Origin of the sequence: uncultured Pseudoflavonifractor sp. (assembly GCF_944387275.1) — a bacterium.
Lineage (GTDB): Bacteria > Bacillota > Clostridia > Oscillospirales > Oscillospiraceae > Pseudoflavonifractor > Pseudoflavonifractor intestinihominis.
Window position 1 is genome coordinate 1 of sequence record NZ_CALXEG010000024.1, and the last position, 46,161, is coordinate 46,161.

Annotated in this window: 43 protein-coding genes and 1 pseudogene; 37 read left to right on the forward strand and 7 right to left on the reverse strand. The window is 64.0% G+C overall.

Annotated features, from left to right (window positions below):
* The 15 genes from Q0K23_RS07420 to Q0K23_RS07490 all read left to right on the forward strand — a co-directional run.
* The coding region (locus tag Q0K23_RS07420) for an amidohydrolase family protein (protein WP_294520169.1) at positions 1 to 132 on the forward strand (132 nt) is incomplete at its 5' end.
* 162 nt (positions 133 to 294) lie between these two features.
* A complete protein-coding gene (locus tag Q0K23_RS07425; RefSeq protein ID WP_294520020.1) occupies positions 295 to 2,034 on the forward strand; it encodes a beta-galactosidase family protein in 1,740 nt (579 codons plus the stop codon).
* Between the two features lie 72 nt (positions 2,035 to 2,106).
* Positions 2,107 to 4,293, forward strand: coding sequence for a DNA topoisomerase III (locus tag Q0K23_RS07430; protein ID WP_294520023.1), 2,187 nt, complete (start codon positions 2,107 to 2,109; stop codon positions 4,291 to 4,293).
* Positions 4,294 to 4,542: 249 nt separating this feature from the next.
* Entirely contained in the window at positions 4,543 to 4,803 is a 261-nt protein-coding gene (locus Q0K23_RS07435) for an HPr family phosphocarrier protein (protein ID WP_294520026.1), read from the forward strand.
* Between the two features lie 27 nt (positions 4,804 to 4,830).
* On the forward strand, positions 4,831 to 5,445 hold the full coding sequence (locus Q0K23_RS07440) for a hypothetical protein (protein ID WP_294520029.1): 615 nt from the start codon (positions 4,831 to 4,833) through the stop codon (positions 5,443 to 5,445).
* Between the two features lie 175 nt (positions 5,446 to 5,620).
* Positions 5,621 to 6,892: a PRD domain-containing protein gene (locus tag Q0K23_RS07445; RefSeq protein ID WP_294520172.1), complete on the forward strand. Its 1,272-nt coding sequence runs from the start codon at positions 5,621 to 5,623 to the stop codon at positions 6,890 to 6,892.
* Positions 6,879 to 8,594 (forward strand): phosphoenolpyruvate--protein phosphotransferase, encoded by a 1,716-nt coding sequence (ptsP, locus tag Q0K23_RS07450; RefSeq protein WP_294520032.1) that lies wholly within the window; start codon positions 6,879 to 6,881, stop codon positions 8,592 to 8,594. The genes Q0K23_RS07445 and ptsP overlap by 14 nt, the downstream gene beginning before the upstream one ends.
* Before the next feature lie 13 nt (positions 8,595 to 8,607).
* A complete protein-coding gene (locus tag Q0K23_RS07455; RefSeq protein ID WP_294520035.1) occupies positions 8,608 to 9,036 on the forward strand; it encodes a hypothetical protein in 429 nt (142 codons plus the stop codon).
* Between the two features lie 167 nt (positions 9,037 to 9,203).
* Entirely contained in the window at positions 9,204 to 9,674 is a 471-nt protein-coding gene (locus Q0K23_RS07460; RefSeq protein WP_294520038.1) for a PTS sugar transporter subunit IIA, read from the forward strand.
* A 27-nt stretch (positions 9,675 to 9,701) separates the two neighbouring features.
* Entirely contained in the window at positions 9,702 to 10,001 is a 300-nt protein-coding gene (locus tag Q0K23_RS07465; RefSeq protein ID WP_294520042.1) for a PTS fructose transporter subunit IIB, read from the forward strand.
* Positions 10,002 to 10,063: 62 nt separating this feature from the next.
* Positions 10,064 to 11,494, forward strand: coding sequence for a PTS galactitol transporter subunit IIC (locus Q0K23_RS07470; RefSeq protein ID WP_294520045.1), 1,431 nt, complete (start codon positions 10,064 to 10,066; stop codon positions 11,492 to 11,494).
* A gap of 87 nt (positions 11,495 to 11,581) precedes the next feature.
* Positions 11,582 to 12,637, forward strand: coding sequence for a 2-hydroxyacid dehydrogenase (locus Q0K23_RS07475; RefSeq protein ID WP_294520048.1), 1,056 nt, complete (start codon positions 11,582 to 11,584; stop codon positions 12,635 to 12,637).
* A 41-nt stretch (positions 12,638 to 12,678) separates the two neighbouring features.
* Positions 12,679 to 13,359: a class II aldolase/adducin family protein gene (locus tag Q0K23_RS07480; RefSeq protein WP_294520051.1), complete on the forward strand. Its 681-nt coding sequence runs from the start codon at positions 12,679 to 12,681 to the stop codon at positions 13,357 to 13,359.
* Positions 13,360 to 13,440: 81 nt separating this feature from the next.
* The gene (locus Q0K23_RS07485; protein WP_294520054.1) at positions 13,441 to 14,478 is read left to right on the forward strand and encodes an alcohol dehydrogenase catalytic domain-containing protein; all 1,038 of its coding nucleotides are present in this window, start codon (positions 13,441 to 13,443) and stop codon (positions 14,476 to 14,478) included.
* Positions 14,479 to 14,493: 15 nt separating this feature from the next.
* Complete coding sequence (locus Q0K23_RS07490; RefSeq protein WP_294520056.1) at positions 14,494 to 15,657, forward strand: iron-containing alcohol dehydrogenase; 1,164 nt, start codon at positions 14,494 to 14,496, stop codon at positions 15,655 to 15,657.
* A 54-nt stretch (positions 15,658 to 15,711) separates the two neighbouring features.
* On the opposite strand, the gene Q0K23_RS07495 is transcribed toward Q0K23_RS07490, so the two are convergent.
* Complete coding sequence (locus tag Q0K23_RS07495) at positions 15,712 to 15,924, reverse strand: DUF378 domain-containing protein (protein WP_294520059.1); 213 nt, start codon at positions 15,922 to 15,924, stop codon at positions 15,712 to 15,714.
* 265 nt (positions 15,925 to 16,189) lie between these two features.
* Here Q0K23_RS07495 and Q0K23_RS07500 point away from each other — a divergent pair, with 265 nt between their 5' ends.
* Positions 16,190 to 18,061: a metallophosphoesterase family protein gene (locus Q0K23_RS07500; RefSeq protein WP_294520062.1), complete on the forward strand. Its 1,872-nt coding sequence runs from the start codon at positions 16,190 to 16,192 to the stop codon at positions 18,059 to 18,061.
* 147 nt (positions 18,062 to 18,208) lie between these two features.
* On the forward strand, positions 18,209 to 19,345 hold the full coding sequence (locus Q0K23_RS07505; RefSeq protein ID WP_294520065.1) for a YibE/F family protein: 1,137 nt from the start codon (positions 18,209 to 18,211) through the stop codon (positions 19,343 to 19,345).
* A 55-nt stretch (positions 19,346 to 19,400) separates the two neighbouring features.
* Here Q0K23_RS07505 and Q0K23_RS07510 read toward each other — a convergent pair whose 3' ends face one another.
* A complete protein-coding gene (locus tag Q0K23_RS07510; RefSeq protein WP_294520067.1) occupies positions 19,401 to 20,831 on the reverse strand; it encodes an MATE family efflux transporter in 1,431 nt (476 codons plus the stop codon).
* Between the two features lie 212 nt (positions 20,832 to 21,043).
* Between Q0K23_RS07510 and Q0K23_RS07515 the strand changes: the two genes are divergently transcribed.
* From Q0K23_RS07515 to Q0K23_RS07590, 16 genes are all read left to right on the forward strand, one after another.
* Positions 21,044 to 21,703 (forward strand): stage II sporulation protein R, encoded by a 660-nt coding sequence (locus Q0K23_RS07515; protein ID WP_294520069.1) that lies wholly within the window; start codon positions 21,044 to 21,046, stop codon positions 21,701 to 21,703.
* Between the two features lie 213 nt (positions 21,704 to 21,916).
* Positions 21,917 to 24,292, forward strand: a complete 2,376-nt coding sequence (locus Q0K23_RS07520) for an endonuclease MutS2 (protein WP_294520072.1) — start codon at positions 21,917 to 21,919, stop codon at positions 24,290 to 24,292.
* Positions 24,293 to 24,575: 283 nt separating this feature from the next.
* Positions 24,576 to 24,839, forward strand: a complete 264-nt coding sequence (locus Q0K23_RS07525) for an HPr family phosphocarrier protein (RefSeq protein WP_294520074.1) — start codon at positions 24,576 to 24,578, stop codon at positions 24,837 to 24,839.
* Between the two features lie 424 nt (positions 24,840 to 25,263).
* Positions 25,264 to 27,117 carry an excinuclease ABC subunit UvrC gene (gene uvrC / locus Q0K23_RS07530; RefSeq protein WP_294520077.1) on the forward strand — a complete coding sequence of 618 codons (1,854 nt, stop codon included), beginning with the start codon at positions 25,264 to 25,266 and terminating at the stop codon, positions 27,115 to 27,117.
* A 6-nt stretch (positions 27,118 to 27,123) separates the two neighbouring features.
* On the forward strand, positions 27,124 to 27,669 hold the full coding sequence (rsmD, locus tag Q0K23_RS07535; RefSeq protein ID WP_294520080.1) for a 16S rRNA (guanine(966)-N(2))-methyltransferase RsmD: 546 nt from the start codon (positions 27,124 to 27,126) through the stop codon (positions 27,667 to 27,669).
* Positions 27,670 to 27,697: 28 nt separating this feature from the next.
* Positions 27,698 to 28,195, forward strand: coding sequence for a pantetheine-phosphate adenylyltransferase (gene coaD, locus Q0K23_RS07540; protein ID WP_294520084.1), 498 nt, complete (start codon positions 27,698 to 27,700; stop codon positions 28,193 to 28,195).
* On the forward strand, positions 28,196 to 28,708 hold the full coding sequence (locus tag Q0K23_RS07545) for a hypothetical protein (protein WP_294520087.1): 513 nt from the start codon (positions 28,196 to 28,198) through the stop codon (positions 28,706 to 28,708).
* Between the two features lie 164 nt (positions 28,709 to 28,872).
* Positions 28,873 to 29,550, forward strand: a complete 678-nt coding sequence (gene pyrE, locus Q0K23_RS07550) for an orotate phosphoribosyltransferase (protein WP_349231680.1) — start codon at positions 28,873 to 28,875, stop codon at positions 29,548 to 29,550.
* Between the two features lie 75 nt (positions 29,551 to 29,625).
* Positions 29,626 to 30,306, forward strand: a complete 681-nt coding sequence (locus Q0K23_RS07555; RefSeq protein WP_294520093.1) for a RadC family protein — start codon at positions 29,626 to 29,628, stop codon at positions 30,304 to 30,306.
* A 55-nt stretch (positions 30,307 to 30,361) separates the two neighbouring features.
* Positions 30,362 to 32,332, forward strand: coding sequence for an excinuclease ABC subunit UvrB (gene uvrB, locus Q0K23_RS07560; protein ID WP_294520096.1), 1,971 nt, complete (start codon positions 30,362 to 30,364; stop codon positions 32,330 to 32,332).
* Positions 32,333 to 32,376: 44 nt separating this feature from the next.
* Positions 32,377 to 33,324, forward strand: a complete 948-nt coding sequence (locus tag Q0K23_RS07565) for a M28 family peptidase (protein ID WP_294520099.1) — start codon at positions 32,377 to 32,379, stop codon at positions 33,322 to 33,324.
* Positions 33,321 to 33,530: a hypothetical protein gene (locus tag Q0K23_RS07570; protein WP_294520102.1), complete on the forward strand. Its 210-nt coding sequence runs from the start codon at positions 33,321 to 33,323 to the stop codon at positions 33,528 to 33,530. The genes Q0K23_RS07565 and Q0K23_RS07570 overlap by 4 nt, the downstream gene beginning before the upstream one ends.
* Positions 33,531 to 33,583: 53 nt before the next feature.
* Positions 33,584 to 36,406, forward strand: a complete 2,823-nt coding sequence (gene uvrA, locus Q0K23_RS07575) for an excinuclease ABC subunit UvrA (RefSeq protein WP_294520105.1) — start codon at positions 33,584 to 33,586, stop codon at positions 36,404 to 36,406.
* Positions 36,407 to 36,482: 76 nt separating this feature from the next.
* On the forward strand, positions 36,483 to 36,632 hold the full coding sequence (locus Q0K23_RS07580) for a hypothetical protein (protein WP_294520109.1): 150 nt from the start codon (positions 36,483 to 36,485) through the stop codon (positions 36,630 to 36,632).
* A 21-nt stretch (positions 36,633 to 36,653) separates the two neighbouring features.
* Entirely contained in the window at positions 36,654 to 37,235 is a 582-nt protein-coding gene (locus tag Q0K23_RS07585; RefSeq protein ID WP_294520112.1) for a histidine phosphatase family protein, read from the forward strand.
* Between the two features lie 15 nt (positions 37,236 to 37,250).
* Positions 37,251 to 37,598 carry a hypothetical protein gene (locus tag Q0K23_RS07590; protein ID WP_294520115.1) on the forward strand — a complete coding sequence of 116 codons (348 nt, stop codon included), beginning with the start codon at positions 37,251 to 37,253 and terminating at the stop codon, positions 37,596 to 37,598.
* A 50-nt stretch (positions 37,599 to 37,648) separates the two neighbouring features.
* Here the strand turns inward: Q0K23_RS07590 and Q0K23_RS07595 are convergent, their stop codons facing one another.
* From Q0K23_RS07595 to Q0K23_RS07610, 4 genes are all read right to left on the reverse strand, one after another.
* A complete protein-coding gene (locus Q0K23_RS07595; RefSeq protein WP_294520145.1) occupies positions 37,649 to 37,831 on the reverse strand; it encodes a FeoB-associated Cys-rich membrane protein in 183 nt (60 codons plus the stop codon).
* 67 nt (positions 37,832 to 37,898) lie between these two features.
* Positions 37,899 to 40,280 carry a ferrous iron transport protein B gene (feoB, locus tag Q0K23_RS07600; protein ID WP_294520148.1) on the reverse strand — a complete coding sequence of 794 codons (2,382 nt, stop codon included), beginning with the start codon at positions 40,278 to 40,280 and terminating at the stop codon, positions 37,899 to 37,901.
* Positions 40,281 to 40,368: 88 nt separating this feature from the next.
* Positions 40,369 to 40,590, reverse strand: coding sequence for a FeoA family protein (locus Q0K23_RS07605; RefSeq protein WP_294520151.1), 222 nt, complete (start codon positions 40,588 to 40,590; stop codon positions 40,369 to 40,371).
* A 13-nt stretch (positions 40,591 to 40,603) separates the two neighbouring features.
* The gene (locus Q0K23_RS07610; RefSeq protein WP_294520154.1) at positions 40,604 to 40,816 is read right to left on the reverse strand and encodes a FeoA family protein; all 213 of its coding nucleotides are present in this window, start codon (positions 40,814 to 40,816) and stop codon (positions 40,604 to 40,606) included.
* Between the two features lie 509 nt (positions 40,817 to 41,325).
* Between Q0K23_RS07610 and glnA the strand changes: the two genes are divergently transcribed.
* From glnA to Q0K23_RS07630, 4 genes are all read left to right on the forward strand, one after another.
* Positions 41,326 to 42,663, forward strand: a complete 1,338-nt coding sequence (gene glnA, locus Q0K23_RS07615; RefSeq protein ID WP_294520157.1) for a type I glutamate--ammonia ligase — start codon at positions 41,326 to 41,328, stop codon at positions 42,661 to 42,663.
* Positions 42,664 to 42,880: 217 nt separating this feature from the next.
* Entirely contained in the window at positions 42,881 to 43,423 is a 543-nt protein-coding gene (locus Q0K23_RS07620; protein WP_294520161.1) for an ANTAR domain-containing response regulator, read from the forward strand.
* 86 nt (positions 43,424 to 43,509) lie between these two features.
* Positions 43,510 to 44,313: a diaminopimelate epimerase gene (gene dapF / locus Q0K23_RS07625; protein WP_294520163.1), complete on the forward strand. Its 804-nt coding sequence runs from the start codon at positions 43,510 to 43,512 to the stop codon at positions 44,311 to 44,313.
* 121 nt (positions 44,314 to 44,434) lie between these two features.
* A complete protein-coding gene (locus tag Q0K23_RS07630) occupies positions 44,435 to 45,652 on the forward strand; it encodes an LL-diaminopimelate aminotransferase (RefSeq protein ID WP_294520166.1) in 1,218 nt (405 codons plus the stop codon).
* A gap of 98 nt (positions 45,653 to 45,750) precedes the next feature.
* Here Q0K23_RS07630 and Q0K23_RS07635 read toward each other — a convergent pair.
* Positions 45,751 to 46,161: pseudogene (locus tag Q0K23_RS07635) on the reverse strand (TrpB-like pyridoxal-phosphate dependent enzyme); the annotation flags it as partial.

The window sequence follows — 46,161 nt, forward strand, 5'->3', positions numbered from 1 at the left end:
AACCCGGCCCGGGCCATCGGCATCTACAGCCGGTGCGGCAGCCTGGAGAGCGGCAAGTGGGCCAACGTGGTGCTGCTCAACAGAGACCTGTCCATCCGCAACGTGATCTTCAAGGGCAAAGTAGTGAAATAACCGCACAATTGTGCAAAAATAGCCGTCCCAGTTGGGGACGGCTATTTTTTTATCCGGGCCGGAACAGGGCGCGGCCTGACGATTGCCGGGAACGCGCCGTTGTGGTAAGATGGTCCACAGCACAGGGGCGGCGCCACGCCGTCCCGGACAGGGAGGCATCATATGAGCCGCTTTGAAATCAGAGAGCAATTCTACCTGGACGGCGCGCCCTTCAAAATCATCTCGGGCGCCATCCACTACTTCCGGGTCCACCCGGCCTACTGGCGGGACCGGCTGGAGAAGCTGCGGGCCATGGGCTGCAACTGCGTGGAGACCTATGTGCCCTGGAACCTCCATGAGCCTGCGCCGGGACAGTTCCGCTTTGAGGGCGGGCTGGACCTGGCCGCCTTTCTGCGCACGGCCCAGGCGGTGGGACTGTACGCCATCGTCCGCCCCTCGCCCTACATCTGCGCCGAGTGGGAGTTCGGCGGTCTGCCCGCCTGGCTGCTGTCCGGGGAGGATATGCCCCTCCGGTCCTCCGAGGGCCCCTTTCTCTCCCACGTGGCCAGGTACTACAGGCGGCTCTTCCAGGAGCTGGCCCCCATGCAGATCGACCGGGGCGGGCCGGTGCTCCTGATGCAGGTGGAGAATGAGTTCGGCGTCTGGGGCAGGGAGGACCCGGCCTACCTGGAGGGCCTGGCCGGGCTGATGCGGGAGAACGGCGCCACCGTGCCCTTCATCACGGCGGACAACCTGGACGAGCACGCCCTGGACCGGGGCGGCATGGTCGGCGCGCTGTCCACCGTCAACTTCGGCTCCGGCGCAGCGGAGAAGCTGGAGGTGCTCCGGCCCCACGCCAAGGGCGGCCCGCTGATGGTCACCGAGTTCTGGGTGGGGTGGTTTGACGCCTGGGGGGACGTGCACCACACCGCCGGGGCGGAGGAGAACGCCGCCGACCTGGATGAGATCCTGCGCCGGGGCAGCGTGAACTTCTACATGTTCCACGGCGGCACCAACCCGGGGCTGTACAACGGCTCCAACTACTTTGACCACCTCACCCCCGACGTGACCTCCTACGACTACGACTCCCCCCTCACCGAGGACGGCCGGGAGACGGAGAAATACCGGGCCTTCCAGCGGGTCATCGGGAAATACGCCCCCATCCCCCGGGTGGAGCTGACCACGGAGATCGTCCGCCGGGGCTACGGCGCTCTGGAGGCGTCGGGCCGGGTGGGCCTCTTTGACGCCCTGGACAGTCTGGGACAGCCCGTGGCGCTGGACACCCCCAGATCCATGGAGCGGCTGGGCCAGAGCTGCGGGTATATCCTCTACCGGACCACCCTGCCCGCAGGGACCCGGGCCAAGTGTCTGGAACTGACAAACGCGGCGGACCGGGCCTTGATTTTCCTGGACGGCGTGCCGGCGCTCACCCTGATGGACCGGGCGCTGGAGGGCCCCCACAGCGTGGACTGGGCGCTGGAGCGTGACACCCGCCTGGACATCCTGGTGGAGAACCTGGGCCGGGTGAACTACGGCCCCAGGATGGCCCGGCAGCGCAAGGGCATCGACGGTCCGGTGCTGCTGGACGGCGTGCCGGTGACCGATTGGCAGGCCTGGCCCCTGCCCATGGAGGGGCTGGAGGGCCTGAAGTTCGTCGGCCGGGCGGCGGGCCCCGCCTTCTACCGCTTCACCTTCCGCCCGGAGGAGCGGGGGGACACCTTCCTGGACACCACGGGCTGGGGCAAGGGCTGCGCCCTGCTCAACGGGGTGAATATCGGCCGCTTCTGGGACATCGGCCCCCAGCGCAGGCTGTACATCCCCGGCCCCATGCTCAAGGAGGGGGAGAACGAGCTCATCCTCTTCGAGAGCGAGGGACGCTCCCCCGGGACCGTGACCCTGGCGGCGGAGCCCGACCTGGGCTGAGGGGGCGGATTGCCTTTTTCCCGCCGCCGGGTTATACTGTTGCTATGACTTCGAAAAAGGAGCGTGAGGACGGTGTCCAAGACGCTGGTACTGGCAGAAAAACCCTCTGTGGGCCGGGAGCTGGCCCGGGTGCTGGGCTGCAAACACCAGGGAGAGGGCTGCCTGGAGGGGGACCGATATGTGGTCACCTGGGCCCTGGGCCATCTGGTGGAGCTGTCGCCCCCGGAGGAGTACGACAAGGCCTGGGCCAAGTGGGACATGCTCACCCTGCCCATGCTGCCCGAGAAGATGAAGACCCAGGTCATCCCCCAGACCGGCCGCCAGTTCCGGGCCGTCCAGGCCCTCATGCGCCGGGGAGACATCTCCGACCTGGTCATCGCCACCGACTCGGGCCGCGAGGGCGAGCTGGTGGCCCGGTGGATCATGGAGAAGGCGGGCTGGAAGAAGCCGGCCAAACGGCTGTGGATCTCCTCCCAGACCGACAAGGCCATCAAGGAGGGCTTCGCCCACCTGCGCCCGGCATCGGAGTACGACAACCTGTTCCGCTCCGCCCGGGCCCGCAGCGAGGCCGACTGGCTGGTGGGCCTGAACGTGACCAGGGCCCTGACCTGCAAGTTCAACGCCCAGCTCTCCGCCGGGCGGGTCCAGACCCCCACCCTGGCCCTTATCGTGGACCGGGAGCAGGAGATCCGCCGGTTCGTGCCCAAGGACTTCTTCACCCTGGTGGCCAAAACTCCCGGCTTCACTGCCACCTGGCGGGACAAGAAGGGCCAGGCCAGGATCTTTGACCGGGCGCAGGCCGAGGCTCTGGCCAAGAAGCTGGAGGGCAAGACCGGCGTGCTCACCCAGGTGAAGAAGACCTGGAAGCAGACCCCGCCGCCCCCGGCCTACGACCTGACCGAGCTCCAGCGGGACGCCAACCGGAAGTACGCCTACTCCGCCAAGGAGACGCTGTCCATCATGCAGAATCTCTACGAGATTCACAAGGTGCTCACCTACCCCCGCACCGACTCCCGCTACATCTCCGACGACGTGGTGCCCACCCTGCCGGAGCGTCTGCGCAGCGTGATGGTGGACGAGTACAAGCCCCTGGCCCAGCAGATCATGCGCAATCGTCCCCTCCAGACCCGGTATCTGGTCAACAACGCCAAGGTCACCGACCACCACGCCATCATCCCCACCGAGGAGCAGCCCGACCTGTGGCGGCTCACCGGGCCGGAGCGGAACATCTACGACCTGGTGGTCCGCCGGTTCCTGGCGGTGCTGCTGCCCCCCTTCACCTACGAGGAGATCCGCCTGACCATGACGGTGGACGGGGAGACCTTCACCGCCCGGGGCAAGATCGTGAAGGACCAGGGCTGGAAGGCGGCCTACAGCTGCTTCACCCTGGAGGAGGACGAGGGCGCCGCCGAGGACGAGGACGCGGAGCAGAACCTGCCGCCCCTGAGCCAGGGGGACAAGATCAAGCTGACCGGGCTGCAGATCAACGCGGGCAAGACGGCGCCCCCCAAGCGGTACACCGAGGCCACCCTCCTCACCGCCATGGAGCACCCCCAGGCCCAGGTGAAGGACGCGGAGCAGTCCCGCATCCTGGAGGAGACCGGCGGCCTGGGCACCCCGGCCACCCGGGCGGACATCATCGAGAAGCTGTTCTCCGCCTTCTACATCGAGCGGCGGGGCAAGGAGCTCTATCCCACCTCCAAGGGTATCCAGGTGGTGGAGCTGGCCCCTTCCGACCTGCGCAGCGCCCAGCTCACCGCCAAATGGGAGAAGCGGCTGGGGGATATCGCCCAGGGCAGGGAGAAGGAGAGCGCCTTTGTGGGGGAGATGCGGTCCTACGCCTCCCGGCTGGTGAGCGAGGTCAAGGCCAGCGACGCGTCCTACCACCACGACAACCAGACCCGCACCCCATGCCCCGACTGCGGCAAGTACCTGCTCAAGGTCAAGACCAAGCGGGGGGAGATGCTGGTGTGTCCCGACCGGGAGTGCGGCTACCGCCGCAGCGTCAAGCAGATCACCAACGCCCGCTGCCCCAACTGCCATAAGAAGATGGAGCTGCGGGGCGAGGGGGAGAAGCAGATGTTCGCCTGTGTGTGCGGCTACCGGGAGAAGCTGAGCGACTTCAAGAAGCGCCGCTCGGAGAAATCAGCAGGCAAGGGGGATGTGCGCCGCTATTTGGAGCAGCAGGACCGCCGGGAGGAGCAGGGCTCCTCGGCCATGGCGGAGCAGCTGAAGAAGTGGCTGGAGCAGAACAAATAGAATACGGGGCACAGGATGAAACAGAATGGAGCCATGGGAAGACCATGGCTCCATTTTTTGAACATCGGGTTGGACCGTGTAAGAATTGGGCCATAAGGAGGGCTGATATGCTTTTTGCACAATGTCGGAAAAATAACACGCATTGATTTGGTAATGTTCAACAGGAGGGCGGCGTGCTAAGATGAGGTCAATCAAAAAAGAGAACCTTTCCATAGGGAAAACAGCAGAACAGAAAGGATGGAACTCATTATGTACGAGGAAAAAATCACCATTCAGAATCAGAGCGGCCTGCACGCCCGTCCGGCCTCCGAGCTGGTCGAGGTCAGCTCCAAGTACGCAAGCGACATTATCCTGGTCCATGAGGACGACGAGATCAATGCCAAGAGCATCATCAGCGTGCTCTCCGGCGGCATCCTGCCCGGTATGGAGGTTATGCTCCAGGTGGAGGGGAGCGATGAGCGGGAGGCGGCCCAGGCGGTCTCCGCGCTGCTGCACAATCTGCCCGACTGACGAGACAAACGGAATGGAGGAGCGCAAGTGGAATTAAAGAGCCGACAGACCTATATCCTGCGCAGTCTGCTGGATGCGGAACAGGGCCTGACCTCCTCCTACCTGCTTCAGGTACTTGGCATTGCCAAACGGACCCTTTACTATGACGTGGAGAAGATCAACGACTATCTGGCGCAGTACCGGATGGGCCGCCTGGTGATCGGCGGGCAGCGCATCCGGGCGGAGATCTCCGACCGGGCGGCCCTGGACCGCCAGCTGCGCAAGAACAGCAGTTACTTCTTCTCCGTCGCCGAGCGCCGGGCCATGGAGATCCTCTACATCTCCCTGGCCAGCGAGGTGGTCACCATCAACCGCGTGATGGAGACCTTTGACGTGAGCAAAAACACCGCTCTGGCCGACATCAAGATGATCCGGGAAGAGCTGGAGGCTCCACAGCGCCATCAAGGTGGGCTATCAGATCGAGGGCGAGGAGGCCACCATCCGCAAGCTGCTGTGGGCCCAGTTCCGCAAGCTGAACAACCCGGAGGGCACCTCTGCCGTCAAGAGCTTTCTCCAGCAGAGCACGGTGGCCCTCACCGGCAACGACATCGACTTCCTGAAGCTGTGCCGCTGCCTCATCAAACAGTACGAGTCCGACATTAAGGGCGACTGCTTCCTCAACGAGAGCGGCTTTGAGAGCATGATGATCCAGGCGTCCTGGATCCGCAGCCGGAAGGGCCACGAGATCAATATGAGCGGAGACGAGCAGTTTGCCCTGATGAAGACCCTGTCCTACCGCTCCGTGGAGTTCTCGGCCCAGAAGCTGGGGATCCTGGGCATGGGCATCTCCCCCAAGGAGACCTACTACATCACCTCCCTCTTTCTGGGCATCCAGACCACCGACTTTGCCACCCAGGAGGAGGAGGACAGCTACATCGCCGCCCTGGCGGAGCAGCTGATCTACAACTTTGAGCGCATCGCCTGCATCACCTTCCCCAACCGGGAGCGGCTCCACGGACAGCTCAGCCACCACATCCGCCCCATGTACTACCGGCTGAAGTACGGCATCATGGACAAGAACCCGCTGGTGAAGGACATCCAGCGGATGTACCCGGCGGTGTACGACTTCACCCGCCGGGCCATGCTGGAGATCGACAGCAAGTTCCTCAAGGACATCTCGGAGGATGAGCTGTCCTACCTGTGCGTCTACTTTGCCAGCAATCTCAACGAGAAATTCCTCTCCCAGACCGAGACCACGGCGGAGGAGGAGGTGCTGATTATCGGCGCGGGCAATATGGCCACCGCCACGCTGGTGAAGGAGCAGCTGCAAAACCTCTTCGGCCTGTCCTTCCGGTACAGCGTCATCACGGTGGACCGGGTGCGCAAGTGGGAGCTGGACGACTACGCTCTGGTGGTCTCGCTGGTGCCCCTGAGCCCCCAGCAGCAGTGCGCCAAGCTGGTGCAGACCGGCCCCATCCTGACGGAGACCAACCAGCGGAAGATCATGGACGTGCTCAAGACCAACCGCACCATTGCCCGCCACGACCAGCTGATTCAGGACATCATCCGCATGGTGGAGCGGAACACATCCGGGGAAATGCAGACAGAACGGCTGTACTTCGACCTGTTCCGCTATTTTGAGCGGCGGGACGGCGGGCGCAGCACGCCCCAGACCGCGGAGACCTTTGTGGAGAAGCTGCGCGCGGAGAACATCGTGTCTCTGCCTGACAACACCGGGTGGGGAGAGGCGGTGCTCCTGGGCGCGGAGCGGCTCCAGGGCGAGCGGCTGGCGGATAAAATGCAGAATCTGCTCAGCAACCGAAAGGTACAGATGTACCGCTTCCACTCCGACGCGGTGCTGGTCCACTGCCCCATGCAGGGCGAGGTGAGCGCCAAGGTGGACGTGCGCATCCTGGTCTCCCGGGATGGGGTGGTGTGCCGGGACGGGGCAAAGGCGGGGGTCATCCTGTGCCTGAGTACGGTGGACCGGTACACCCACTGGAACACCCTTCAGGAGATCTATCAGTATTTCAGCACGCCGGGCCATGTGGACGGCGTGAAGCAGCTTTACAGTCACCCAAAGGAGGAGACCAACCATGAAAGAGTTTAAGGGACTTTCCGGCGCCAGAGGCCAGGCCCTTCTGCCCGCTCTGGTGCTGAGCCGGGCGGCGATTGCGCCAGAAAAACGGCAGACGGACGACCCGGAGGGGGAGATCGCCCGGTTCGAGGCCATCCGGGCCGCCTACGCCTTTGAGCTGGACGGGCTGAAGGAGAAGACCGCCAGGGAGAACGGGGAAGAGGCCTCCGCCATTATGAAGGCCTACGCCGTCATCGCCCGGGACGACTTTTTCTTCAAAAAGCCCATGAAGCAGGTGCGCAGCGAGGGCGTGGCCGCCGACTGGGCCGTGGCCGCCGAGCGGGACAAGGTCTGCGCCAAGTTCGCCGCCATGGAAGATCCCTACATGAAGGCCCGTGCCGACGACATCCGCAACGTGTGCGACGAGCTGATCCGGCGTCTCAACGGGGTCTCCTCCGTGGTTGAGGTGCAGGGGGACGGCCCGGTGATCCTGGTGGCCGAGGACCTGACGCCGGAGGACACCATCCGGATCGACAAGTCCAAGCTGGGCGGCTTCATCACCGAGCGGGGCGGCGTCACCTCCCACGCGGTGATCCTGGCCAAGACGCTGGGCATCCCGGCGGTGGTGGGCTGCGAAGGCATTCTGTCCGCCGCCCGGACGGGAGAGCAGATCTATCTCAACGGCGACGAGGGCTGGGCGGCGGTGGAGCCCGACCGGGAGATGGCCGAGCGGTTCACCGCGGCGGATGCGGCCCAGAAGGCCATGGCGGAGCGGTACGCCCAGGCGGCCAAGCAGCCCGCCGTCACCCGGGACGGCCACAAGGTCCAGGTGTGCGTCAACTCGGGCGACAGCGAGAGCGCCAAGGCGTTCCGCCCCGACCGCTGCGACGGCATCGGATTGTTCCGCACGGAGTTCCTCTTCATGGGCCAGCAGGACTACCCCTCTGAGGAGTTCCAGTACCAGGCCTACCGCGCCGTTGCCGAGGCGGCGGAGGGCAAGGAGGTCATTATCCGCACGCTGGACATCGGCGGCGACAAGCAGCTGGGCTATATGGACCTGCCCAAGGAGAGCAATCCCTTCCTGGGCTACCGGGCCATCCGCCTGTGCCTGGACCGGAAGGAGATTTTCCTCACCCAGCTGCGGGCCATTCTCCGGGCCTCCGCCCACGGCAATCTGAAGATCATGTTCCCCATGATCGTCACCCTGGAGGAGCTGCGGGAGGCCAAGGCCCTCACCGCCCGGGCCATGGCCGATCTGGACGCCAGAGGCCTGCCCCACGCGGAGCATGTGCCCCTGGGCATTATGGTGGAGACCCCGGCGGCCGTGATGCTCTCCGACAAGCTGGCCGAAGAGGCGGAGTTCTTCTCCATCGGCACCAACGACCTGATCCAGTACACCACGGCCACCGACCGGCAGAACGAGCGGGTGCAGTATCTCTACACGCCCTGCAATCTCTCTGTGCTCCGTTCGGTCCATACCGTGATCCGCAACGGGCACAAGGCGGGCATCCCCGTGGGCATGTGCGGCGAGGCGGCCTCTGACGAGCGGCTGCTGCCTCTGCTGCTGGCCATGGGGCTGGACGAATTCTCCGTGGTGCCCGCCCAGGCGGGGAAGGTGAAGTACATGGTGCAGCAGGCGGACTATGCCGCCCTCTCCGGTCTGCCCGACGCGCTGTGGGAGCAGAAGACCATAGAGGACGCCTGCCGCCTTCTGGACCGGTACGCCATCCGCTGACAGGAGGAAGCCTATGAAAAACACCGGGAAAAAGGAAAAGGAAGCGGTACAGCCGGAGAAGTACCTCTGGTGCGCGAAGATGACGGACAGCCGGGACTATATCATCAACCCGGAGGCCCGGCATGAGCTGCCCTGCTGCTGTGAGGCGTGCTTTGACCAGGTGAAGGCCTTTGTGGAACGGGACAAACGGTTCCGCATGCCCTTCTATCTGGCCCTGGCGGTCCTGGTGGTGGCCAATCTCTTCTTCTTCGGCCTGCTGCCGGATGTCCGCTGGCGGTATCTGCCCATGCTGGGCATCGGCGTGCTGGCGGCGGTGTTCCCCTATGTGTTCGCCAGCTATGAGCGCTACCAGGCCATCGGCCTGCGCCGCACCACGGTGATCGTGCGGGTGCTGGCCAGCGCGGTGGCGGTCTTTGCGGCGGTGCTCATCGTGGTGGGCTGACGGCGGAAGTTTGTCGTACATTTCACACAAAGGGGCTCACATTTTTGCAAATTTAGGTGTGCATGTTGTGAAAAAACCTGGCCTTTTTTCCAAAGCGGGCCTGTGCTATTCTTACACCAGAAACGAAGCTCCGGAGGCTGCGTGATACATCGCAAATACGTTGGGAGATGAAGACAATCGCTACCCTGCTTGATGAACGGCTGGTGGTGCTGGACGCCGATGTGGAAACCGCAGAGGACTGCATCCGTCTGATGGCCGGCCTGTTTGAGAAGTACGGCTATGTAAAGCCGGGCTACGGCGACGCCGTGGCGGAACGAGAGAAGGGGTTTCCCACCGGCCTGCCCGGAAAGGGCATCAACCTGGCCATACCCCACACCAACAACGCCCTGGTGAACAAACCCGCGGTGGGCGTGATTATCCCCCGGAAACCGGTGGAGTTCGCCATGATGGGGCAGAAGGACACCAAGCTGTCCTGCGAGGTGGTCCTGCCTCTGGTGGTGCAGGATTCCAAGCGTCAGGTCGCCATGCTGAAGAAGATGATGAAGATCATCCAGGACGGAGACCTGCTCCGGCGGCTGAGGGATTCCAGGGACAAGGCGGAGATCCTCGACGCGCTGTCCGTGCTCAACGAAGAGTAAGCAAAATCTGAAAGGAGCGAACCATAAATGAGACCTGTCAAGATTCTGTCCGTGTGCGGTTCCGGGACCGTGAGTTCCGCCATGCTCTCCTCCAAGCTGGAGGACGTGCTCAGCGAGAAGGGCTACGCCATGGAGGCCACCGAGGTGGCGCCCGGCGGCGTGGCGCTGGCGGTGCAGAGCGGAGGCTATGACCTCATCGCCTACACCAGCCCCGTGGAGGACATCTACGGCATCCCCGTCCTCAACGCCACCGGCTTCCTGGTGGGCATCAACGAGGAGGAGTTCGTGGAAGAACTCATGGACGTGATCGGAAAGCTGGACCTGTAAGGACGGCTGCCCCTGAATCCAAAAGACAGACCCAAAATTAAAACAGAAAGGGAGCGGGAATTGTGTTTTTCGACTGGCTGAAGAGCTTTTTTGACACCTTTGGCAACTATATCACCGTGCCCATCATCATCTTTGTCATCTGCCTGATCTTCGGCACGCCCCTCAAGAAGTCCTTTGCCTCCGCCGTGCTGGTGGGCGTCGGCCTGAAGGGCATGGCCTTTGTCACCGACGCCTTCGGCGCCATTCTCTCCCCCCTGGTGCAGCAGATCGTGGAGAGCACGGGGCTCAACCTGCCCGCGCTGGATATCGGCTGGCAGGCCGTGGCCAGCGTGGCCTACTCCACCCAGATCGGCATGGCCTTCATCGGCGTGGGCCTCATCTTCCAGATCGTCCTCTGGCTGGTGAAGGTGACCGATATCTTCATGCCCTCCGACCTGTGGAACAACTACTCCATCATTGTCTGGGGCTCCATGCTCTATCAGCTCTCCCAGAACCTGGTGATGGCCTTTGTGCTGATGCTGTTCATCAACCTGGTGACCCTCCTCATCGCCGAGGTGATGCAGAAGCGCTGGTCCACCTACTACCACTATCCCAACTGCGCCATGACCGCGCCCCACCACATGGGCGACGCGCCCATGTACCTGGTCCTCAACATCCTGCTGGGCAAGCTGGGCCTGGACAAGGTCCGCGTGGACCCTGAGGCCATCAAGAAGAAGATCGGCTTCCTGGGCGAGCCCATGTACATCGGCCTCATCGTCGGCATCATCCTGGGCGTGGTGGGCAACATCACCCGCCTGAACACCATGGCCGCCTGGGGCCAGGTGGCCAACGTCACCGTGACCTGCGCCGCTGTCATGGCCATCTTCCCCAAGATCGCCGGCCTCTTCGCCTCCGGCTTCACCGCCCTCACCGACTACTCCCGCAAGAAGCTGAAGAAGAGCAAGTACGGCCAGAACCGTGAGTTCATCATCGCCGTCAACGACGCCCTGGGCTACGGCGAGGCCGCCACCCTGACCACCGGCCTGCTGGTGATCCCCTTCGCCGTCCTCATGGCCTTCATCCTGCCCGGTAACGTGGTGGTGCCCGTCATGGTGCTGCCCTCCCTGCCCTACATGGTTGAGGTGCCCGTCAGCCTCTCCAACGGCAACATCCTCAAGTCCTGGATCATGGCCTGCATCGTGTTCTGCGCCAAGCTGGCCATGGCCTCCTACTGGGCCGCCACCTTCACCGAGGTGGCCGCGGGCGCCGGCTTCGAGGCCGCCATCACCGCCCTGGCCGGCGGCACCCTGATCATCGGCTTCATCATGTCCAACTGCACCGCCGGCGTGATCACCATGGCCTTCCTGACCATGAATCCCATCGTCATCGCCGCCGTGGTGGCTGTCTACGTGGTGCTGTTCGTCCTCTTCAAGAAGAACAAGGTCCGCGTTCAGGATTACCTGGAGCGCTGCGCCCTGGGCACCAAGAAGGATACGCCCACCGCAGCCGCATAACGAAGCACAACGCCGGGAGGCATCCGTTTCGCTGTCCAGCGGCGAAGCGGATGCCTCCTTCAAAAAGCCCGAATGGAGGAAACTGCTTTGAAAATCTTGGTTATTGGAGACATCGTCGTCCCCTGCGAGCTGCTGGTGGAGGCCGCTCACACCATTGCCGGGGACAGAGAGCACACGGTCAAGGCGGTGGAGTGGCCCTGTGAGAGCCGCCAGGAATTCCAGCACCGCACCCTGAACCTGGAGAAGAACGGCCCCACCGCCGAGAAGGTGCCCGACGAGGCCTATCAGGAGATCGCCGACGCGGATATCCTGCTCACCCACTTCTGCCCGGTGCCCGCCGACCTGATCGCCGCGGGCAAGAAGCTGTCCCTGATCGGCACCTGCCGGGGCGGCATAGAGCACGTGGACGTGGCCGCCGCCACGGAGCGGAACATCCCGGTGGTCCACTGCATCCGCAACGCCGAGTGCACCAGCGACTTTGCCATCGGCCTCATGTTCGCTGAGACCCGGAACATCGCCCGGGCCCACGCGGCCATCAAGCAGGGCAACTGGCGCAAGGACTATGTCAACAGCGGCTACACCACCTCCATGTGCGAGATGACCCTGGGCGTGGTCGGCCTGGGCCACATCGGCAAGCTGGTGGCCAAAAAGGGCGCCGGCATCGGCATGAAGGAGGTCATCGCCTACGATCCCTTTGTCAGGCAGGAGAGCCTGGACGCCATCGGCCTGCCCGTCACCCTGGTGTCCCAGGAGGAGCTGTTCCGCACGGCGGACGTCATCTCCCTCCACCTGCGCCTCACCCCCGAGACCAAGAACAGCATCGGCCGGGAGCAGCTGGGCTGGATGAAGCCCACCGCCTACCTGATCAACACCTCCCGGGCCGGCGTACTGGACAAGGACGCCCTGGTGGAGGCCCTGCAGAACAAGACCATCGGCGGCGCGGCCCTGGACGTGTTCTGGGACGAGCCCGTCCCCGCCGGCGACCCCCTGCTGGAGCTGGACAACCTGACCATGACGCCCCATACCGCGGGCAACGTGGTGGACGCCCTGCCCAAGTCCCCGCTGCTCCTGGCCCGGGTGATCCTGGACTACTGGGCCACCGGCAAGAGCGACATGGTGGTCAATCTGAGGAATTTGAAGTAAGATATAGGCACCGCCCAAATCACGAAAAGGAGTAATGCGCCATGCTGATGGAAAAGGAACGCAACGATATTGTGGAGTTCGGCAAGCAGATGAGCAGCCAGGGCCTGTCCAAGGGCACCAGCGGCAACCTGTCCTGCTACGACCCTGAGACCGGCTATATGGCCATCGGCCCCTCCAGCCTGGGTTATTTTGACACCACCCCCGAGGACATCGTCATCATGGACCTGGAGGGCAACATCATCGAGGGCAAGCGCAAGCCCTCCAGCGAGCACAACCTCCACGCCACCGTCTACAAGCACCACCCCGAGGCCCGGGCCGTGGTCCACACCCACTCCACCTACTGCACCACCTTCGCCTGCCTCCGCCAGCCCCTGAAGGCCGTCCACTATGTCATCTCCGGCGCCGGTGTGGACGAGGTGCCCTGCGCCGAGTACGCCACCTTCGGCACCCCCGAGCTGGCCGAGAACGTGGGCAAGGCCATGGGGGAGAGCAAGGCTCTCCTGCTGGCCAACCACGGCCTGGTGACCTGCGGCCTGAGCATGGCCAAGGCCTTCTCCCTGGCGGTGAACATGGAGTTTGTGGCCGAGATGCAGTGGCGCTGCATGGCAGTGGGCGCCCCCGTCGTCCTCACCGGCGAGGAGATGGCCGCCGTCCGGGTGCGGATGCAGAGCTACGGCCAGGCCAAGAAGCCCGGCGAGCCCAAGGATACGGTGGGCTACTGAGCGCGTAACAGGGCGTGAGCCCATCCGGTGTCCGCAGGCGGGTTTCCGCCTGCGGACATACTTAATCAGGGAGGCTGACAGATGAACGGAACCATGAAGCAGGCCATGCTGTTCGGCGTGGAGGACATCCGCATAATAGAGCAGCCCATTCCCGATCCCGGCCCGGGGGAGGTGCTGGTAAAAAACAGGATCTCCACCACCTGCGGTACGGATGTGAAAAATTTCAGGCGGGGCTACCCGCTCCTCAAGCCGCCCCACCCCTATGGACATGAGTTCTCCGGCGTGGTGGCCGCCGTGGGCGCGGGCGTGGAGCACGTGAAGGAGGGGGACCGGGTGGCCTGCCACAACACCGCCCCCTGCGGCCGCTGCTACTACTGCAAGCACGGCCAGCCCTTCATGTGCGAGACACTGACCTACTGCCGGGGGACCTACGCGGAGTATGTCAAGGTCCCGGCGCCCATTGTGGCACAGAACATGTTCGTCATTCCGGACAGCCTCTCCCACAAGGCGGCCTCCCTGATGGAGCCCTTCTCCTGCGCGGTCTACGGCATTGAGAACTGCCCCATTGCCCTGGGCGACTTTGTGGTGGTCAACGGCGCGGGACCCATCGGCCTGATGTTCGCCCGGCTGGCGGTGCTCCGGGGCGCCAAAGTGCTGGTGACCGACATGGTGCCCAGCCGCCTGGAGACGGCCCGCCGTCTGGGCGTGTGGAAGGCGCTGGATCTCACCGGCGTGGAGGACACGGTGGCCGCCGTCCGGGCGCTCACCGACCGGGAGCGGGGCGCCGACGTGGTCATTGAGGCCACCGGGCTCATTCAGGTCTGGGAGACCAGCGTGAAGATGGCCCGGAAGGGGGGCTTTGTGCTCCTCTTCGGCGGCACAAAGGCGGGCAGCGTGCTCCACGTGGACGCCACCCTGCTCCACTACTCCCAGCTCACCGTCAAGGGCGTGTACCACACCACCCCCGCCCATGTGGCGGCGGCGCTGGAGCTGCTGAAGCTGGGGGTCATCTCGGCGGAGGATTTTATTCAGAACGAGTATCCCCTGGACCAGCTGGAGGCCGCCATCCGGGAGCACGCCTCCGGCGCGGTCATCAAAAACTGTATTGTCTACGATTAAGAAGGAGGCATTCCCATGTATGGTATCAAGCTGGGCTGCGGGCATATGTACTGCGGCCAGGATGCGGTCAAGGCCCTGGCGGAGCTGACTGGGGAGCGGAAGCGGGCCTATATCGTCATGAGCGGCACCATCCAGCAGGAGCTGGGCCAGCTGAAGATGGTCACCGATGTGCTGGAGGGGGCGGGCTTCACCTGCCGGTCCTACACGGACGTGGAGCCGGAGCCCAGCTTCCAGACGGTGCTGAAGGGCGCGGCGGACATGGCCGAGTTTGCGCCCGACTGGGTCATCGGCTTTGGCGGCGGCTCCGCCATGGACGCGGCCAAGGCCATGTGGGTGTTCTACGAGAACCCGGAGTACAAGGAGCTGGAGGACGTCATGCCCCCCAACGAGATCAAGAACCTCCGGGTCAAGGCCAATCTGTGCTGCATCCCCACCTCGGCGGGCACCGGCAGCGAGGCCACCCGGGCGGCCCTCATCAAGGACACGGTGAAGAAGAAAAAATACTCCATCCGCTGCATGAAGGGCCGCCTGGTGCCCGACGTGGCGGTGCTGGACCCCATCTTCACCACCACCATGCCCAAGGGCCTGACGGCCTCCTCCGGCATGGACGCCCTGACCCACGCCATCGAGTCCTATGTGACCCCCCAGGCCAACCCCTACTCCGACGCCATGGCCATGGCCTCCTTCCGGTACGGCTATGAGAACCTGGCCGAGTGCTATGAGCACGGGGACAATCTGGAGGCCCGGGCCAACATGCTGGCCGCCTCCTGCATGGGCGGCATCGCCTTCTCCAACTGCGCCCTGGGCATCGTCCACTCCATCGCCCACACCTTCGGTGCCGAGTACGGCGTGCCCCACGGGCTGGCCAACGCCATCGTCCTGCCCTACGGCCTCCGCTTCAACATGGAGGACCCCAAGACCGCCAAGCGCTACGGAGAGCTGGCCGCCCTGGTGGGGGAGACCGACCTGCTGGAGGCGGTGATGAAGCTGCGCCGCAGGATCAACGTCCCCGAGACCATGCGCGAGGTGGTGAAGGACGAGGCGGACGTGATGGCCAAGCTGGACGCCCTGGTGGACAAGGCCTTTGCGGACGTGTGCACGCCCTTTACGCCCCGGATGCCCAGCCGGGAGGAGATGCGCAGCCTGATCCTGGAGGTCTACTACGGCGAGCGCCGGTAAGCGATCCCATAAAAAAACGGAGAAGCACAGGTTTTCCTGTGCTTCTCCGTTTTTTTAAGCCTTGTCGCCGTCAGAGTCCCGGTCCCGGAACAGGAGGGAGATACACCACACGGCAGCCAGGCCAATCAGGGTGTAGATCACCCGGGAGATGACGCTGTCGGAGCCGCCGAAGGCGAAAGCCACCAGGTCGAATCCGAAAATGCCGATGCTGCCCCAGTTGAGCCCGCCGACAATGGCCAGGATCAGGGCGATTTTATCCACAAACATTGCGAAGAGACCTCCTCAGATTGGATTCCGCGGATAGCTTCTCCCGGAAAAGGGAGGATTATACGCCGCCGCGGCAAAAAAACACTGCTGAGGCAAAATGCCGGAGACTCCAAAAAGAATTTTATTTTCCAAAATAATATAAAGTAAAATCCGGGTAAATATCCTGGAAAAGCTTTGAAAGATGCATTGAAAAAGGAAAAACACAGTGCTATATTGTCACTAGTTCCATCAGACCAAAACCAAACCGCAAAGGAAGTTGGATGAAATGCAGACAAGGAAAAAGATTCTGGCCGGTGTGCTCAGCGGCGCGCTGCTCCTGGGTGTGGGCCCTCTGGCCATGGCGGCCACTGCCAACTATAACGACGGCAGCGTCACCGGCGGCTCCGCCGAGTGGCAGGCCTGGGTGAGCGAGTGGGAGAGTGTGGCCACCGATTACACCCACGTGTCCCTGACCCCCGGCGCCAACGAGACCCAGCTCAACTTCGCCTGGTACAGCAAGACGGAGAGCGGCAAGGCGGCCACTCCTGTGGTCCACTTCGGAACAGACAAGAACAATCTGACCGCCTTCACCGGCATGTCCGCCCAGGTGGACGACAGCCTGACCGACGGCGTGGCCTATGACTACAACCACGTCACCGTCACCGGCCTGAAGGCCAACACCACCTACTACTACACGGTGGAGAAGAACGGCGTCCAGACCGAGGTCCAGGAGTACAAGACCGGCAGCTTTGACCAGGTCAAGATGCTCTACGTGGGCGACCCCCAGATCGGCGCATCCAAGGGCCAGCCCCAGAACGGCGAGGCTCTGGTAGGCGACTCCGGCGCGGCCAACACCGCCGCCCGCAACGACGCCTTCGGCTGGAACCGGACCCTGGAGATCGCCACCGAGCAGAACCCGGATGTGAACTTCATCATCTCCGCCGGCGACCAGGTCAATAAGACCGGTAAGCCCAAGGAGGAGGAGTACGCCGGCTACCTGGCTGCCGACGCCCTGGCCAGCCTGCCCGTGGCCACCGCCATCGGCAACCACGACTCCCTGAACCCCGACTACACCTACCACTTCAACAACCCCAACGCCACCGAGTACGGCCAGACCCAGGCCGGCGGCGACTACTACTACTCCTACGGCGACGGTCTGTTCATCGTGCTCAACACCAACAACTACAACGTGGCCGAGCATGAGAAGGCCATCCAGGAGGCCATTGCCTCCGACCCGGACGCTACCTGGCGTGTGGTCACCATCCACCAGGACATCTACGGCACCGGCCTGGACCACTCCGATACCGACGGCATGATCCTGCGCACCCAGCTGACCCCCATCTTTGACGAGTACGACATCGACGTGGTGCTCCAGGGCCACGACCACACCTACAGCCGCTCCAAGATGCTCTACGGCGACGGCCAGACCCACGGCACCTACGAGTTCCGCCTGAACGACGAGGGCACCGACTACGACTGGAACAACGCCTATAACACCCAGAACGACGAGAAGATCCCCCTGTACCCCGAGGAGGGCGATACCGCCGGCACCGCCGCCCACGACGCCTTCCAGGCCGACAACGGGTGCTACACCATTGAGGCCACCACCAGCAACACCGTGGTCAACCCCAAGGGCACCCTGTACATGACCGCCAACTCCGCCTCTGGCTCCAAGTTCTACGAGCTCATCAGCACCCAGCAGGACTACATCGCCGCCCGGAGCCAGAACTGGCTGCCCAGCTACTCCGTCATTGAGATGGACAGCAACTCCTTCTCCATCACCACCTACCAGATCACCGACGACGGCAAGGTGGAGGCCATTGACGACACCTTTACCATCGAGAAGAACGGCACCGGCTCCGTGGCCACCCTGAGCCAGGACGGCGAGACCTACTACCGCCTGCGTGACGTGGCCGCCTCCGTCTCCGGCACGGACAGCCAGTTCAACGTGGCCTGGGAGAACAACGGCGTGGTGGTCACCACCGGCGCCGCCTACACCGCCGCGGTGCCCGCCGCCCTGCCCACCGCCGGCTCCGCCGTCACCCTGAACCTGACCGTGAACGGCTCCGCCGTCTCCACCGGCGCTGTGCTGGCGGAGGGCAACTACTACGTCCCCGCCTCCTTCCTGACCGCCCTGGGCGTGAGCCTGGGCGCCTGAGTCCCCCTGTTCTGAATCTTCCCCCCATATGAGCGGTGTTTTCCCGGCGGCATTGCCGCCGGGAAAATGCTGTTTATCACCCTTCGGACCGGCAGGCTGGAAAAGTGTGCGTTCCGCCGGACGTCCGTGTTGAGAGAGAAAGGCTGAATGAAGTTGTATATCAAAAAGTATTTTCTGCGCTGGGGCATCCCGCTGGTGCTGCTGGCCCTGTTCCTGCTCTTTACCGTCCGCCTCAACCAGGGCGGAAAGGTGCCGCTGGTCAGCCGGGAGGGCCAGACCTTTGAGAAGGGCGTTGTGGTGGAGATCCTCCAGGACAACCTCCAGCCCGACGGCTCCCGGGTAGGGGAGCAGCGGCTGCTGGTGGAGATGACCACCGGCGTCCGAAAAGGCCAGACCCTGGAGACCACCAGCTCCTCCGGCTACCTCTTCGGCGCGGGCTGCACCGTGGGCATGAAGGTGGTGGTCATGCAGAGCGTGGCGGGGGACTCCACCATCACCAGCATCTACTCCCAGGACCGGGAGTGGGTGATCTACGCCTTTGCCGCCGCCTATCTGCTGGTGCTCTGCCTGGTGGGCGGCAAGCAGGGCCTCAAGGGCGCCCTGGGCCTGGTGTTCACCTTCTTCTGCATCATCTTCGTGTACCTGCCCCTGGTCTATCAGGGCTGGTCCCCCTTCTGGGTGGCGGTGTTCATCTGCGTGGTCACCACTCTGGTCACCATGTACCTCATCGGCGGGCCCACCAGAAAGACCCTGGTGGCCACCGGCGGCACGGTGGCGGGGGTGGTCATCGCCGGACTGGCCGCCAGCCTGTTCAGCATGGCCACCGGCATCACGGGCTGGAACGTGTCCGACATTGAGAGCCTGCTTACCCTGGCCAGCACCAGCGGCGTGCAGGTGGGCGGGCTGCTCTTCTCCGGGCTGCTCATCTCCAGCCTGGGGGCGGTGATGGACGTGGCCATGTCCATCGGCAGCGCCATCGCCGAGATCCACGCCCAGAACCCGGCCATCTCCCGGGCTGATCTGTTCAAGGCCGGCATGCACGTGGGCCGGGACATGATGGGCACCGACTCCAACACCCTGATCCTGGCCTTTGCCGGCGGCAGCGTGTCCATGCTGGTGCTGGACTACGCCTACGACCTGCCCTACCAGCAGATGATCAACTCCAACAACATCGGCATCGCCATCATGCAGGGCCTGTCGGGCAGCTTCGGCATTGTGCTGGCCGTGCCCGTCACGGTGGCGCTGGCCGTGCTGCTGTACACCTGGAGGCCTGCCAGAGCATAACAAAAAGCGGCGCACCGTATTTGACGGTGCGCCGCTTTTTCGGCGGATATTGAAATCAAATGAGTTGGATCTGCTTCCACTTGCCCTGCCAGAAGCGGACCAGGAAGAAGACGGCCCGGACCACCCAGTCGCAGAACATGGCGATCCACACGCCCAGCAGATGCAGGCCCACCATGGGGATGCCGAAGATGGCGTCCGCGCCCAGCACGTAGCTGAGGACAATGCGGCAGGCGAACATGGAGATGAGGGACACGCTCATGGTGAACATGGCGTCGCCCGCGGCCCGCAGGGCGTTGGGCAGGGTGAAGGACATGGGCCAGAAGAACAGGACGAACACGGAGTTCCACCGCAGCACCTGGGCGGCCATGGCGGCGGCGGGGGCGCTCAGGTTGAAGAGGGTGACCAGCCAGCCCGCGCCGAAGAAGAGGATGACCGCCATGGTGCCCATGGAGAGGTAGGCCATGATCATCAGCTTGCGGGTGTAGCGGACGGCCTGGTCCAGGAACTGGGCGCCCACGCACTGGCCCACCACAGTGACCATGGCCAGGCCGATGGCCTGACCGGGCACGTTGATGACGCCGGCCGCGCTGTTGGCGATGGCGTTGGCGGCCACGGCGGAGCCCACCACCGCCAGGTTGACCCCGGCGTCAAAGGAGGTGATGAGGCTGAGCACCACCAGCTTGCCCACCTGGAACAGGCCGTTCTCCAGGCCGGTGGGGATGCCGATGGTGAGGATGCGCCGCACCATGACCCAGTGGAACTCGGGGCGGAACATGTGGTGGATGCGCAGGACGCAGTCCCGGTGCTGGAGCAGGAACAGGATGATCACCGCCGCCACGATGCGGGAGGTGAGGGTGCCGATGCCGGCGCCCAGAGAGCCCATGTTGAAGCCGAAGATCAGGATGGCGTTGACGGTGATGTTGACGATGTTGACGATGAGGGAGTTGAACATGGACACCTTGGAGTTGCCCATGGAGCGGAACAGGGCCGCGCCGGCGTTGTACAGGGCCATGAAGGGGTAGGCCAGAGCGGTGGAGATAAAGTAGAGCAGGGCGGAGTCCATGACGTCGTCGTTGATGTTGCCGAAGAGCAGGAAGAGCAGATGCTCCCGGAAGATGAGGCACAGGGCCATGATCACCAGGGAGAGCACGGTCACCGCATACAGCAGCTGCTTGGCGGCGGTCCTGGCGTGCTCGGGCTCCTTGCGGCCCAGGTACTGGGACACCACCACCGCGCCGCCGGTACTGAGGGCGGCAAAGATCTGAAGCATCAGGGTGTTGATGTTATCCACCAGGGAGACGCCGGAGACGGCGGCCTCACCGGCCGTGGTGACCATCACCGTATCCGCCATGCCCACGGACATCAAAAGAAATTGCTCGATCACCAGCGGAATGATCAGCCGTACCAGCATCTGGCGGCTGAACAGCGGTTTGTTCTGCGGGGGCTGTACTTGCTCAGTGCATTTGACTTGCGTCTGCTGCTCCATCTCCGCGCCCTTCTCCTTCCATATGTACCAAATTTCCTGATAGGGATGAACCACTATTCTACCACTCAATGGATGATTTACAAGGTGTGTTTTACACAAATTTTACCCACATTTCCTGCCGGCTGTATAAAGAACAGACAGGTTGTCCACAATAGACCTGCGCCGGACAGACGGCGCGCAAGAAATGATTACATATTGGATGGTGGTATCCTGTGTTTGGACGGAATGGAAAGCATGGCGGGCACAGCCTCCGGCGGTGGGAGCTGGCGCTGCTGCTGGGGGTTGCGGTGGCGGCACTGGCCGGTGGCGCGCTGGGGGCGGAGCAGTCCGCCCTGGCGGACAAGGTCATCCGGCTCCACGTCATCGCCAACTCAGACGACCCGGCGGACCAGGCCCTCAAGCTCCAGGTCCGGGACCGCATCCTGGCCGAGGCGGGGGATCTGTTTGACCAGGGCCTGACCCGGGCGGAGGCGGAGGCGGCCATCACGGCCCGGCTGGGCGACCTGGCGGCCGCGGGGGCGGAGACGGTGGAAGAGGCGGGGTACGATTACCCGGTCACCGCGTCTCTGGAGGAGAGCGTGTGGTTTCCCACCAAGGAGTACGAGGACTTCGCCCTGCCCGCCGGGGAGTACACCGCCCTGCGCATCGTCATCGGCGAGGGCGGCGGACAGAACTGGTGGTGCGTGGTGTTCCCGCCCCTGTGCCTGGGGTCGGTCACCGAGACCACGGCCGAGACCGCCGCGTCCGCCGGCTTCAGCCAGGACGAGATCTCCCTCATCACCGGCGAGAACGAGGGGTATGTGGTCAAGTTCAAGGCCATGGAGCTGTGGGACCGGTTCTGTGCCTGGCTGGACGGACAATCAGGACAATAGAGGAGACAAGACAGCGGCGGAGCAGCGCTCCGCCGCTGTCTTTGCCGTCTGTGGAGGGGCTCGCTGTCCGCCGTGAGCCGGGGGTAGATAAGTCTGGAAAAATAGTGTATGATAATAAGCGCCGAATCAACTGCCTTGCGGTTTGCGTGAGGCGGACGCTTCACAATACGTATCCGTAAAACCGCAGAGGAATTTTTCCGTGAGGTATGTTTTATGACCGACTTATTTGAAAAATCCATTCACACCCTGGAGCTGCCCCGGGTGCTGGAAAAGCTGGCCGGGCAGGCGGTGACCGAGGAGGGCAAGGAGCGCTGCATGGCCCTGCGCCCCCTCACCGATGCCGACGACGTCCAGCGCCTCCAGGCTGAGACCACCGCCGCCGTGAACATGACCGCCCTGCGGGGCAGCCCGTCCCTGTCCGGGGTGAAGCCGGTGGCGGCCTCCCTCCAGCGAGCGGACATGGGCGGAGCCCTCAACACCCGGGAGCTGCTGGACATCGCCGCCGTGCTCAAGGCCGCCCGGGCCGCCCGGGACTACGCCGCCGGCGAGAACAACGGCAAGACCTGCATCGACCATCTCTTCGCCTCCCTCACCGCCAACCGGTTCCTGGAGGACAAGATCACCGGCTCCATTCTGGGGGAGAACGAGATCGCCGACTCGGCCAGCCCGGAGCTGGCCTCCATCCGGCGGCACATCCGGGCCACCTCCGCCAAGGTGCGGGACATCCTCCAGAAGCTCATCTCCTCTTCCCAGGCCAAGTACCTCCAGGAGCCCATCATCACCATGCGCTCCGACCGGTACGTGGTGCCGGTGCGCTCCGAGTGCAAGAACGACGTGCCGGGCCTGGTCCACGACGTGTCCTCCTCCGGCGGCACCTTCTTCATCGAGCCCATGGGCGTGGTGAAGGCCAACAACGAGCTGCGGGAGCTCCAGGCCGACGAGGAGAAGGAGATCGACCGCATCCTGGCCGAGCTCTCCGCCGAGTGCGCCGCCCACCGGGAGGACATCGCCCAGGACTACGACCTGCTCATCATGCTGGACGTGATCTTTGCCCGGGCCAAGCTGTCCTACCGGATGCGGGCCTGCGAGCCCAGGATCGTGGAGCGGGGCATCTGCCTGCGGCAGGCCCGGCACCCCCTGCTGGACCCCAACAAGGCGGTGGCCAACGACCTGTACCTGGGCGGGGACTTCGACACACTGGTCATCACCGGCCCTAACACCGGCGGCAAGACGGTCACCCTGAAGACCATCGGCCTGCTGACCCTGATGGCCCAGTGCGGCCTCCACATCCCGGTGGCGGACGACAGCACGGTGATGATCTTCGACCGGGTGCTGGCCGACATCGGCGACGAGCAGTCCATCGCCCAGAGCCTGTCCACCTTCTCCTCCCACATGGTGAACATCGTGGGCATCCTGAAGGAGGCGGACGACCGCACCCTGATCCTCTTTGACGAGCTGGGGGCGGGCACCGACCCCATCGAGGGCGCGGCCCTGGCCGCCGCCGTCATCGACAGCGCCCGGGAGATGGGGGCCCTGGTGGCCGCCACCACCCACTACGCCGAGCTGAAGGTGTACGCCATGACCACCCCGGGGGTGGAGAACGCCTCCTGCGAGTTTGACGTCAACTCCCTGGCCCCCACCTACCGGCTCCTCATCGGCATCCCGGGCAAGTCCAACGCCTTCGCCATCTCCGAGCGGCTGGGCCTGCCCAAGGAGATCATCGACAAGGCCTCCGCCCGCATCGACGCGGAGAACGTCCGCTTTGAGGACGTGATCACCCGGCTGGAGCAGCAGCGCCAGCAGATGGAGCAGGAGAAGGACCAGGCCCGGAAGCTGCGCCGGGAGATGGAGGACTCCGCCCGGGTGGCCCGGGAGTACCGGGACAAGCTGGAGAAGGAGCGGTCCAAGGCTGTGGAGAAGGCCCAGGCGGAGGCCCGGGCCATTCTGGACGAGGCGCGGAATACGGCTGACAGCGTGTTCAAGGAGCTCAACGAGATGCGCCGCCGCCAGCGGAAGGAAGAGGACTGGCAGAAGGTGAACGAGGAGCGGGCGGGGCTGCGCCAGCGGCTCAACCAGGCGGAGGACGCCCTGGGCGCCCGGCCTGAGGAGCCCGCGCCGCCGCCCACCCGTCCCGCCAAAGTGGGGGACACGGTGGAGCTGGTGAAGATGGGGGGCACCAGGGCCCAGGTACTGGCCGTCAACAAGGACGGCAGCCTCCAGCTCCAGGCCGGTATTCTGAAGATCACCGCCAAGCAGGAGGAGGTGCGTGTGGCCGAGGAGGACGGCAGCAAGAAGCAGGCCCAGCGGATCATCCACCGGGCGGAGCGGCAGCTGCGCACCGTGGGGGCCTCCTCGGAGGTGGACCTGCGGGGCATGACCACCGACGAGGCTGTGGCCGCCCTGGACCTGTTTCTGGACAACGCCATGCTGGCCAAGCTGGAGAGCGTCACCATCATCCACGGCAAGGGCACCGGCGCGGTGCGCAAGGCGGTGCGGGAGCACCTGAAGCGCAGCCGGTATGTGAAGTCCTTCCGCCCCGGACGCTATGGGGAAGGAGAGGACGGCGTAACGGTGGCGGAGCTGCGGTAAAGGCGGCGGGCGCGCCCGGATGGATGGATAAAAAACCATGTCTGCTCCAAAGGGCGTTTTTACCCCGGAGGGCGGAATGGCGGCGTCAGAACCGGAATTGTCCGCTGCTGGAGGACATTGTCCGCGCAAGAACGCATAAAAACAGTCAAAAGTCTTCTTCCGTCAATTGAGAGAGAATACCACCCGTATTTTGTGTAAAATGTCATTGACGATTTGGCACAAATTTGATATTCTATACAGGAAAGTATGCGACTTCATAAACGCATCTTAGGGGGAAACGCTTATGTATATGAAAGAGGCAGTCGTAAACAATCAGGTCGGCCTGCACGCCAGACCCGCCACATTCTTCATTCAGAAGGCCAATGAGTTCAAGAGCTCCATCTGGGTCGAGAAGGATGAGCGCCGGGTGAACGCCAAGAGCCTGCTGGGTGTACTTTCCCTCGGCGTCGTGAAGGGAACCTCCATCAACCTCATCGCCGACGGCCCCGATGAGAAAGAGGCGGTCGAAGCTCTGGTGGAGCTGATCGCGTCCAACTTCTCCGAGTAACACCGTTCCGACAAAAAGCGCCGCATACTGCGGCGCTTTTTTTATCCTCGAAAGGCGGAGAAGAACAGGCGGACGGGGAGAACGGGCATCATAAGGTATGCCATTCTGAAGAGCGGAAAGAAAAGGCCCGTGCCCTGTCTCCAAAGCACAGGCGCATTTTGGGGCCCGGCGGACAGGGAGGGCAGGAAAAACAGCGTATGACATTTGAAGAACTGAAAGAAAAAGCCCATGCCCTGTCCCAAATGCGCGGGCGCATTTGGGGACCCGGAAAGAATTGAGATCTGCGCGGGGCGAGTGAATCGCCCCGGCATCAAGGTTTTGCTCCGCAAAACGCTTGGACGGCGCAGCGCGCCGGGGCGCTGAGGCGCCCAGCGGCAGGGCATGAAGGAAGTCCGGCGAACAGGGAGGGCAGGAAAAACAGCGTATGACATTTGAAGAACTGAAAGAAAAAGCCCATGCCCTGCCGCTGAAGCCGGGCGTGTATATCATGCAGGACAAGCGCAACGTGGTCATCTACGTAGGCAAGGCCAAGGCCCTGAAGAACCGGGTGAGCCAGTATTTTGCCGACCTGGCCTCCCACACGGAGAAGACCCGGGCCATGGTTAGCCAGATCGACCACTTCGACGTGATCGTGGCGGACAGTGAATTCGAGGCCCTGGTGCTGGAGAGTTCCCTCATCAAGCGCCACCAGCCCCACTACAATATCCTGCTGAAGGACGACAAGGGCTACCCCTATATCCGCCTCACCGTCAACGAGGACTACCCCCGGTTCTCCCTGGCCAACAAGGCGGCGGACGACGGGGCCCGCTACTTCGGGCCCTACGGCAGCCGGGGCAGCACCCAGGGCATCATCGACGCCCTCCGGGCCGCCCTGAAGCTGCCCTCCTGCAACCGGAAGTTCCCCCGGGACATCGGCAAGGAGCGGCCCTGCCTGAACTACCACATGGGCCTGTGCGACGGCTACTGCCGCTTCGGCATGCCCCAGGAGCGGTACCGGGACGCCATCGACCAGGCCATCCGGCTGCTGGAAGGGCAGTTCAAGGAGGTAGGGGAGGAGATCCAGGCCGAGATGGAGCGGGCCGCCGAGGAGCTCAGGTTTGAGAAGGCCGCCGAGCTGCGGGACCGGTACAGGGCCATTGAGCTGCTGGGCAAGCGGCAGAAGGTGATGGCGGGCAGCCTGGCGGACACCGACGTGGTGGGCTTCCACCGGGGCACGGCCAAGAGCTGCTTTGTGGTGCTCCACTACGTGGACGGCGAGCTGGCCGCCAAGGACTGGGACCTGATGGAGACCCCCATGGAGGAGGAGATCGCCGACGTGATGTCCGCTCTGGTGCGGCAGTACTACGGGGAGCGGAATCAGCTGCCCAGGCAGATCCTGCTGCCCTGCGAGATCGACGACGAGGTGCCTCTGGCCCGGCTGCTGTCTGAGAACGCGGGCCGCCGGGTGAACCTGGTCACCCCCCAGCGGGGCGCCAAGATGGACCTGATCCGCCTGGCCAACAAGAACGCGGAGGAGGAGGTGGCCCGCTGGACCACCAAGGAGGAGCGGACCTCCAAGCTGCTGGAGCTGCTGGCCAAGATGCTCAGGCTGGACAAGCCCCCCATGCGCATGGAGAGCTACGACATCTCCAACCAGGGGGCGGACGACATCGTGGCCTCCATGGTGGTCTACCAGAACGCCCGGCCCCTGAAGCGGGATTACCGCCGCTTCAAGCTCAAGGACATGGACGCCCCCGACGACTACGCCTCCATGGAGCAGGTGCTCACCCGCCGCTTCAGGCGCTATCTGGACGGGGACGAGAAGTTCAAAGATTTGCCCGACCTGCTCCTCATCGACGGCGGCGAGAACCACGCCAAGGTGGCGGTAAAGGTGCTGGAGAAGCTGGGGCTGTCCATCCCGGTGTTCGGCATGGTGAAGGACGACCGGCACCGCACCCGTGCCCTGGTCACGCCGGACGGACATGAGATCGGCATCCAGGCCAACCAGGCGGTGTTCTCCCTCATCGGCCAGATCCAGGAGGAGACCCACCGCTTTGCCATCGAGTTCCACCGCCAGCAGCAGAACCAGCGGGTGAAGGGCTCGGTGCTGGACAAGATCCCCGGCGTGGGGGAAAAACGCCGGGCAGACCTGCTCAAACACTTCAAAAGTGTCAAGAATATCAAGGCCGCCACCCTGGAAGAGCTGGAGGCGGCAGTGCCCAAGAACACGGCCAAGGCCGTCTACGACTACTTCCGGGGGGCTCAGGAGGAGCCCCGGCCGGAGGACCGGAAAGGATGAAATACAATGCGCGTCATCACAGGAACGGCCCGGGGCCGGCGGCTCAAGGAGCTGCCCGGCATGGAGACCCGGCCCACCACCGACAAGGTGAAGGAGTCCATTTTCAATATCGTGCAGTTTGACGTGGAGGGCCGCAGGGTGCTGGACCTCTTCGGCGGCACCGGACAGCTGGGCATCGAGGCCCTGTCCCGCGGGGCGGAGCGGTGCACCTTTGTGGACCTGCGGAAGGAGGCCGCCGCCGTCATCCGGGAGAACGTGAAGACCTGCGGCTTTGAGGCCCAGGCCCGGGTGATCCAGGGGGACAGCATGGCCTTCCTCACCAGCTGCCGGGAGAAGTTCGACCTGGTCTTTCTGGACCCGCCCTACGCCTCCGGCCTGCTGGACAAGGCCCTGGAGGCCATCTCCAAGATTGACATCATGTCAGAGAATGGTATAATAGTCTGCGAAAGTGCGGCGGAACAGGTCCTGCCTGCCCTCTCCGCCCCCTATGAGAAGGGGCGGGAGTACCGTTACGGCAAGATCAAGGTGACGCTGTACCGGCGGACCGTGTGACCCTTCCCCGCGGCAAGGAGAGATTCCAGTGAAAATAGCGGTATATCCCGGCAGCTTTGACCCCATTACACTGGGCCACCTGAACGTGATCAAGCGTGCGGCGGTCTGTTTTGATAAGCTCATCGTCTGCGTGATGGTGAATTCCGAGAAGGAAAACAAGGGCCTGTTTACCCCTGCGGAGCGGGTGGAGCTCATCCACAAGGTTGTGGACCGCCTGCCCAATGTGGAAGTGGACAGCTCCACTGGCCTGCTGGCGGAGTACGCCAAGCGTGTGGGCGCCTGCGTGGTGGTCAAGGGCCTGCGGGCCGTGTCCGACTACGAGAAGGAGGTCCAGATGGCCCTCATCAACCGCAAGCTCAACCCCCGGCTGGACACCATGTTCCTGCCCTCCAGCGCCAAGTACACCTACCTGAGCTCCAGCGTGGTGAAGGAGATGGCCTACTATGGGGCGGACCTGTCCGACTTTGTCCCCCGGGAGATCATTGACGATGTGAACGAAAAGATGAAAAGCAGGAGGAACGGATAAATGGCGACTGGCGTGGAAGAACTGCTGGACATGCTCTATGAGCTGATCGACGAGGCGAAGAGCGTGCCTCTGTCCAGTGAGAAGTGTATCATCGAGCGGGACAAGGCCCTTGACCTGCTGGATGACATCAAGGCCCAGTTCCCCATGGAGCTGAACGAGGCCAAAAAGCTCATCGCGGCCCGCACCGACTATATCGCCTCCGCCAAGCGCGAGGCAGACCTGATCCGCAAGCAGGCGGAGGACCAGGCCCGGCAGATGCTCTCCGAGGAGGAGATCATGGCCCGTGCCAAGCAGAAGTCCAGCGAGATCCTGCGTCAGACCGAGGACCGTGCCAGAGAGCTGCGCAAGTCGGCCAACGACTACTGCGAGGACGCCCTGCGCCGTACGGAAGAGGCCATCGGCGAGGCCTACGAGGAGCTGAAGGCCAGCCGGAACAAGTTCCGGGCCGCCAGCGCCGCCGCCTCCGGCGCGCCCCAGCGCCCCGCCTTCGACGTGGCCGTGGAGAACGAGTAAACCCGAATTTCAGCGAAAAAACGCACTCCAATCGTTAGGCAGCACGGATACTGCGTAATGGTTGGGGTGCCTTTGGTATGGAGACATTTTTCAGCCGGTTCATACTTGTGAACACGGCGCCGGAGTGGTATAATGTTCCGACTGATTTCAGGAAGGGCGGATCTATCATGACGTATAAAGAAGAATTCATTACCTTTATGGTGCGCTCCGGCGTGCTGACCTTCGGCGACTTCACCACCAAGTCCGGGCGCAAGACTCCCTACTTCATCAACACCGGCAACTACAAGACCGGCGCCCAGGCCTCCAAGCTGGGCGACTACTACGCCGCCTGCATCCAGGAGAACCTGCCCGACGGCGTGGACTGCCTCTTCGGCCCCGCCTACAAGGGCATCCCTCTGGCGGTGGCGGCGGCCTCCAGCCTGTACCGCAACTACGGCCGGGACCTGCCCTACTGCTTCAACCGCAAGGAGGCCAAGGACCACGGCGAGGGCGGCTCCATGGTGGGTTACAAGCCCCAGGCCGGGGACAAGGTGGTCATCGTGGAGGACGTGGTCACCGCCGGCACCGCCGTCCGGGAGACCATCGAGCTGTTCAAGCACGTGGCCGACGTGAACCTGACCGCCCTGGTGGTGTCCGTGGACCGCATGGAGCGGGGCACCGGCGACAAGACCACCCTGGACGAGCTGCGGGATGAGCACGGCATCCGGGTGTTCCCCATCGTCACCGTCCGCGAGGTCATCTCCTTCCTCCACAACAACCCGGTGGACGGCAAGGTGTATATCGACGACGACATGAAGGCCCGTATGGAGGCCTACCTGGCCGAGTACGGCGCCCGGGCCTGAGGACAGGCGCAGACCTCCGCGGGCAATTTCCCGCGGAGGTTTTTGCGCTTCTGATGACAGAGAGGAGGGAAGGACATGGCGGACCACACGGGACACAGGGACCGGCTGCGCAAGGAATTCATGGCCCGGCCGGAGTCCTTCCCCGACCACAAGGTGCTGGAGCTGCTGCTGTTCTACGTGCTGCCCCGGCAGGACACCAACCCCCTGGCCCACGACCTGCTGGACCGGTTCGGCTCCCTCCAGGGCGTGCTGGACGCCACGCCAGAGGCCCTCTCCCAGGTGAAGGGCGTGGGGGAACGGGCGGCGGTGCTCTTCCGGGCCGTCAAGGAGTTGGGCAGGCGGTACGGCGCGTCCCGCGCCAGCCTGGAGGACATTGTGGACTCCACCCGGGCCGCCCGTGAGGTGTTCGCGCCATTGTTCTACGGCGCCCGCAACGAGATGGTCTACCTCCTGTGCATGGACGGCAAGGGCAAGTGCCTGGGCTGCCCCAAGGTGGGGGAGGGGAACGTGAACGCCGCCGAAATCAACGCCCGTGTCATTGTGGAGGCCGCCCTCAACCACAACGCTTCCCGGGTCATGCTGGCTCACAACCATGTGTCCGGCCTGGCCCTGCCCTCCGACGAGGACAAGCAGACCACCCTCTACCTGAGAGAACTGCTCCGCCAGGTGGGGGTTATCCTGGTGGACCACCTGATTTTTGTGGACGACGATATGGTGTCCATGCGGGACAGCGGCTTTCTGATGGAAATACTATAATTAGTGGTTGCAATAGAACATACGTTTTGATAGAATGGATGTACGAGGTGATGGTATGCCCAAATTTGAGGTAGTCAGCGAATACAAGCCCGCGGGCGATCAGCCCCAGGCCATTGAGGCCCTGGCCAACGGCGTGGAGATGGGGCTCCAGGAGCAGACCCTGCTGGGCGTCACCGGCTCCGGCAAGACCTTTACCATGGCCAAGACCATCGAGAAGCTCCAGCGGCCCACCCTGGTGCTGGCCCACAACAAGACCCTGGCCGCCCAGCTGTGCGCCGAGTTCAAGGAGTTCTTCCCCAACAACGCGGTGGAGTACTTCGTCTCCTACTACGACTACTACCAGCCGGAGGCCTATATCCCCCACACGGACACCTATATCGCCAAGGACGCCTCCACCAACGACGAGATCGACCGGCTGCGGCTGTCCGCCACCTGCGCCCTGCTGGAGCGGCGGGACGTGATCGTGGTGTCCTCCGTGTCCTGCATCTACGGCCTGGGCGAGCCCGAGGACTTTGCCAAGATGATGGTGTCTCTCCGGGTGGGCATGGAGATGAAGCGGGACGTGCTCCTCAAGCGGCTGGTGGAGATTCGCTACGAGCGCAACGACATCGCCTTTGAGCGGAACATGTTCCGGGTCCGGGGGGACACGGTGGAGATCTACCCCGCCTACTGGAAGGACTCCGCCATCCGGGTGGAGTTCTTCGGGGACGAGATCGACCGCATCAGCGAGGTCAACGCCGTCACCGGCACCCCCATCCGCATCCTCAACCACGTGCCCATCTGGCCCGCCACCCACTACGTCACCCCCAAGGAGAAGATGGACGCGGCCATCGGCGAGATCTACAAGGAGCTGGAGGAGCGGGTGGCCTTCTTCGAGCGGGAGAACAAGCTGGTGGAGGCCCAGCGGCTCAAGCAGCGGGTCATGTACGACATTGAGATGATGCAGGAGCTGGGCTACTGCTCCGGCATTGAGAACTACTCCCGGGTCATCGAGGGCCGCCCTGCCGGCACGCCCCCTCACACCCTGCTGGACTATTTCCCCAAGGACTTCCTCATGTTCATCGACGAGAGCCACGTGACCCTGCCCCAGGTGCGGGCCATGTACAACGGCGACCACGCCCGCAAGACCACCCTGGTGGACTACGGCTTCCGCCTGCCCTGCGCCTACGACAACCGGCCGTTGAAGTTCGACGAGTTCGAGCAGCGGATCAACCAGGTCATCTACGTCTCCGCCACCCCCGGCGAGTACGAGCGCACCCGGTCGGGCCAGGTGGTGGAGCAGGTCATCCGGCCCACCGGCCTGCTGGACCCCCGCATCGAGGTCCGCCCGGTGGAGGGGCAGATCGACGACCTCATCGGCGAGATCAATGCCCGCACCGAGCGGAAGGAGCGGGTGCTGGTCACCACCCTCACCAAGCGGATGGCCGAGGACCTGACCGCCTACCTGAAAAACGCGGGCATCAAGGTCCGCTATATGCACCACGACATCGACACCATCGAGAGGCAGGAGATTATCCGGGATCTGCGTCTGGGCGTGTTCGACGTGCTGGTGGGCATCAACCTGCTGCGTGAGGGCCTGGACCTGCCCGAGGTGAGCCTGGTGGCCATCCTGGACGCGGACAAGGAGGGGTTCCTCCGCAGCGAGACCTCCCTCATCCAGACCATCGGCCGGGCGGCCCGAAACGCCGACGGACTGGTCATCATGTACGCCGACAAGATCACCCCCTCCATGCGGGCCGCCATCGACGAGACCGAGCGCCGCCGGGAGAAGCAGGACGCCTTCAACAAGGCCCACGGCATTGTGCCCAAGACGGTGGTCAAGTCGGTGCGCAACCTGATCGAGCTGTCCGGCGAGGTGGAGGAGACCAAGAAGTTCGACTTCAGCCAGAAGCAGATGACCAAGCAGCAGCGCCTGGAGGCCATTGCCAAGCTGGAGAAGGAGATGAAGGAGGCCTCCAAGATGCTGGAATTCGAATATGCGGCCATTCTGAGAGATAAAATCATCAAGCTGCGGGGCGAGGGCTGACCCTGCGGGAACAAGATGGGTTTAAGAGAAAGCGAGGCCGACTCATGACCGAGCAATCCCGGAAGGTATTGTCAGAGTTCCAGATCCGCAAGTCCACCGGGCAGAAGCGGGCCTTCCGGGCCTGGCTGCGCGGGGAGCTGGAGGGGGCGGGCTGGGCCGTCACCGAGGAGAGCGGACGTTTCTCGGGCACCAACGTCATTGCCGGGGACCCGGAGAAGGCGGAGGTGCTCTTCACCGCCCACTACGACACCCAGGCCGTGCTGCCCATCCCCAACTTTCTCACCCCACGGAATATGGGGATCTACCTCATCTACCAGCTGCTGCTGGTGGTGGGGCTGCTGGCGGCGCTGACCGCGGTCACCGTCTGCGCCGTGGCCATCAGAGCGGTCGCCGACCTGCCCCTCTGGGCCGGAACACTGCCCGGCTGGCTGGTGTGTGTGTTCTGCGTCTGGTGGGTGTTTTTCGGCCGGGCCAACCGGCACACCGCCAACGACAACACCTCCGGCGTCGTCACCCTGCTGGAGGCCGCCCTCACCCTGCCGCCGGAGCTGCGGGAGAAAGCCTGCTTGGTGTTCTTCGACAACGAGGAACGGGGCATGCTGGGCTCCGCCGCCTTTGCCGGGCGGCACAGGCAGGTGAAAAAGGAGACGCTGGTGCTCAACTTTGACTGCGTGTCCGACGGCAGCTCCATCCAGTTCTATCCCACCGCCGCCCTGAAGAAGGACGAGGCCGCTCTGGCCCGGATCGAGAGGGCATTTCTTCCCCAGAATGGAAAGACGGTGGAGGTGGTGCGGGGCTTCGGCTTCTACCCCTCGGACAACGCCTCCTTCCGCCGGGCGGCGGGGGTGTGCGCCCTGAAGAGGGGGAAGCGGCTGGGCTGGTACCTGGACCGCATCCACACCGGCCGCGACACGGTCTTTCAGGAGGAGAATATCGCCCTCCTGACCGGGGGCATCCGCCGTATACTGGCAGAGGAGGAGCCTGCGCCATGAATTTCCTCGGAGAGGGCCTGGGGGCGACCCTGGGCGTCCTGCTGGCCATCTACTGGCCCCTGCTGGCGGGACTGGCCGCCCTGGCCCTGCTGGCCGTGGCCACCAACAAAAAGCCGCCCAAGGCGGTGCGCATCCTCTGCGGCATAGTGGGAGTTGTCATCCTGCTGGCCGATGTTGTACTTGCGCTCCGGATGCTGCTGGGATAGGCACAGCCGGATAACAATCGAGAACAGAGCAATTCAAAGGAGAACCAACGACTATGCTGGACCATATTTACGTCAAAGGCGCCCGGGAGAACAACCTGAAAAACATCGACGTGGAGATCCCCCGGGACAAGCTGGTGGTGCTCACCGGTCTGTCCGGCTCGGGCAAATCCTCCCTGGCCTTTGACACCATCTACGCCGAGGGACAGCGCCGCTATGTGGAGTCCCTCAGCTCCTACGCCCGGATGTTCCTGGGCCAGATGGAGAAGCCGGACGTGGACTATATCGACGGCCTGAGCCCCGCCATCTCCATCGACCAGAAGACCACCTCCAAGAACCCCCGCTCCACCGTGGGCACGGTGACCGAGATCTACGACTACCTCCGTCTGCTCTGGGCCCGGGTGGGCACCCCCCACTGCCCCAAGTGCGGCAAGGAGATCAAGCAGCAGACCATCGACCAGATCATCGACCAGGTCCTGACCCTGCCCGAGGCCACCCGCATCCAGGTGCTGGCCCCCGTCATCCGGGGCAAGAAGGGCGAGCACCAGAAGATCTTTGAGGACGCCCGCAAGTCGGGCTATGTCCGCGTCCGGGCGGACGGGTCCATCTACGACCTGACCGAGGAGATCAAGCTGGACAAAAACAAGAAGCACAACATCGAGGTGGTGGTGGACCGGCTGGTCATCAAGCCGGACATCACCCAGCGGCTCACCGACTCGGTGGAGGTGGCCTCCAACCTGGCGGGGGGCATCGTGGTCATCAACATTGTGGGGGAGGACCGGGACATCCTCTTCTCCCAGAACTACGCCTGTGAGGACTGCGGCATCTCCATCGAGGAGCTGACCCCCCGCATGTTCTCCTTCAACAACCCCTTCGGCGCCTGCCCCACCTGCACCGGCCTGGGCGCCCAGCTGAAGGTGGACCCGGACATCGTCATCCCCAACAAGGACCTGTCCATTCTGGACGGGGCCATCACCGCCTCGGGCTGGAACAACATCAAGGGGGACTCCATCTCCCGGATGTACTTCGACGCCCTGGCCAAGCAGTACAAATTCAAGCTGACCACCCCGGTGAAGGACCTGCCCGCCGAGGTGATGGACATCATCCTCTACGGCACCAAGGGGGAGAAGCTGAAGCTGACCTACGACCGGGAGCGGGGCCAGGGCACCCTGTACCAGCCCTTTGAGGGCATCTGCAACAACCTGGAGCGCCGCTACCGGGAGACCCAGTCGGACGCGGTGCGCCGGGAGCTGGAGGAGTGCATGAGCGAGCGGCCCTGCCCCGACTGCGGCGGCCGGCGGCTGCGCAAGGAGTCCCTGGCGGTGACGGTGGGGGGCATCAACATCGATGAGTTCTGCCGCAAGTCGGTGACCGACGCCCTGGACTTCATCGACCACCTGACCCTCACCGACCAGCAGATGCTCATTGCCGAGCGTATCCTCAAGGAGATCAAGAGCCGCCTGGGCTTTCTCCAGAGCGTGGGCCTCCAGTACCTGACCCTGAGCCGGTCGGCGGCCACCCTGTCCGGCGGCGAGAGCCAGCGCATCCGGCTGGCCACCCAGATCGGCTCCTCCCTCATGGGGGTGCTCTATATTCTGGACGAGCCCTCCATCGGCCTCCACCAGCGGGACAACGACATGCTGCTTGCCACCATGAAGCACCTGCGGGACCTGGGCAACACCCTGCTGGTGGTAGAGCACGACGAGGACACCATGCGGGCCGCCGACTATATCGTGGACATCGGCCCCGGCGCGGGGGTCCACGGCGGATACGTGGTGGCCGCGGGCACAGCCGAGGAGGTCATGAACACCCCCGGCTCCATCACCGGCGACTACCTGTCCGGACGGAAGAAGATCCCCGTGCCCACCCAGCGCCGGAAGGGCAACGGCAAGGTGCTCACCATCAAGGGTGCGGCGGAGAACAACCTGCGGGACATCGACGTGTCCATCCCCCTGGGCACCTTCACCTGCGTCACCGGCGTGTCCGGCTCGGGCAAGTCCAGCCTGGTCAACGAGATTCTATACAAGAAGCTGGCCGCCGACCTGAACCGTGCCAAGCTGCGGCCGGGCAAGAACAGGGGCATTGAGGGGGAGCAGTACCTGGACAAGGTCATCGACATCGACCAGTCCCCCATCGGCCGCTCTCCCCGGTCCAACCCGGCCACCTACACCGGGCTGTTCAACGACATCCGGGACCTGTTCGCCTCCACCCAGGACGCCAAGGCCAGGGGCTACGGCCCGGGCCGGTTCTCCTTCAACGTGCGGGGCGGCCGCTGCGAGGCCTGCCAGGGCGACGGCCTCATCAAGATCGAGATGCACTTCCTGCCCGATATCTACGTGCCCTGCGAGGTGTGCAAGGGCAAGCGGTACAACCGGGAGACCCTGGAGGTGCGCTACAAGGGCAAGAACATCTATGAGGTGCTGGACATGACCGTGGAGGAGGCCCTGCCCTTCTTCGAGAACCTGCCCCGCATCTACAACAAGCTCCAGACCCTGTACGAGGTGGGCCTGAGCTATATCAAGCTGGGCCAGCCCTCCACCACCCTGTCCGGCGGCGAGGCCCAGCGGGTGAAGCTGGCCACCGAGCTGTCCAAGCGGAGCACCGGCCAGACCATCTATATTCTGGACGAGCCCACCACCGGCCTCCACACCGCCGACGTGCACAAGCTCATCGAGGTGCTCCAGAAGCTGGTGGAGGTGGGCAACACGGTGGTGGTCATTGAGCACAACCTGGACGTCATCAAGACCGCCGACTATATCATCGACCTGGGCCCCGAGGGCGGCGACGGCGGCGGCAATATCGTGGTGACCGGCACGCCGGAGGAAGTGGCGGCCTGCGAAGGGTCCTACACGGGGCAGTACCTGAAGCGTATGCTGTAATGCCGCGCCGTCGCCGCCACAACAAGCGTTTTGGCCTGCGGCCAAAACCTTGATGCCGGGCGGATTCATTCCGCCCGTGCAGATAAAAGGAGACAGGGCTCCCGCCCGGCGGAAGCCGGGTGGGAACGGCGACGGCGGCGGAAATATTGTAGTGACCGGCACGCCGGAGGAAGTGGCGGCCTGCGAGGGGTCCTACACGGGGCAGTACCTGAAGCGGATGCTGTAAAGAGAGAATGGAGATTTGCCCATGAGAATTATATTGGCCCGCCACGGCGAGACCGGCTGGAATGCGGTCGGGCGCGTCCAGGGCGCCAGCGATACGGAACTGAATGAAAAGGGAAGAAGCCAGGCGGAGGAGCTGGGCCGCCGTCTGGCCGAGAGCGGGGAGAAGATCGACATCTGCTACGCCAGCCCCAAGCGCCGGGCCTTTGAGACGGCGGAGATCGTCTGCCGCCATCTGGGGCTCACCCCCATCCCGGTGGACGACCTGAGGGAGGTGAGCTTCGGGGAATGGGAGGGCTACACCTGGCCGGAGATCGAGGAAAAGTGGCCGGAGGAATACGAGGCCTATCAGGAGGACCGGATGAAGGTGGCGCCGCCCGGCGGGGAGTCCCTGGGGGACGCCCTGCGGCGGATTCTCCCCGTGCTGGACGCCATTGCCGCCGGGCCGGGGGAGACCGCTCTGGCGGTGTGCCACAGCGCGGTGATCCGGGCGGTGCTGGGCTGGCGTGCCGGCGTGCCCTTTGACAACAAGGCCCTCTACCGCTTCAACGTGCCCAACGCACAGTGGGTGGCGGTGGACTGGGACCGGACGGCGCAGAACAGATAAAAGGAGGTCGTGCCCATGGCGCGAGATATGATCGCAGTGCTGAATCTGGGCAGCCGGGAGAACGAGCGGCTGCTGGCGGAGATCCGGTCTCTGGGGGTGGACAGCGCCCTCTACCCCCACAGCATCACCGCCGGGGAGCTGGACCAGCTGCCCAACCTGAAGGGCATCATTGTCAACGGCGGCCCCGACCACATGGTGGACGGCGCGGAGATGGAGGTGGCCCAGGAGGTGTACAACTACCAGCTGCCCGTGCTGCTGGCCGACCACATGGGGGACAGCCCCTGGCCGGAGGACGAGGCGGAGCGGATGAACGCCCTGCGGGCCTTTGTGCTGGGCATCTGCGGGGCAAATCCAGAGGAATAACATAGAAAACCGGCGCTCCAGTCTGGAGCGCCGGTTTTTTCACAGGCCGGTTATTTGGAGGCGGTCTGTCCGGTGCGGCATGTGCCGGAGGAGGCGCAGCCGCTGCAGCCGCACCCACAGCTGCCGCAGGAGCCGGAGCAGCTGTGCTTGCCCTGGCGGCGGTTGTGGATGCCTCTGGCGATGATGGCCACGCAGACCGCCGCGATGATGAGACCGATGATGATATCTGCCATAGTGAACAGCTCCTTTCGGGGAGTGGCCGGGGCGGATGGCTCAGCCGTCCGCCCCAGTGATATGTAGTTACTTGGCTGCCGCGCTGACAGCACGGGCGCCCAGAGGACGGTCCTCATACTTGTTTCTGCGCAGGAGCAGGTAGATGAGTCCGGCCAGAAGGACCAGAGCCACCACGGTGCCCACGCCGAAGGACACAGCGCCGGTCAGCAGGCCGCCCAGCTGGTAGACCATGAGGGCCGCCACATAGGCGAAGCCGCACATGTAGCCGATGGCGCCCAGGGTCCACTTCCAGTTGTTCATCTCCCGCTTGATGGCGCCCATGGCGGCGAAGCAGGGGGCGCACAGCAGGTTGAAGATCATGAAGGAGTAGGCGGCAATCGGCGTGAAGGCGGCGGCCATATCCATGGTGAGGTTGCCCGGGAACAGGACGCCGAAGGTGGAGACCACCTCCTCCTTGGCGATGAGGCCGGTGACCGTGGCCACGGTGGCCTGCCAGGTGCCGAAGCCCAGGGGCGCGAAGATAAAGGCGACGGTGTGGCCCACGGCGGCCAGCAGGGAGTCGTTGTTGTCCTCCACCATCTGGAACACGCCGTCCACAAAACCGAAGCCCTGGAGGAACCAGAGGATGATGGAGGAGAGGAGGATGACGGTGCCGGCCCGCTTGATGAAGGACCAGCCCCGCTCCCAGGTCGCCCGCAGCACGTTGACGGCGGCGGGGGCGTGATAGGCGGGCAGCTCCATGACAAAGGGGGCGGGGTCGCCGGCAAAGATCCTGGTCTTTTTCAGGATAATGCCGGAGATAATCACCGCCGCTACGCCGATGAAGTAGGCGGAGACGGCCACCCAGGCCGAGCCGCCGAACAGCGCTCCGGCGAACAGGGCGATGATGGGCATTTTGGCGCCGCAGGGGATGAAGCCGGTGGTCATAATGGTCATTCTCCGGTCCCGCTCCTGCTCAATGGTGCGGGAGGCCATGATGCCGGGCACGCCGCAGCCGGTGGCCACCAGCATGGGGATAAAGCTCTTGCCGGACAGGCCGAAGCGGCGGAAGATCCGGTCCATGATAAAGGCGACGCGGGCCATATATCCCACATCCTCCAGGATGGACAGCAGCAGGAAGAGGACCAGCATCTGAGGCACAAAGCCCAGCACCGCGCCCACGCCGCCGATGATGCCGTCCAGAATCAGGGACTGGAGCACCTCGTTGCAGCCGATGGCGGTCAGGCCGTTTTCCGCCAGGACGGGCAGGCCGGGCACCCAGGTGCCGTAGTCGCTGGGGTCGGGCTCGGCCACGGTGAGGGCGGCCTGATAGGTCTCCTCATTGACCGCAAGGGTGGTGGTCTCGCCGGACTCGTCGTCGTAGAGGTAGGCAGCGGACTCGCCCGCGTCGTGGGCCGCGATGATGGCGGAGGCCTCCTCCCAGGCGCCGGAAGCCTCGTCCCAGGCATCCGTATCGGCGGTGAAGGGGACAAACCAGCCGTCGCCGAACAGGCCGTCATTGGCCCAGTCAGTGAGGTGGGTTCCGATGGAGACGGTCCAGCCGCCCATGGAGATGGCGTATACCAGCAGCATGACGGCCACAAAGATGGGCAGGGCGGCGATGCGGTTGGTGACAACCCGGTCGATCTTGTCGGAGACGGTCAGGCTGTGGGCGGCGTGCTTCTTCTTCACTGCCTTATCCACCACGGAGCTGATGTAGGAGTAGCGCTGGTTGGTGATGATACTCTCGGCGTCGTCGTCCAGCTCGTGCTCGCAGTCGGTGATGTGAAGCTCCAGGTGCTTTTTCAGCTCGGGGGACAAGCCCAGCTGCTCCAGCACCTTCTCGTCCCGCTCAAAGACCTTGATGGCGTACCAGCGGAGATACCGGTCGTCCACCTTGCCCTGGATGGACTCCTCAATGTGGGCGATGGCGTGCTCCACGCTGCCGGTGAACACGTGGGGCAGCTCGCCGGACTGGTGGGTCTTGGCCAGCTCCAGGGCCTTTTCCGCAGCGGCCATGCCGCCCTCGCCCTTCAGGGCGCTCATCTCCACCACCTGGCAGCCCAGGGCGCCGGCCAGGCGGTCCAGGTCGATCTTATCCCCGTTCTTGCGGACCAGGTCGATCATGTTCACCGCCACCACCACCGGGATGCCAAGCTCGATGAGCTGGGTGGTGAGGTACAGGTTGCGCTCAATGTTGGTGCCGTCCACAATGTTGAGAATGGCGTCGGGCTTCTCATTGACCAGATAGCTCCGGGCCACCACCTCCTCCAGCGTGTAGGGGGAGAGGGAATAGATGCCGGGCAGGTCCTGAATGACCACGTCCTTGTGGCCCTTCAGCCTGCCCTCCTTCTTCTCCACGGTGACGCCGGGCCAGTTGCCCACATACTGACTGGAGCCGGTCAGGGCGTTGAACAGCGTGGTTTTGCCGCAGTTCGGGTTGCCCGCCAGCGCGATTTTGTACTCCATCTTGCTACTCCCTTTCCATTAGCATTTGCTAACTATACTGCCAAAGAACAGGCGGCTTCTGCCGCCGGCGCTGAGAAAGACACACGCATCACTGAATCTCGATCATCTCCGCGTCCGCCTTGCGCACGCTCAGCTCATAGCCCCGCACGTTCAGCTCCATGGGGTCCCCCAGCGGGGCCACCTTCCGCACATGGATGACCACCCCCTTGGTGATGCCCATGTCCATGATGCGGCGCTTGACGGCGCCCTCGCCGTGGAGCCTGGCGACGGTGACCGTGTCGCCCACCTTTGCGTCCCTGAGTGTTCTCATATCCCTGCTCCTCTCAAATCATGATTCGGTTGGCCATGGTCCTGTCCAACGCGATCCGGCTGTCCTTGACCTGAAGGATCAGGTTGCCGGCGATCTCGCTGACCACCGTGACCGTACCGTCCACCACAAATCCCAGCTCCGCCAGATGCAGGCGGACCTCGTCCTTCCCGGTGATTTTCCGGATGGTGACCGTCTCACCGGTCTTTGCCATTGTAAGCGGCATCATAAATACGCCTCCCGGCTGAAAGATTTCCCTGATGCGGTAATTAGCTTGCGCTAACTAATTCGATGGCATGAGTTTACAACGGCTAACTGGATTTGTCAAGGGGGTACGGGGAAAAATTCCGGGAGAGGGAGCGGAGCCCGGGCGGCGGCCTTTCCTAGTCAACAAGAACGGAAATTTCAGACATTTGGCGGAAAAAGCAGATGATTTTGCCGATTGCCAACTTGCTTCGGGTGTGGTAGTATGTCAAAGGAGAATTTGCGGGGCGACGGAGTCCCGCTTTCTTCCGGTGCAGAACAGTATATTGACAGGATTCGGCCGCAGGGTCTGCCCGGATATCCGCCCGACGGGGCGAAAACGAGTCAGAATCATGGACAGTCGGCGCCGAAGTGCTGATCCGCATATCATTGGCTGAGAACGAAGGCGTTCCGACCCCTCAGGGGACCGGAGCGCCTTTTTTCGATTGGACGTATAGGAAAACGATTTTTTGAGGATGAAAGGGGACGCGCACCATGACCCACCTTCACACGAAGGAAGACATCATTCGCATTGTCAGGGAGGAGGACATCGAGTTCATCCGCCTCCAGTTCACGGACATCTTCGGCCAGCTGAAGAACGTGGCCATCACCGCCTCGCAGATTGAGAAGGCCGTCAACAACCAGTGCATGTTCGACGGCTCCTCCATCGACGGCTTCGTCCGCATCGACGAGTCCGACCAGTACCTGTATCCCGACCTGCGGACCTTCCGCGTGTTCCCCTGGCGGCCCGGCCACGGCAAGGTGGCCCGGCTGATCTGCGACGTGTACAACACCGACGGCACCCCCTTTGTGGGCGACCCCCGGGACGTGCTGAAGCGGGCCATCCAGAAGGCCCGGGACATGGGCTTTGACACCTTCAACGTGGGCCCTGAGGCGGAGTTCTTCCTGTTCCAGACCGACGACGAGGGCAAGCCCACCACCAAGACCAACGACGAGGCGGGCTACTTCGACCTGGGCCCCCTGGATCACGGCGAGGGCACCCGGCGGGAGATCTGCCTGGCCCTGGAGCAGATGGGCTTCGAGATCGAGGCCAGCCACCACGAGGTGGCCGAGGGCCAGCACGAGATCGACTTCAAATACGCCGGCGCCCTCCACACCGCCGACAACATCATGACCTTCAAGCTGGCGGTCAAGACCCTGGCCCAGAAGAACGGCCTCCACGCCACCTTCATGCCCAAGCCCATCTTCGGCGTGGCCGGTTCCGGCATGCACACCAACATGTCCCTGTTCCGGGACGGCAAGAACGTGTTCTACGATCCCAACGACGAGCGGGGCCTGTCCCGTGAGGCGTACAGCTTCATTGCCGGCCTGCTGCGCCATGTGCCCGGCATGGCCGCCATCACCAACCCCCTGGTCAACTCCTACAAGCGGCTGGTGCCCGGCTATGAGGCCCCCTGCTATCTGGCCTGGTCGGCCTCCAACCGCTCCGCCCTCATCCGCATCCCCGCTTCCCGCGGCCAGGCCACCCGGGTGGAGCTGCGCTCCCCCGACCCGTCCTGCAACCCCTACCTGGCCTTTGCCGTGTGCCTGACCGCCGGTCTGGACGGCATCGAGAAGGGCCTGGTGCCCCCGGCGGAGATCACCCAGAACATCTACGCCATGGACCCGGCCACCCGGGAGGCCCACGGCATCGCCAGCCTGCCCGGCTCTCTGGAGGAGGCCATCCGCCTGATGGAGGGCGACCGGCTGGTGCTGGATACCCTGGGCGAGCACGTGGCCAACAACTACATCGAGGGCAAGAAAAAAGAGTGGGATGAGTACCGCACCCGTGTGTCCTCCTGGGAGCGGGAAAAGTATATCATCAACTATTGATCCACCTCCTCGAAGGGCATGGGGGCCTTGCGGGGAACCGGTTTCCCCCAGGAGTACCGCACCCGTGCCTCCTCCCGGGAGAGAGAAGCATATCATGAACCATTGAGCAAAACAGAATCACAGCTCCGGCACTGCCGGCAAAACCGGGGGACGGGGCGTTACAAGACGCGCCGTCCCCCCGGCGCATACTCCCCCATGAGAAGGAGCGGAGCCGAACATGGAAAAGATAATCGTATCCTTTGCAAAGGAAGAGAGCGGCCGGCGCATCCGGGAGATCCTGGAGAGCTCGGGCACCGCCTCCTGCGTGGTCTGCCGCAGCGCCGCCGAGGTGAAGCGGGTGGTGAGCAAGCAGCACATCTCCGCCGTGGTCTGCGGCTACAAATTCCATGACGAGTCCGCCGAGCAGCTGTTTGAGGACCTCCCCCCGTTCTGCGCCATGCTGATGGTGGCCAACCAGGGCATGCTGGACCTGTGTGAGAGCGACGACATCTTCAAGCTGGCCTCTCCGGTGTCCCGCGGGGATCTGATCGCTTCGGTGCGGCTGCTGCTCCAGGTGGGCCACCGGCTGGAGAAGATGACCCGGCCCCACCGCAGCGAGGAGGAGAAGGCGGTGGTGGAGCAGGCCAAGGCGGCCCTGATGGCCAGCCGGGGCTTTACCGAGGAGGAGGCCCACCGCTACCTGCAGAAGCGGAGCATGGACAGCGGTTCCCGCCTGCTGGAGACCGCCCGGCGGGTTCTCAGCGAGGACTGCGGCGCATAGGGATAAGGGGTACGGCCCCGCTCCGGGGGGACCGCCCCCGCAGGGTGTCCCGCCGGAAATCCGGCGGGGCGGCGGGGGAGAGAGCCATGCGCTTTACCAAAATGCAGGGTCTGGGCAATGATTACGTGTATCTCAACTGTACCGGCGGAGTGCCGGACAATCTGCCTGAGCTGGCGGTCCGGCTGTCCGACCGGCACTTCGGCGTGGGCGCGGACGGGCTGATCTGCATCTGCCCGTCGGAGCGGGCGGACTTCGGCATGCGGATCTTCAATGCCGACGGCTCGGAAGGGGCCATGTGCGGCAACGGCATCCGCTGTCTGGGCAAGTATGTGTACGACAAGGGGCTGACCCGAAAGACCTCCCTTCTGACGGTGGAGACCGCCTCGGGGGTGCGCTACCTGGAGCTGTTTCTCCGGGACGGAAAAGTACAGTCGGTGCTGGTGGACATGGGGCGGCCGGAGCTGTCGCCGCCGGTGAAGCTGATGGCGGCGGGGAGAACATGGCAGGCGGTCCCCGTGTCGGTGGGCAACCCCCACGCGGTGGTGTTCTGCGGCGGGGTGGACGCCCTGGACCTGGCCAGGATCGGGCCTGCGCTGGAGTACCACCCCGCTTTCCCGGACCGGGTGAACGTGGAGTTCGTCCAGCCGGACGACCGGGGAGGCCTGAAGGCGCGGGTGTGGGAGCGGGGGAGCGGCGAGACCCTGGCCTGCGGCACCGGCGCCTGCGCCGCCCTGACCGCCGCCGCCCAGGCCGGACTGGTGTCCCGCCACACCACGGTCCGCCTGCCCGGCGGAGAGCTGGAAGTCCGCTGGGCGGAGGAGAACGGCCACCTCTACATGACCGGCCCGGCGGTGACCGTCTTTGAAGGAGAAATTTCCCAGGAACAGTAAAATTACCGTTGTGTCCGGGGGAAAAAAGGGATATAATAGTGCCTGCTAAGCTGATGTAATGCGTTACAGCAGAAAATTTCCGCCCGGAGACCCCGGGGCGGAGCAGATACGGAGGATGCATATGACCACCATTAACCGCAACTACCTGAAGCTGCCCGGCAGCTACCTGTTTTCCGAGATCGCCCGCCGCGTGTCGGTGTACGCCGACGCCAACCCGGACAAGAAGCTGATCCGCCTGGGCATCGGCGACGTGACCCGCCCCCTGGTGCCCGCCGTCACTGCCGCCATGCACGCCGCTGTGGACGAGATGGCCACGGTGGAGGGCTTCCACGGCTACGGCCCTGAGCAGGGCTACGACTTTCTCCGGGAGGCCATTGCCGTCCACGACTACCACGCCCGGGGCGTGGAGATCGACCCCTCTGAGATCTTCGTCTCTGACGGCGCCAAGAGCGACTGCGGCAACATCGGCGACATCTTCGGCACCGACAATGTGGTGGCCGTGTGCGACCCGGTGTACCCCGTGTATGTGGACACCAACGCCATGGCCGGCCGGGCCGGGGACTTCAGCGAGGAGAGCGGCAAGTGGAGCCGCCTGGTCTACATGCCCTGCGTGGCGGAGAACGGGTTCTCTCCCGCCATCCTCGCGGAGAAGGCCGACCTGGTCTACCTCTGCTTCCCCAACAACCCCACCGGCGCCGTGGCCACCCGCGCCCAGCTCCAGGCCTGGGTGGACTGGGCCAACGCCAACGGCAGCGTGATCCTCTTCGACTCCGCCTACGAGGCCTTCATCTCCGACCCGGAGATCCCCCACAGCATCTTTGAGATCCCCGGCGCCAAGACCTGCGCCATCGAGTTCCGCTCCTTCTCCAAGACCGCCGGCTTCACCGGCACCCGCTGCGCCTACACCGTGGTGCCCAAGGCCCTGGAGCGGGACGGCGCCAGCCTGAACGCCCTGTGGAACCGCCGCCAGTGCACCAAGTTCAACGGCGTGCCCTACGTGGTCCAGCGGGGCGCGGCGGCCATCTACACCCCCGAGGGCCACGCCCAGGTCATGGAGAACATCGACTTCTACAAGCGCAACGCCAAGGTCATCTTCGACGGCCTGAAGGCCGCCGGCCTGACCGTGTCCGGCGGCGAGAACTCCCCCTATGTCTGGGCCAAGACTCCCGACGGCATGGGCTCCTGGGAGTTCTTCGACAAGCTGCTCCACCAGGCCAACGTGGTCACCACCCCCGGCGCCGGCTTCGGCCCCAGCGGCGAGGGCTACATCCGCCTCACCGCCTTCGGCGGCGCGGACGCCACCGTGGAGGCCGTGGAGCGCATCCGCAAGGTGCTCTGATTCAGAAAACGGAAGAGGGGACGGCGCAGGAATCGCGCCGTCCCCTCTTTGCAGAATAAGCCCCCGGACCGCTCTGCGGCCCGGGGGCTTGCCTGTGTTCAGATGTTCTTGTTCTGGGGGATGTCGGGCAGGGAGTCGAAGCCCTTCTGGAGGTCGGCGTCGGTGGGCACGTAGTCGGTCATCTTGCCGCTGAGGTAGTTCTCATAGGCGGTCATGTCGAAGAAGCCGGTGCCGGTCAGGCCGAAGAGGATGCTCTTCTCCTCGCCGGTCTCCTTGCACTTGAGGGCCTCGTCTATGGCGCCCTTGATGGCGTGGGCCGACTCGGGGGCGGGGAGGATGGTCTCGTGCTTGGCGAAGAACACCGCCGCCTCAAAGACCTGGGTCTGCTGATAGTTCACCGCCTCCATGTACCCGTCGTGGTAGAGCTTGGACAGGATGGGGCTCATGCCGTGGTAGCGCAGGCCGCCGGCGTGGTTGGGGGCGGGGATGAAGCCGCTGCCCAGGGTGTA

Excerpts from the sequence above, each read along its gene's own strand:
- Q0K23_RS07620 (WP_294520161.1), top strand. The coding sequence starts at position 42,881 with ATGGAAAAGATAATCGTATCCTTTGCAAAGGAAGAGAGCGGCCGGCGC.
- Q0K23_RS07480 (WP_294520051.1), top strand. The coding sequence starts at position 12,679 with ATGCTGATGGAAAAGGAACGCAACGATATTGTGGAGTTCGGCAAGCAG.
- Q0K23_RS07435 (WP_294520026.1), top strand. The coding sequence starts at position 4,543 with ATGTACGAGGAAAAAATCACCATTCAGAATCAGAGCGGCCTGCACGCC.
- Q0K23_RS07525 (WP_294520074.1), top strand. The coding sequence starts at position 24,576 with ATGTATATGAAAGAGGCAGTCGTAAACAATCAGGTCGGCCTGCACGCC.
- Q0K23_RS07610 (WP_294520154.1), bottom strand. The coding sequence starts at position 40,816 with ATGATGCCGCTTACAATGGCAAAGACCGGTGAGACGGTCACCATCCGG.
- dapF (WP_294520163.1), top strand. The coding sequence starts at position 43,510 with ATGCGCTTTACCAAAATGCAGGGTCTGGGCAATGATTACGTGTATCTC.
- Q0K23_RS07595 (WP_294520145.1), bottom strand. The coding sequence starts at position 37,831 with ATGGCAGATATCATCATCGGTCTCATCATCGCGGCGGTCTGCGTGGCC.
- Q0K23_RS07495 (WP_294520059.1), bottom strand. The coding sequence starts at position 15,924 with ATGTTTGTGGATAAAATCGCCCTGATCCTGGCCATTGTCGGCGGGCTC.
- Q0K23_RS07520 (WP_294520072.1), top strand. The coding sequence starts at position 21,917 with ATGACCGACTTATTTGAAAAATCCATTCACACCCTGGAGCTGCCCCGG.
- Q0K23_RS07570 (WP_294520102.1), top strand. The coding sequence starts at position 33,321 with ATGAATTTCCTCGGAGAGGGCCTGGGGGCGACCCTGGGCGTCCTGCTG.
- Q0K23_RS07605 (WP_294520151.1), bottom strand. The coding sequence starts at position 40,590 with ATGAGAACACTCAGGGACGCAAAGGTGGGCGACACGGTCACCGTCGCC.
- Q0K23_RS07500 (WP_294520062.1), top strand. The coding sequence starts at position 16,190 with ATGCAGACAAGGAAAAAGATTCTGGCCGGTGTGCTCAGCGGCGCGCTG.
- Q0K23_RS07505 (WP_294520065.1), top strand. The coding sequence starts at position 18,209 with ATGAAGTTGTATATCAAAAAGTATTTTCTGCGCTGGGGCATCCCGCTG.
- rsmD (WP_294520080.1), top strand. The coding sequence starts at position 27,124 with ATGCGCGTCATCACAGGAACGGCCCGGGGCCGGCGGCTCAAGGAGCTG.
- Q0K23_RS07565 (WP_294520099.1), top strand. The coding sequence starts at position 32,377 with ATGACCGAGCAATCCCGGAAGGTATTGTCAGAGTTCCAGATCCGCAAG.
- Q0K23_RS07585 (WP_294520112.1), top strand. The coding sequence starts at position 36,654 with ATGAGAATTATATTGGCCCGCCACGGCGAGACCGGCTGGAATGCGGTC.
- uvrA (WP_294520105.1), top strand. The coding sequence starts at position 33,584 with ATGCTGGACCATATTTACGTCAAAGGCGCCCGGGAGAACAACCTGAAA.
- glnA (WP_294520157.1), top strand. The coding sequence starts at position 41,326 with ATGACCCACCTTCACACGAAGGAAGACATCATTCGCATTGTCAGGGAG.
- Q0K23_RS07510 (WP_294520067.1), bottom strand. The coding sequence starts at position 20,831 with ATGGAGCAGCAGACGCAAGTCAAATGCACTGAGCAAGTACAGCCCCCG.
- Q0K23_RS07545 (WP_294520087.1), top strand. The coding sequence starts at position 28,196 with ATGGCGACTGGCGTGGAAGAACTGCTGGACATGCTCTATGAGCTGATC.
- uvrB (WP_294520096.1), top strand. The coding sequence starts at position 30,362 with ATGCCCAAATTTGAGGTAGTCAGCGAATACAAGCCCGCGGGCGATCAG.
- Q0K23_RS07630 (WP_294520166.1), top strand. The coding sequence starts at position 44,435 with ATGACCACCATTAACCGCAACTACCTGAAGCTGCCCGGCAGCTACCTG.
- Q0K23_RS07465 (WP_294520042.1), top strand. The coding sequence starts at position 9,702 with ATGAGACCTGTCAAGATTCTGTCCGTGTGCGGTTCCGGGACCGTGAGT.
- ptsP (WP_294520032.1), top strand. The coding sequence starts at position 6,879 with ATGAAAGAGTTTAAGGGACTTTCCGGCGCCAGAGGCCAGGCCCTTCTG.
- Q0K23_RS07455 (WP_294520035.1), top strand. The coding sequence starts at position 8,608 with ATGAAAAACACCGGGAAAAAGGAAAAGGAAGCGGTACAGCCGGAGAAG.
- uvrC (WP_294520077.1), top strand. The coding sequence starts at position 25,264 with ATGACATTTGAAGAACTGAAAGAAAAAGCCCATGCCCTGCCGCTGAAG.
- Q0K23_RS07555 (WP_294520093.1), top strand. The coding sequence starts at position 29,626 with ATGGCGGACCACACGGGACACAGGGACCGGCTGCGCAAGGAATTCATG.
- Q0K23_RS07490 (WP_294520056.1), top strand. The coding sequence starts at position 14,494 with ATGTATGGTATCAAGCTGGGCTGCGGGCATATGTACTGCGGCCAGGAT.
- Q0K23_RS07590 (WP_294520115.1), top strand. The coding sequence starts at position 37,251 with ATGGCGCGAGATATGATCGCAGTGCTGAATCTGGGCAGCCGGGAGAAC.
- Q0K23_RS07460 (WP_294520038.1), top strand. The coding sequence starts at position 9,204 with ATGAAGACAATCGCTACCCTGCTTGATGAACGGCTGGTGGTGCTGGAC.
- Q0K23_RS07425 (WP_294520020.1), top strand. The coding sequence starts at position 295 with ATGAGCCGCTTTGAAATCAGAGAGCAATTCTACCTGGACGGCGCGCCC.
- feoB (WP_294520148.1), bottom strand. The coding sequence starts at position 40,280 with ATGGAGTACAAAATCGCGCTGGCGGGCAACCCGAACTGCGGCAAAACC.
- Q0K23_RS07485 (WP_294520054.1), top strand. The coding sequence starts at position 13,441 with ATGAACGGAACCATGAAGCAGGCCATGCTGTTCGGCGTGGAGGACATC.
- Q0K23_RS07445 (WP_294520172.1), top strand. The coding sequence starts at position 5,621 with ATGGGCATCTCCCCCAAGGAGACCTACTACATCACCTCCCTCTTTCTG.